General features: G+C 66.1%; 49 protein-coding genes, 1 rRNA gene, 2 pseudogenes and 2 other annotated features (2 of these 54 running past the window's edge). Of the genes and pseudogenes, 33 read left to right on the plus strand and 19 right to left on the minus strand.

Annotated elements, in window-relative coordinates:
- Positions 1–487 (plus strand) — a sequence feature (23S ribosomal RNA rRNA prediction is too short) (it extends 74 nt beyond the left edge of the window).
- Positions 488–493: 6 nt separating this feature from the next.
- Positions 494–739, plus strand: a sequence feature (23S ribosomal RNA rRNA prediction is too short).
- 141 nt (positions 740–880) lie between these two features.
- A 5S ribosomal RNA gene (rrf, locus tag E0E18_RS09915) occupies positions 881–997 on the plus strand.
- A 168-nt stretch (positions 998–1,165) separates the two neighbouring features.
- Here rrf and E0E18_RS09920 read toward each other — a convergent pair.
- Positions 1,166–2,164, minus strand: a complete 999-nt coding sequence (locus E0E18_RS09920) for a pseudouridine synthase (protein WP_237559729.1) — start codon at positions 2,162–2,164, stop codon at positions 1,166–1,168.
- A 446-nt stretch (positions 2,165–2,610) separates the two neighbouring features.
- Here E0E18_RS09920 and E0E18_RS09925 point away from each other — a divergent pair, with 446 nt between their 5' ends.
- The 4 genes from E0E18_RS09925 (at position 2,611) to E0E18_RS09940 (ending at position 6,312) form a co-directional block, all read left to right on the plus strand.
- Entirely contained in the window at positions 2,611–3,522 is a 912-nt protein-coding gene (locus E0E18_RS09925) for a universal stress protein (protein WP_066589338.1), read from the plus strand.
- A 99-nt stretch (positions 3,523–3,621) separates the two neighbouring features.
- Positions 3,622–4,320: a TetR/AcrR family transcriptional regulator gene (locus E0E18_RS09930; protein ID WP_066586286.1), complete on the plus strand. Its 699-nt coding sequence runs from the start codon at positions 3,622–3,624 to the stop codon at positions 4,318–4,320.
- Between the two features lie 52 nt (positions 4,321–4,372).
- A complete protein-coding gene (locus tag E0E18_RS09935) occupies positions 4,373–5,620 on the plus strand; it encodes a sensor histidine kinase (RefSeq protein WP_130840583.1) in 1,248 nt (415 codons plus the stop codon).
- The gene (locus E0E18_RS09940; protein ID WP_066586335.1) at positions 5,617–6,312 is read left to right on the plus strand and encodes a response regulator transcription factor; all 696 of its coding nucleotides are present in this window, start codon (positions 5,617–5,619) and stop codon (positions 6,310–6,312) included. The genes E0E18_RS09935 and E0E18_RS09940 overlap by 4 nt, the downstream gene beginning before the upstream one ends.
- Positions 6,313–6,523: 211 nt before the next feature.
- Here E0E18_RS09940 and E0E18_RS09945 read toward each other — a convergent pair whose 3' ends face one another.
- Positions 6,524–6,886: a histone-like nucleoid-structuring protein Lsr2 gene (locus E0E18_RS09945; protein ID WP_066586336.1), complete on the minus strand. Its 363-nt coding sequence runs from the start codon at positions 6,884–6,886 to the stop codon at positions 6,524–6,526.
- A 150-nt stretch (positions 6,887–7,036) separates the two neighbouring features.
- Complete coding sequence (locus tag E0E18_RS09950) at positions 7,037–7,687, minus strand: DUF6474 family protein (RefSeq protein WP_130840586.1); 651 nt, start codon at positions 7,685–7,687, stop codon at positions 7,037–7,039.
- Positions 7,688–7,778: 91 nt separating this feature from the next.
- Between E0E18_RS09950 and E0E18_RS09955 the strand changes: the two genes are divergently transcribed.
- Together E0E18_RS09955 and msrA are read left to right on the plus strand one after the other, a co-directional pair.
- Positions 7,779–9,626, plus strand: coding sequence for a hypothetical protein (locus E0E18_RS09955; protein ID WP_237559730.1), 1,848 nt, complete (start codon positions 7,779–7,781; stop codon positions 9,624–9,626).
- Positions 9,602–10,303 (plus strand): peptide-methionine (S)-S-oxide reductase MsrA, encoded by a 702-nt coding sequence (msrA, locus tag E0E18_RS09960; protein WP_130840590.1) that lies wholly within the window; start codon positions 9,602–9,604, stop codon positions 10,301–10,303. Before E0E18_RS09955 ends, msrA begins: the two co-directional genes overlap by 25 nt.
- An 87-nt stretch (positions 10,304–10,390) precedes the next feature.
- Here the strand turns inward: msrA and ybaK are convergent, their stop codons facing one another.
- The 3 genes from ybaK to E0E18_RS09975 form a co-directional block, all read right to left on the minus strand.
- The gene (gene ybaK, locus E0E18_RS09965) at positions 10,391–10,930 is read right to left on the minus strand and encodes a Cys-tRNA(Pro) deacylase (protein WP_130840592.1); all 540 of its coding nucleotides are present in this window, start codon (positions 10,928–10,930) and stop codon (positions 10,391–10,393) included.
- A gap of 126 nt (positions 10,931–11,056) precedes the next feature.
- Positions 11,057–11,662, minus strand: a complete 606-nt coding sequence (locus E0E18_RS09970) for a superoxide dismutase (RefSeq protein WP_066586342.1) — start codon at positions 11,660–11,662, stop codon at positions 11,057–11,059.
- Between the two features lie 221 nt (positions 11,663–11,883).
- Positions 11,884–12,810: a patatin-like phospholipase family protein gene (locus E0E18_RS09975; RefSeq protein WP_237559731.1), complete on the minus strand. Its 927-nt coding sequence runs from the start codon at positions 12,808–12,810 to the stop codon at positions 11,884–11,886.
- Between the two features lie 24 nt (positions 12,811–12,834).
- On the opposite strand from E0E18_RS09975, the gene E0E18_RS09980 reads away from it, so the two are divergent.
- The 3 genes from E0E18_RS09980 to tpx all read left to right on the plus strand — a co-directional run bounded on the left by E0E18_RS09980 (position 12,835) and on the right by tpx (position 15,217).
- On the plus strand, positions 12,835–13,617 hold the full coding sequence (locus tag E0E18_RS09980; protein WP_130840596.1) for a glycerophosphodiester phosphodiesterase: 783 nt from the start codon (positions 12,835–12,837) through the stop codon (positions 13,615–13,617).
- 76 nt (positions 13,618–13,693) lie between these two features.
- On the plus strand, positions 13,694–14,632 hold the full coding sequence (locus tag E0E18_RS09985) for a DUF5926 family protein (protein WP_066586345.1): 939 nt from the start codon (positions 13,694–13,696) through the stop codon (positions 14,630–14,632).
- Positions 14,633–14,722: 90 nt separating this feature from the next.
- The gene (tpx, locus tag E0E18_RS09990) at positions 14,723–15,217 is read left to right on the plus strand and encodes a thiol peroxidase (RefSeq protein ID WP_066586352.1); all 495 of its coding nucleotides are present in this window, start codon (positions 14,723–14,725) and stop codon (positions 15,215–15,217) included.
- A 110-nt stretch (positions 15,218–15,327) separates the two neighbouring features.
- Here tpx and E0E18_RS09995 read toward each other — a convergent pair whose 3' ends face one another.
- Positions 15,328–16,686 carry an LCP family protein gene (locus E0E18_RS09995; protein WP_130840598.1) on the minus strand — a complete coding sequence of 453 codons (1,359 nt, stop codon included), beginning with the start codon at positions 16,684–16,686 and terminating at the stop codon, positions 15,328–15,330.
- Between the two features lie 174 nt (positions 16,687–16,860).
- Between E0E18_RS09995 and E0E18_RS10000 the strand changes: the two genes are divergently transcribed.
- The gene (locus E0E18_RS10000) at positions 16,861–17,316 is read left to right on the plus strand and encodes a hypothetical protein (protein WP_202616720.1); all 456 of its coding nucleotides are present in this window, start codon (positions 16,861–16,863) and stop codon (positions 17,314–17,316) included.
- A gap of 19 nt (positions 17,317–17,335) precedes the next feature.
- Here E0E18_RS10000 and E0E18_RS10005 read toward each other — a convergent pair whose 3' ends face one another.
- A complete protein-coding gene (locus tag E0E18_RS10005) occupies positions 17,336–18,118 on the minus strand; it encodes a CPBP family intramembrane glutamic endopeptidase (protein ID WP_130841394.1) in 783 nt (260 codons plus the stop codon).
- A gap of 40 nt (positions 18,119–18,158) precedes the next feature.
- Positions 18,159–19,643 (minus strand): amidase family protein, encoded by a 1,485-nt coding sequence (locus E0E18_RS10010; protein WP_130840600.1) that lies wholly within the window; start codon positions 19,641–19,643, stop codon positions 18,159–18,161.
- Between the two features lie 39 nt (positions 19,644–19,682).
- On the opposite strand from E0E18_RS10010, the gene pheA reads away from it, so the two are divergent.
- From pheA to E0E18_RS10025, 3 genes are all read left to right on the plus strand, one after another.
- Entirely contained in the window at positions 19,683–20,669 is a 987-nt protein-coding gene (gene pheA / locus E0E18_RS10015; protein WP_130840602.1) for a prephenate dehydratase, read from the plus strand.
- On the plus strand, positions 20,666–21,652 hold the full coding sequence (locus E0E18_RS14210; RefSeq protein ID WP_130840605.1) for a histidine phosphatase family protein: 987 nt from the start codon (positions 20,666–20,668) through the stop codon (positions 21,650–21,652). The genes pheA and E0E18_RS14210 overlap by 4 nt, the downstream gene beginning before the upstream one ends.
- Positions 21,653–21,804: 152 nt before the next feature.
- Complete coding sequence (locus tag E0E18_RS10025; RefSeq protein ID WP_130840607.1) at positions 21,805–23,352, plus strand: MFS transporter; 1,548 nt, start codon at positions 21,805–21,807, stop codon at positions 23,350–23,352.
- Between the two features lie 53 nt (positions 23,353–23,405).
- Here the strand turns inward: E0E18_RS10025 and E0E18_RS10030 are convergent, their stop codons facing one another.
- Both E0E18_RS10030 and E0E18_RS10035 read right to left on the minus strand, forming a co-directional pair.
- Positions 23,406–23,753 (minus strand): metallopeptidase family protein, encoded by a 348-nt coding sequence (locus tag E0E18_RS10030; RefSeq protein ID WP_130840609.1) that lies wholly within the window; start codon positions 23,751–23,753, stop codon positions 23,406–23,408.
- A gap of 5 nt (positions 23,754–23,758) precedes the next feature.
- Positions 23,759–24,784, minus strand: a complete 1,026-nt coding sequence (locus tag E0E18_RS10035; protein WP_078057241.1) for a septum formation family protein — start codon at positions 24,782–24,784, stop codon at positions 23,759–23,761.
- Positions 24,785–24,816: 32 nt separating this feature from the next.
- Between E0E18_RS10035 and serS the strand changes: the two genes are divergently transcribed.
- The 4 genes from serS (at position 24,817) to E0E18_RS10055 (ending at position 29,250) form a co-directional block, all read left to right on the plus strand.
- On the plus strand, positions 24,817–26,091 hold the full coding sequence (gene serS, locus E0E18_RS10040) for a serine--tRNA ligase (RefSeq protein ID WP_066586368.1): 1,275 nt from the start codon (positions 24,817–24,819) through the stop codon (positions 26,089–26,091).
- Positions 26,092–26,156: 65 nt separating this feature from the next.
- On the plus strand, positions 26,157–27,086 hold the full coding sequence (locus E0E18_RS10045; RefSeq protein WP_130840611.1) for a lysophospholipid acyltransferase family protein: 930 nt from the start codon (positions 26,157–26,159) through the stop codon (positions 27,084–27,086).
- A gap of 14 nt (positions 27,087–27,100) precedes the next feature.
- Positions 27,101–28,015, plus strand: coding sequence for an HAD family hydrolase (locus E0E18_RS10050; RefSeq protein ID WP_227871306.1), 915 nt, complete (start codon positions 27,101–27,103; stop codon positions 28,013–28,015).
- Between the two features lie 35 nt (positions 28,016–28,050).
- Positions 28,051–29,250, plus strand: a complete 1,200-nt coding sequence (locus E0E18_RS10055) for a low temperature requirement protein A (RefSeq protein ID WP_237559732.1) — start codon at positions 28,051–28,053, stop codon at positions 29,248–29,250.
- Positions 29,251–29,295: 45 nt separating this feature from the next.
- On the opposite strand, the gene E0E18_RS14510 is transcribed toward E0E18_RS10055, so the two are convergent.
- The 3 genes and pseudogenes from E0E18_RS14510 to nrdF (E0E18_RS10070) all read right to left on the minus strand — a co-directional run bounded on the left by E0E18_RS14510 (position 29,296) and on the right by nrdF (E0E18_RS10070) (position 34,240).
- Positions 29,296–31,242 carry a phosphoenolpyruvate carboxykinase (GTP) gene (locus tag E0E18_RS14510; protein WP_130841398.1) on the minus strand — a complete coding sequence of 649 codons (1,947 nt, stop codon included), beginning with the start codon at positions 31,240–31,242 and terminating at the stop codon, positions 29,296–29,298.
- 60 nt (positions 31,243–31,302) lie between these two features.
- Positions 31,303–32,997, minus strand: a pseudogene (gene ctaD / locus E0E18_RS10065) (aa3-type cytochrome oxidase subunit I); the annotation flags it as partial.
- 244 nt (positions 32,998–33,241) lie between these two features.
- Positions 33,242–34,240: a class 1b ribonucleoside-diphosphate reductase subunit beta gene (nrdF, locus tag E0E18_RS10070; protein WP_110481745.1), complete on the minus strand. Its 999-nt coding sequence runs from the start codon at positions 34,238–34,240 to the stop codon at positions 33,242–33,244.
- Between the two features lie 480 nt (positions 34,241–34,720).
- Here nrdF (E0E18_RS10070) and E0E18_RS10075 point away from each other — a divergent pair, with 480 nt between their 5' ends.
- Positions 34,721–35,218: a ferritin gene (locus tag E0E18_RS10075; RefSeq protein WP_066589753.1), complete on the plus strand. Its 498-nt coding sequence runs from the start codon at positions 34,721–34,723 to the stop codon at positions 35,216–35,218.
- 183 nt (positions 35,219–35,401) lie between these two features.
- Here the strand turns inward: E0E18_RS10075 and nrdE are convergent.
- Both nrdE and E0E18_RS10085 read right to left on the minus strand, forming a co-directional pair.
- Positions 35,402–37,561: pseudogene (gene nrdE / locus E0E18_RS10080) on the minus strand (class 1b ribonucleoside-diphosphate reductase subunit alpha).
- A complete protein-coding gene (locus E0E18_RS10085; RefSeq protein WP_130840613.1) occupies positions 37,551–38,087 on the minus strand; it encodes a flavin reductase family protein in 537 nt (178 codons plus the stop codon). The pseudogene nrdE and the gene E0E18_RS10085 overlap by 11 nt, the downstream one beginning before the upstream one ends.
- A gap of 238 nt (positions 38,088–38,325) precedes the next feature.
- On the opposite strand from E0E18_RS10085, the gene nrdI reads away from it, so the two are divergent.
- The 3 genes from nrdI (at position 38,326) to E0E18_RS10100 (ending at position 40,991) form a co-directional block, all read left to right on the plus strand.
- Positions 38,326–38,883, plus strand: coding sequence for a class Ib ribonucleoside-diphosphate reductase assembly flavoprotein NrdI (gene nrdI / locus E0E18_RS10090; RefSeq protein ID WP_130840615.1), 558 nt, complete (start codon positions 38,326–38,328; stop codon positions 38,881–38,883).
- Positions 38,880–39,902: a class 1b ribonucleoside-diphosphate reductase subunit beta gene (gene nrdF / locus E0E18_RS10095; protein WP_078057245.1), complete on the plus strand. Its 1,023-nt coding sequence runs from the start codon at positions 38,880–38,882 to the stop codon at positions 39,900–39,902. The genes nrdI and nrdF (E0E18_RS10095) overlap by 4 nt, the downstream gene beginning before the upstream one ends.
- A 306-nt stretch (positions 39,903–40,208) precedes the next feature.
- Positions 40,209–40,991, plus strand: a complete 783-nt coding sequence (locus E0E18_RS10100; protein ID WP_110482233.1) for an acetoin reductase — start codon at positions 40,209–40,211, stop codon at positions 40,989–40,991.
- Between the two features lie 9 nt (positions 40,992–41,000).
- On the opposite strand, the gene E0E18_RS10105 is transcribed toward E0E18_RS10100, so the two are convergent.
- The gene (locus tag E0E18_RS10105) at positions 41,001–42,137 is read right to left on the minus strand and encodes a zinc-binding alcohol dehydrogenase family protein (RefSeq protein WP_237559811.1); all 1,137 of its coding nucleotides are present in this window, start codon (positions 42,135–42,137) and stop codon (positions 41,001–41,003) included.
- Between the two features lie 45 nt (positions 42,138–42,182).
- Here E0E18_RS10105 and glf point away from each other — a divergent pair, with 45 nt between their 5' ends.
- On the plus strand, positions 42,183–43,352 hold the full coding sequence (glf, locus tag E0E18_RS10110; RefSeq protein WP_130840619.1) for a UDP-galactopyranose mutase: 1,170 nt from the start codon (positions 42,183–42,185) through the stop codon (positions 43,350–43,352).
- A gap of 109 nt (positions 43,353–43,461) precedes the next feature.
- A complete protein-coding gene (locus E0E18_RS10115) occupies positions 43,462–45,228 on the plus strand; it encodes a long-chain-fatty-acid--CoA ligase (RefSeq protein WP_066586380.1) in 1,767 nt (588 codons plus the stop codon).
- Here E0E18_RS10115 and E0E18_RS10120 read toward each other — a convergent pair.
- Together E0E18_RS10120 and E0E18_RS10125 are read right to left on the minus strand one after the other, a co-directional pair.
- Positions 45,155–47,020: an ABC transporter ATP-binding protein gene (locus tag E0E18_RS10120; protein WP_130840621.1), complete on the minus strand. Its 1,866-nt coding sequence runs from the start codon at positions 47,018–47,020 to the stop codon at positions 45,155–45,157. The genes E0E18_RS10115 and E0E18_RS10120 overlap by 74 nt on opposite strands.
- Entirely contained in the window at positions 47,017–48,708 is a 1,692-nt protein-coding gene (locus tag E0E18_RS10125) for an ABC transporter transmembrane domain-containing protein (RefSeq protein ID WP_202616721.1), read from the minus strand. The genes E0E18_RS10120 and E0E18_RS10125 overlap by 4 nt, the downstream gene beginning before the upstream one ends.
- A gap of 218 nt (positions 48,709–48,926) precedes the next feature.
- Here E0E18_RS10125 and E0E18_RS10130 point away from each other — a divergent pair, with 218 nt between their 5' ends.
- The 9 genes from E0E18_RS10130 to E0E18_RS10165 form a co-directional block, all read left to right on the plus strand.
- Positions 48,927–50,021, plus strand: coding sequence for an ABC transporter substrate-binding protein (locus E0E18_RS10130; protein WP_237559733.1), 1,095 nt, complete (start codon positions 48,927–48,929; stop codon positions 50,019–50,021).
- Positions 50,022–50,317: 296 nt separating this feature from the next.
- Positions 50,318–51,142 (plus strand): ABC transporter substrate-binding protein, encoded by an 825-nt coding sequence (locus E0E18_RS10135; protein ID WP_237559734.1) that lies wholly within the window; start codon positions 50,318–50,320, stop codon positions 51,140–51,142.
- Positions 51,143–51,238: 96 nt separating this feature from the next.
- Positions 51,239–51,403, plus strand: a complete 165-nt coding sequence (locus E0E18_RS14025; protein ID WP_202616722.1) for a hypothetical protein — start codon at positions 51,239–51,241, stop codon at positions 51,401–51,403.
- Positions 51,404–51,465: 62 nt separating this feature from the next.
- Complete coding sequence (locus tag E0E18_RS10140) at positions 51,466–52,371, plus strand: siderophore-interacting protein (protein ID WP_066586404.1); 906 nt, start codon at positions 51,466–51,468, stop codon at positions 52,369–52,371.
- Complete coding sequence (locus tag E0E18_RS10145) at positions 52,368–53,204, plus strand: helix-turn-helix transcriptional regulator (RefSeq protein ID WP_237559735.1); 837 nt, start codon at positions 52,368–52,370, stop codon at positions 53,202–53,204. Before E0E18_RS10140 ends, E0E18_RS10145 begins: the two co-directional genes overlap by 4 nt.
- Before the next feature lie 146 nt (positions 53,205–53,350).
- Positions 53,351–54,355 (plus strand): ABC transporter substrate-binding protein, encoded by a 1,005-nt coding sequence (locus E0E18_RS10150; RefSeq protein ID WP_161972272.1) that lies wholly within the window; start codon positions 53,351–53,353, stop codon positions 54,353–54,355.
- Between the two features lie 39 nt (positions 54,356–54,394).
- The gene (locus E0E18_RS10155; protein WP_130840626.1) at positions 54,395–55,489 is read left to right on the plus strand and encodes an iron-siderophore ABC transporter substrate-binding protein; all 1,095 of its coding nucleotides are present in this window, start codon (positions 54,395–54,397) and stop codon (positions 55,487–55,489) included.
- A gap of 229 nt (positions 55,490–55,718) precedes the next feature.
- A complete protein-coding gene (locus tag E0E18_RS10160) occupies positions 55,719–56,837 on the plus strand; it encodes a FecCD family ABC transporter permease (protein ID WP_337189537.1) in 1,119 nt (372 codons plus the stop codon).
- Positions 56,834–57,671, plus strand: partial view of a FecCD family ABC transporter permease gene (locus E0E18_RS10165; protein ID WP_130840628.1) — the 5' portion only. 272 nt of this gene lie beyond the right edge of the window; only the first 838 of its 1,110 coding nucleotides appear in the window; the start codon lies at positions 56,834–56,836; the stop codon falls past the right edge of the window. The genes E0E18_RS10160 and E0E18_RS10165 overlap by 4 nt, the downstream gene beginning before the upstream one ends.

A 57,671-nucleotide genomic window follows, 5' to 3' on the forward strand; every position in this document is an offset into this window, starting at 1 on the left:
GTGGCCACGCCAGTGGTTGTGGAGTCGTTGTTGAAATACCACTCTGATCGTATTGGATGTCTGAACCTCGGCCCATGATCTGGGTTAGGGACAGTGCCTGGTGGGTAGTTTAACTGGGGCGGTTGCCTCCCAAAGTGTAACGGAGGCGCCCAAAGGTTCCCTCAGCCTGGTTGGCAATCAGGTGTTGAGTGTAAGTGCACAAGGGAGCTTGACTGTGAGACTGACAGGTCGAGCAGGGACGAAAGTCGGGACTAGTGATCCGGCACCGGCTTGTGGAAGCGGTGTCGCTCAACGGATAAAAGGTACCCCGGGGATAACAGGCTGATCTTCCCCAAGAGTCCATATCGACGGGATGGTTTGGCACCTCGATGTCGGCTCGTCGCATCCTGGGGCTGGAGTTGGTCCCAAGGGTTGGGCTGTTCGCCCATTAAAGCGGCACGCGAGCTGGGTTTAGAACGTCGTGAGACAGTTCGGTCTCTATCCGCCGCGCGCGTTGAAACTTGAGAAAGGCTGACCCTAGTACGAGAGGACCGGGTTGGACATACCTCTGGTGGGCCAGTTGTCACGCCCGTGGCATGGCTGGTTGGCTACGTATGGGAGGGATAACCGCTGAAAGCATCTAAGCGGGAAGCCTGTTTCGAGATGAGGTTTCGTGTGAGGTTCCCTGTAGACGACGGGGTTGATAGGCCGGATCTGGACAGTGTGTGAGCGCTGGAGGTGACCGGTACTAATTGGCCGAGTGCTTCACTTCTGATTGTGTGCGTGTGTTGTGTTGTTGTGAGGGTTTTTGCGTCCACTGTGCAGTGTCTGGAACGGCACCGTGTGCCCGGCTCCCTTGGTGTTGTGGGGGGTGTGTGGCGTGTGTTGTTTCGTTGTGTTTGTCGGTGGTTTCAGCGGTGGGGTCACGCCCGGTCCCTTTCCGAACCCGGAAGCTAAGCCTGCCTGCGCCGATGGTACTGCACCTGGGAGGGTGTGGGAGAGTAGGTCACTGCCGGCATCATTCTTTGTTGTTGAGGGTGTGTGGGTGCGGGGTCTGGTTTACTGTCCTGTGTGGATGGTTGGTCGGTTCCTGTGCCTGTGCACTCTTTTTTTGCGTGCGGTGTTCACCCACAATTCACCCCACAATTCACCCCAGGGGGGCGGAAACATCACGGAGATCCGTTGATCAGTTCCCGTAGGAGGAGATGAACCGTCTGGATTCGCCGGTGTAGGGATCGGTGAAGGTCAGTTCCCGGGCAGTCAGCCCCATCGGCCGGTCGAAGTCCTCCTCGTCCACGGAGGGAACGTATGGGAGCTCAGCGTCCGGATTGTAGAGCGCGTCATCGGAGACCACCGAGTAGATGGGGTCGTTGACGATAGGAGCGGCAAACAACCGCATATTGACCCGCAGCTGATGGGTCTTGCCCGTTGCGGGTTTCAGCGTCCACACGACCCGGTCACCCGATGAGCTGAACCGCACCCCGGTGACCCTGGTGAGAGAGTTCGGCGTCCCCGGTTGAATATATGTGGCCAGACGCCCCCGCTCCTTGACCAGGAGATGACTGAGCTCCCAGGGATGCTCCTCTCCGGGAACATCCAGCACCTGCTCCGGACTGGCGAAGTGCAGTGCTCCTGCGGGGACTGTCAGACTACCTCCCGGCAACGAGAAGTCGGTGCCCTGCCAACCGGTGGGCACCGGAGTCACAGCCTCATAGGTTTTCGACACCATCCGCCTCTCGAAAAGCTGCTGGTATGCAGCCCGGGAGCCGCGGTGGACCGTGAATAGAAGGACACCCCTCGTCAGCCTGTCGAGACGGTGCACCGGGGAGAGGTCGTCGATGCCGAACTGGCGACGGGCCCGGACCACCGCAGTCTGGGTGATGTGCTGCCCGCGGGGCAGGGTGGACATGAACGGCGGCTTGTCGGCGACGAGGATGTGCTCGTCCCTGTACAACAGACGGAGTGTTCCCGGAACCGCTCTCTCCGGTGCCGGTAGCCGGTAGAACCAGATGAACTTCCCACCAGGGACGACATCGGTGGGCTGGAGAACCGTTCCGTCGTCGAGCCGGACCTCTCGACGTCGGAACCGTTCGAAGAGGGCGTCCTCGTCATCGCCGGGTGCACGCCGCCGCTGCGTGACGATGAGATGGCGTACCGCTGCGACGGCGGTCGTGGCAGTGGCCACCCTGACCCTCGAAGGATTGAGACCGTCTACAACCGGAAGTGGTGGGTTCTGCAGGGTGTTCTCCTTGTTCCGTTCGTCCCGGACCGTTGTGAAGCGCTCCGGCTGCCCGGGCGGCTGCGGGCTGGTGGATCTGATTCTCTCACGGACGTGTGCCGTCCCTGATCTGCGCCGCCGCGAGAACCGGCGGTAATTGCGACGCCGGGTGAACCGGTGGCGGTTGCGGTGCGGGAGAAGAGACGGGCGTCGGGGCGGGGCAGCGGACCTTTTTTACTCTGCGAAAGTACTGGTCAACACGGTGGTTACAGTACAGCGGTTGACAGGTACCCATTTCGGGGGTGTACTTCGATGCCGTTCGGACGTTTCAAGGGGGATAATGGGGGGTGGAAGGGATCGGACCCGGGAGTCGCCCCTCAGGGACTCACCCCCAAGAGAGAAGGATGGACCAGATGTCGGACACCAAGATCATCGCTGACAATGCGATCGTCGTCGCAGTTGACGGCTCGGAGGCCAGCGCCACGGCCGTCGCCTGGGCAGCCAACGCAGCGACCAAGCGCAGTGCACCTCTGAAGCTCGTGACCGCGTACACCATGCCGCAGTTCATGTACGCCGACGGGATGGTGCCGCCGCAGGAGCTCTACGACGAGCTGGAGAAGGAGGCGCTCGAGAAGATTGACGCCGCCCGTGAGCAGGTCCTGGCTTTCAACCCCGATCTGGCGGTCAGCCACATCGTGGTGGAGGGAACACCGATCGACATGCTCCTCGAACTGTCGGAGACCGCGGACATCATCGTCATGGGCTCTCGTGGCCTCGGTGGACTCTCCGGCCTGGTACTCGGTTCGGTGTCCTCGGCTGTCGTCTCCCATGCGTCCTGCCCAGTGGTCGTGGTACGTAAAGACAACAATGTCACCGAGGAGAACAAGTACGGACCCGTGGTCGTCGGTGTCGACGGTTCGGAAATTTCCCGCAAGGCTATGGAGTACGCGTTCCGGGAAGCTGACGCACGCAAGGCCACCCTGCGCGCCGTCCACAGCTGGGCGGACCAGGAGCTGCAGACCAGTCTGGTCGGTCTGAGCGCCATGCAGAGTCAGATCGATGCCGTGGCCGCCCAGGAGCGGGAGCTCCTCGACAAGGAGCTCGCAGCTTTCCGTGAGCGCTACCCCGACGTGAAGGTCGAGGAAGTCATCTCCAGGGACCGTCCGATCCAGGTTCTCAAGGAGGCTGCGGAGGACGCCCAGCTGCTCGTCCTCGGCTCCCACGGGCGCGGCGGCTTCAAGGGAATGCTGCTCGGATCCACCTCGCGGGCACTCCTCCAGTACTCGCCCTGCCCGATGATGGTCGTCCGCCCGACCGCGCGCTGACACCGTGTGGGGGCGTCATGTCCCGTAATGTAGAATAGTGAGGTCACGCAGGGGTCCCATGTGGATTCCGACCATGCTTGCCGACCCAGGAGAGATGAGATGACAGACGCCGTTTCGGGCACGTCGACCCGGAAGTCATCCACCAGGACCGCGGGAAAGCAGGCGTCGGGGCAGGAGCCCAGGTCCAGGAGTACCGGGGGGTCCAAGCGACGCAGCCGGCCCGGACCCCGGCAGCGTCTGCTGGAAAGTGCGACGCGGCTGTTCACCACGGAGGGAATCCGGGTGATCGGCATTGACCGGATTCTGAGGGACGCCGACGTCGCCAAAGCCAGCCTCTACTCCCTGTTCGGCTCCAAGGACAACCTGGTGGTCGCCTGTATCGAGGAACTGGACAAGGACTGGCGTCGACGGTGGGAGGAGATGTGCGCCGACCGACCCAAACCCGAGGACCGGATCCTCGCCTTCTTCGACATGGCCATCGCCGACGAACCCAAGGAGAACTTCCGGGGGTCACATTTCCAGAACGCCGCCAGTGAGTATCCGCGGCCGGACACGGACAGTGAGCACCGCATCCGCCAGGCCGCCCTCGAACACCGCAGGTGGTGTCGAGACACCATGGCGGACCTGCTCACCGAAAAGTTCGGATACGCGTCCCGGACACTGGCGGACCAGCTCATAGTCTTTCTGGACGGGGGAATCGCGGGATCGAAGATGAGCAGGACGGTGTCCCCGTTGGAGACCGCCCGGGAACTCGCGAAACAGCTGCTCTACACAGCACCAATGATGTACACCATCTGATCCTTGCCGTGCTCTCTTCTCCGGGGTGCCCCGGACAGGCTACGGTAACCTCATGAAACCAGCGAGCGTCCCCGCAGGGGGGACGGGACCGGGAGCCTTCCGTGATTCCGTGGTGATCCGGGGATCACTGGCCGTCGCCACCGGTACCCTGCTGGCAGTCGCCGTGTGGGTGGCCCTGAGACGTGACGACGGTTCATCAACCCTTGTCGTCCTCCTGGCGGTACCTTTCGCCGTGGTAGCTGCGACTGTCTTCGCAAGACCCTTCCCGTCGAACTCCCCCCACCGCTACGGGTGGCTGACTGTGCTGACGCTGCTGTGGATCGCACTGGCGTCGGAGGAGGCGACGGCGACTTATCTGGCACTGGTCCTGTTTGTCCTCTACCTCCTGCTCCTGCCGTCCCCCTGGGGTGCAGTGGTGACCGGTGTCGTCACGGCGCTGGCAGTGGTGCTGTCGGCGGCGGTAGCCGGTCCCAGTACAGGTGCGATACTCGGCCCGGTGTTGTCCGGTGTGGCCGCCATCGCCATCGCCGCGGTGGTCCAGAGTCTCTCCGCCGTCAGCGAGAGTCGCCGTCAGCTCATCGACGAACTTGTGCGGACACGGGGTCTGCTCGCCGAATCTGAGCGTCAGGCGGGCATCATCACGGAGAGGGAGAGGCTGGCCCACGAGATCCATGACACGGTCGCGCAGGGACTGTCGAGCATCCAGCTCCTGCTCCATGCCGCAGAGCGGGAGATCCCGGAGGATTCCCCCGCTCTGCCCAGGATGATCCTGGCCCGCGACACCGCCGCCCAGAGTCTCCGTGAGACCCGGGCGATCATCGCTGCACTGCAGCCGGACGACCTGCAGGGGAGTTCGTTTCCGGAGGCGTTGCGGAGACTGGCGGCGTCCGCCAGCGGGGACGGCCTGGAGGTGACGGTGGATATCGAGGACGCCGCGGACGACAGCTGCCCGGAACTGCCGATGAAGGTTGAGGCCGGTCTGCTGAGGATCGCGCAGTCCGCGGTCTCCAACGTGAGGCAGCATTCGGGTGCCGCGAGGGCGCGGATCACCCTCACCGTCGAGCCGGCCTCCGTCAGGCTGGACATCGTCGATGACGGCTCCGGTTTCGACCCCGCAGAGGTTGAGGGTCGTAGCGTTGAGAGAGCCGGGGAAGGTCACATCGGGATGTCCGCGATGCGTCACCGCGCCCGGAGCATCGGCGGGACACTGGAAGTTGAGTCTTCGCCGGGGCAGGGCACGGCCGTGGGCGTCAGTGTGCCTCGTGGAGCCAAGCCCGACAGGACAGGAGACAGGCAGTGATCGGTGTACTTCTGGCAGATGACCATGCGATCGTCCGTATGGGGCTCAGAGCGGTCCTGGACAGTGCGGATGACATCACCATCGTCGGCGAGGCAGAGACTGCTGACGAGGCGGTCCGGGCCGTGGAGAACCGGAACCGGGTCCGGTCGGAACGGTCGGGCAGTTCCGCCGGGCCGGCCGCATTCCCGGACGTCGGGATTGACGTGGTTCTGATGGACCTGCGGTTCGGTCCGGGGCCCAGTGGGCGGGAACTGGAGACGGGAGCTAAGGCGACTGCACGGATCAGGGCGCTTCCGGACCCTCCGAATGTTCTCGTCGTGACCAACTATGACACCGACGTCGATATTCTCGGGGCTATTGAGGCAGGTGCCGTGGGTTATCTGCTGAAAGACGCCCCACCGGCGGAACTTGTCGCCGCTGTCCGTGCTGCGGCGACGGGGACGACCGCGATGTCTGGTTCGGTGGCGTCCCGTCTTATGCACCGGGAAGAGGATCCGGGTAACTCTCTCACATCACGGGAACTTGAGGTTCTCCAGCTGGTTGCGCAGGGTCGGAGCAACCGTGAGATAGGTGCGGCTCTGTTTCTTTCCGAGGCGACGGTCAAATCGCATCTCGTGCACATTAACGCGAAACTCGGGGTCCGCTCCCGCACGTCGGCGGTGGCGGTTGCCCGTGAATCCGGAATGCTCTGAGTCGGACACTAGAGTCGGGCACTGGAGCTGGGCTCTGAGTCGGGCACTGGAGCTGGGCTCTGAGTCGGGCACTGGAGCTGGGCTCTGAGTCGGACACTGAACGATGCGCTGTCGAACTCGCTGATCGCGGCACGGGTGGTAGGGCGACCAGGTTCCGGCAACTCCGCGGTACACAGCAGTCCGCCCCCGGAAATGGGGGCAGACAATGTTGTCAGCGGTCGGTGGGATTTGCCTCTTCGTATGCGGCGATGATCTCGTGGGAGATCTGGCCGCGTGCCGAGACATTGTGCCCGTTGTTACGGGCCCATTCGCGGATGCGACGGTTTCGGCCCGGGTCGGACTTCTGGGCGCCGGTCGACGTGGAACGGCCACGCGGTGCACGCTGCTTGGTGACCTTGGTCGCGACCTTCAGGTAGGGCTCCAGATCAGAGGCGAACTTGAGGGCATTCTCCTCGGAAAGGTCCAGGGTGTAGTCGGAACCCGCGTAGGAGAACTCGACGACGTTGACTTCGTCGGAGCTGAGTGCGGTTCCGTCGAGATCGTCGAAGAACTGGGTGATTTCACGGCGTGCCATGATGTATTCCTTTGCAGAGTAGGAAGATGGATGACAGTGAGTAACTGTGTGCCTCTCGTCTGCAGAGTATAGCGGATATGACGGCTTCTGGGGGAAAGAGTCCCTGTCAATTCTCTGAATGGGGAGGGGTTTGAAATTATTCGTCGGGATCTACCCCCTGTCAACCTCAGCGAGTTGCCTGTCCAGCTGATCAAGTTCAGTGGTCACGGCATCGGCCGTTTTCTGGGCGTCATTCCCCGTTTCCCGTGCGTACACCGAATCCAGGGTTGATTCCAGAGACGACAGCTTCGCCGAGATCTTCTTCCGCACCGCATCCGGGACATTGCGCGCTCCGATCCTGTTGCGCAGGTCGGCGATGCGGGCACGCTGCACGGCACCCGGACCCGTGGGATCGGTCCCCGCGGCCCCGAGGCCGTCTGTCGTGGCACCGGAGAGCGGGCCGGCACCGTTGCTGCCGGATCGCTGCACCAGTGTCGTCAGGGCCCGGTAGGCCAGTGGAGCGGAGACGGGGACCAGTACACGTGCGGCTCCGACCCACCCGAGAATCTTCCCCGGGGTGACGGTCCTCGACTTCGCCCGGGCCACCAGAGCTTTCGCAGTTTCCAGGTCCCTGCGGTCCTGCCTTTTCGCGGACCTGGCCTCCAGGGTCCTGATTTTCCCCGCTGTTCTGCGCAGGTACTTCTCCCGGGCCCTGTCCTGCTTCGCGGTCGCCCGTGCAGTCTCCCTGGCCTGCACTTTCGCGGCCTTGAATGCAGCTTTCTTTTCCAGGCGTCGCCGTCGCAACGTACCGAAAACTCCCATGTGCACCGTCTCCTCTGCCGTTACGGGGCTGATGCTGCCCCGGTTCTCCGGTTTCTGGTGGACCACTCTAGCCAATAGGATGACAGCTATTGTGACGAACCACCTCCCGGCCGACTCCGCGGCAATTCCGGTGACCCCTCTCGACCTCACCGGGTGTCGGCGTCGCAGTGTGCTGCTGCGCGCCGCGGCGTCCGGCAGCATCCGTCCCGAACTGTCTGCGTCCGCGCTGGCGGAAAGGTACTCGCACCGGCAGCGGGCACAGCTGCGGCGGGAGGCGGTGTGGAATGCGCTGCCGGTCAGGGAACGGTTGGGGGACCGGGTGCGCCTCAGCCGGGTGGACGTCGTCGACGACGGTACCGCCGAAGAGCAGACTCTCGAGGCACTGGCGTCCGGCGTCCGCCTGATCACCGGTGCCCGCCTGTCGGACGGCGCCCTGGCCTGCGACGTTGACCTGCTGGTGCGGACAGACACCGGGGCGGGCCTGGGCGAGGCGACCGCGTACATGCCGGTCACCGTCACGGCACACACCGTGGCAGCCAGGTTGAAGACGGGGTCGGCGACGGTGCCCGGGGCGTCCGGCGGAAACGGTACGGCGGGGAGTCCGGACAACGGCGTCCGTGTGGTGGATGTCGTCGCACTGGGGCTGGGTGCGCCGGCCCGGGCCCCGCTGAGGCACCGCAGCAACGCCGGTGACTCGTATAAGGTTGCTGTCGCGCACGTCCTGCTGGACCGGCTGGGCCTGGCGTCCGGTGACGTCGGTTTCATCGGCGGGGGTACCGCCGGGTACAGCAGGTGCGTCGTGATCCCCGCCGACCGGGTGCTCCCAGGTCTGGAACGGGCACTGGAGGCTCCGGTCCCGGACCGGCCGGTACGCGTGCGCGAATGCGAGGGCTGCGAGTTCCACAACCACTGCCGGAGTGAACTGGTGGAACGCAGGGACATCAGTCTCATGCTGCCCGGTGACCGGGGAAGCCGCTGGAGGGACGCCGGGATCGAGACCCTCCCCCAGCTCGCGGCACTGGCTGAGCGCCCGCATGAGGTGGTGGACGCCGTCCCGGTGACCGCCGTGGACCGGGAGTCCCCGGCACTCGCGGCAGCCTGGCTGGCAGGGGTCGGGTATCTGCGGCGTCCGCTGAAACGGTGGATCACCAGGCCGGAACTGTGGTGCGGGCACAGTTTCCGCATGCCGGACCACCTCGGCGACGGGGAACTGCCCATGGCCCGGGAAATCGGGGACGCCGTGGAGATCGACGTGGACATGGAGGCGCACCCGACGCGGGGGACGTTCCTCTGGGGCACCTTCGACGGCACCGGGTACCGCCCTTTCACCGACTTCAGCCGTGACGGGGACGGCGGTGAGCATGTCGCCCGGTACTGGTGCTGGCTCATGGCCCGCCGGCAGGCGGCCCGGAACTCCGGCCGGGTGTTCCGCGCGTACTGCTACTCGCAGCAGGGTGAGAACCACTGGATGCGTTCCTACGCCTCCCGCTACGGGGGCCGGGAGTACACCCAGGGGATCGTCATGCCGACCCTCGCCGAAGTCAACGCCTTCCTCGCTTCACCGGAGTGGGTGGATGTCTTCGCGCTGGTGAGGAATGCGCTGGCAGCCAATGCGTCGCTGGGGCTGAAGGCGGTTGCCGCGCTGGCGGGGTTCACCTTCAGTCAGAAGGACGTCGACGGAAGGGCCGCGGTGGACCTCTTCGAGATCGCCGTCGGCGGCAGGGACGGCGGCAGTGACGGGGACGGCGGCAGTGACTGTGACGGGGCGCCCCGGTCGCGTGCCCGGCGTACCCTCGAGCGGTACAACGCGGACGACTGTTACGCTCCCGCGGCTGTACGCCGGTGGCTCAGACTCGGAGCCCCGGGCGTCCCCCCGCTGGAGTACCGGGAAAAAGAGAGGACGGTAAGGACGCCATGGATTTCCTGCAGCGGATCCTGACCATGAACGCCGCGATGAACTCACAGGGCCCTGTCCGGGTGGAACGCCCCGACAGCTCCACCGCGCTCAAGGGTGGACCACACCCGGTGCTGCCCCACCCGAAACCGCACGCGGTGCTCGGAACGCCGGTCACCGGGCTGTGGAAGGAGGGGCAGGACCACATCATCCTCGGACTGGGCTGCTTCTGGGGGGCGGAGAAGCTGATGTGGCAGATCGACGGGGTGGAGTCGACCTCGGTGGGGTACGCGGGCGGGTACACGCAGAATCCCACCTACCGCGAGGTCTGCACCGGACGAACCGGCCACGCCGAAGTGGTCGACGTGGTGTTCGACCCGGCGAAAGTGGAGCTCCGGGAGATCCTGGAGATCGCCATGGAGAACCACGACCCGACCCAGGGTGACCGCCAGGGCAATGACGTGGGCTCACAGTACCGGTCGGTGATCTACCCTGTCGGGGACAATGCCGCCGAACAGGCCGCGGTGGCTGAAGAGGTGGTGGGCGCCTACGCCGCCCGACTCAGGGACGCCGGATACGGGGACGTCACCACGGAGATCCTGCCGTTGGCGGAGACCCCGGCCGGAAGGTACTTCCTCGCCGAGGACGAGCACCAGCAGTACCTCGCGAAGAATCCCGACGGCTACTGCCCGGTGCACGCCACCGGAGTCACCTGCCGGTGAGTCCGCGGCCCGGATCCTGTCCGGCGCCCCGGCGCGGTAATGTCAGCGGCCGGGATTTCAGTGGGTGGGATCTCTGTGGCGGGGGTTTCAGGGGCGGGGATCGGGGCGTCCCACGTCGGCGACGGTGGCGTCGAGCAGGCTGACCAGGTCACCGGGGGCGAGTTCCACGTCAAATCCGCGGCGTCCCCCCGAAACCAGGATGCTCGGCTCCTGCGTCACCGACGCATCCACCACAGTGGGGAGCCGTTTCTTCTGGCCGAGGGGACTGATTCCCCCCACGACGTAGCCCGTGGACCGTTCAGCGGCGCCGGGATCCGCCATCGTTGCCTTCTTCGCGGCGAACGCGGAAGCCACGGACTTGAGGTCGAGCATCGCGGTCACCGGGACCACGACAACTCCCATGTGCCCGCCACGGGATCCGCCCTCGAGCTCGACGAGCAGGGTCTTGCAGATCCGCTGTGAAGGAAAGTCCAGCGCCGCCGCCGCCTCGTCACCGTAACTGGCGACGCCGGGGTCGTGGTGGAAGGTGCGTACCGTGAACTCCACCCCCGCCTTCTCCAGGGTGGTTACGGCGGGAGTCGCCCCGTTGCGGTGTGACTGGTGCGGATTCTTCGTTTTCTTGCTCACGGCCACCAGCCTAGCGGTGGCGGCGGACCCGCCGCCGACACAGAAGCGGACGCCGCAGGTCCTCGTCCCCGGTGACCGGAGGGGAAACCTGTGACGCCCGCGTGTGGGGCCGGAGAAACTACCGGGCTAGCTGGCCTTGGCGGCAGCGTAGCGCTCGGCGACGTCCTCCCAGTTGAAGACGTTCCAGACAGCCTTCACGTAATCGGCCTTCACGTTCTTGTACTGGAGGTAGAAGGCGTGCTCCCACATGTCCAGCATCAGCAGGGGGGTGAGGTTGATCGAGGTGTTGCCCTGCTGGTCGGTCAGCTCCTGGACGACCAGGCGACCAGCGATGTGGTCGTAGCCGAGGACGGCCCAGCCGGAGCCCTGGAGGCCCAGAGCGGCACCGTTGAAGTTGGCCTGGAACTTCTCGAAGGAGCCGAAGTCGCGGTCGATGGCCTCCGCCAGCTCTCCGGTGGGCTTGCCGCCACCGTTCGGGGAGAGGTTCTTCCAGAAGATGGAGTGGTTGGTGTGGCCACCGAGGTTGAAGGCGAGATTCTTGGAGAGAGCCCGGATCGTGTCCGGGTTGCCACCTTCCTCCCGCGCCTTCTCCAGCGCCTCGAGAGCGGCGTTAGCACCGGCGACGTAGGTCGCGTGGTGCTTGTCGTGGTGCAGACGCATGATCTCACCGGAAATGTGCGGCTCCAGTGCATCGTAGTCGTAGGGGAGATCAGGCAGCTCGTAGACAGCCATGTGTTGTGGTCCTTTCGTCAATTGGTGTGGTACGGGCTCCAGTGTGGACCGAAATTCCCGGGCGTGCAATGGTTGCTTAATTGAAGAATAAAGTTCAAGCAATTGAACATCGCGGAAAAGGGAATGTGACATCGACGTACAGATTCCCCCGGTCGCCCGCAGCTCCGCTCCCGCCCGTCCACCGGACCACAGCAGGTGGGCGTCCCGGGGTTCCGGACCGGTCAGTGCAGGTTCAGGAACCGGCGGATGAGCGGCATTTCCTCACGCGCCTGGGCCAGGCCGGCCTCATAGGTTTCGGCGAGCTCGTTGAGCTTGCGTGTGCCGTTGCCCAGGGGCATCCGGTGGGGCGCGAAAATGTACGCGCGGCCGAGCCGCTCCTGCTCGAAGATCCAGTCCCGGGTCCGGTTGTAGCGCACGTGACGGTCGTGCATCGACTCGATCAGGGCCGGGTACTGGGGAAGCATCCTTTTGACAGCCCAGGTGAACCGGGACGGGCCCTTACGGTACGAGCGGGTACGGGTCATGATGACCAGAAAGCGCTCGAACCCCTCCTTCTCGCGTGCCGCATCCACCGGTATGCCTCCGGTGGGGCCGAACGCCCCGTCGAAATAGGCGTCCCCGCCGATACGGGTCGGTGGCATGAGCACCGGCAGTGACGCCGACGCCCGGGCGTGCAGCAGGAAATCGTCGAGGCCGTGCATGTCCTCGCGCGACCAGTGGACGGTTTCACCGGTCTGCCCGTTGAAACCCGATATCCGGAAATCTCCGGGATTTGACCTGATCGCGTTCCAGTCCGGCACCATCCGTCGGTCCTCGACCCTGGCGTCCGGTCCGAAAATATACTTCGCGTTGAAGAAACCGTCACCGTGGAGGAAAGGGCGAATTCCCCCGAACAGTGGATCGCCCGGGAAAACAGTGAAGTAGTCCCTGGCAAGTTCCGGCTCACGGGAAAGATAGGTGGACACATGGACCGCAGACGCCGAGTTCCCGTACGTCCAGTCGAAAGAGATCCCCTCTTCCAGCAGTGCCTGCACCATCGCCGAGGAGAATGCGGAACGCATCGCCCCGCCCTCGAAGACAAGGGCGGTGTCACTCACTGACGGGAGTGGGTCGTGGAAGCGTCGGCGGGATGCGGAAGAATCTGCCACGCCACCGAGACTACCGTAGAGGCCGTGAAGATCATTGCCCACCGCGGTGCCAGCGGCCACCACCCCGAAATGACCAGGGACGCCTTCGAGACAGCCTTCGCCCAGCATGCCGACGGCATCGAGTGCGACATACAGCTCAGCGCAGACGGTGTTCCCGTGTGCCTCCATGACCCGACAGTCGACCGAACCTCGGACGGCAGCGGTCCTGTGAACCGGAAAACTCTCGCCGAACTACGGGAACTGAACTTCGGCACCCACGGACGACCGCAGCAGATACTGACTCTGGCAGAACTCCTCGACCTCCTCCGTGACGCCGGAAACCCCGCCGAGGATCCGGGCTACCGTCCCGAGATCTTCGTGGAGACCAAGAGGCTGGGCACTCTCGGCGAGCGACGGGGACAGCTCGAGAACGCCCTCCAGTCCGTGCTCGTCAGGGCGGGCATGGCCGACGGGGACGACAGCGCCCGGGTCCACCTCATCTCCTTCGACCCCGGTTCCCTGGCACGGTTCCGCCGGATCAACCCGGACATCCACCGCATCTTCCTGCACCGGGACTACCGGGGCGAGCGGGTGCTGCACCGTCTGGAGGACGCGGTCGTCTCCGCCCAGTCCCCCGGCTACTCGGTGACCAGGATGCGCACCGATCCTCAGTCGGTGACGGGGGAGCCGGCGAACACCTACCTGTTCACCCTCAACCGGGAGGATGACGTGAAATGGGCCTGCCGTCACGGCGTGCACTGGATCGCCACCGACTACCCCGACCGTGCCCGGGACTGGGCCGGTGGCGCCACCAGGTTCCCCCGCTGACCAGGTTCTCCCGCTGACCCGGGACGCTGACCGGCCCCCGGCCCCGGGGCAGCCACCGCTGACATAGACTGACCGGGTGGCCAAGAAGAACAAGAAGAACGAAGAAGTCCTGCCGGCGGGAATGAGCCGGCGCCAGGCGAAACTCGCTCGTCGTGCCGCTGAACGTGCGGCGCTGGAACGCGACCCCCGTCCCTACGACGGTTTCGCCGTGGAGGCTGACCTCGTCGCGATGCAGGAGTTCGTCCCCTCCGCGCACTTCCTCGCCGAAACCGTGGAGGACGCCGGGTTCCCCCGGCCTGTCCGTGTCGTCACCGTTCTGCCGGGCGCTGTCGCGGCTCTCGTCCGCCCCGAGGAAGAGGGTGGTGAGGCACTGGTCGCCCTGCAGACCTCCCAGCGGGGCAACAACCCCAACCGGGACCTCGCCTACGCGCTGAACTGGGTGAAGGACGCCGCCCCCGGGGCGAGCCTGGAGACCGGTGTCGCCGACGGCACGGAACCTGCCCTGTCGGACCTCCTGGTCCGGGACCAGACGCCGCTCATCGAGGTCGCGGAGGACTTCAACTGGTGGCTCACCGAGGACCAGCAGAACAACCCGCAGGTGCAGCAGACCCTGCAGCAGGCCAATGAGTCTGTCCTGCCGTCCGAGAAGGTCGATGTCGCGGTCACCGGATCCGCCTGGTGGATTGACCCGGGTGAGAAGGCGCACATCCGCTGGATCCGGCCCGAGGCGGAGGAGGCGCTGCTGCCTGCCCTCGCCCGAGTCCACGCCGCAGGCGACCTCAACCTCGGGGAAGGCACCCGGTTCGCCGGGGTCTTCCGTACCCACGGACTGCTCGTCCCCGTGTTCGACCTCGACAACACGGTCCCCGCCGTCGAGTTCGCGGCGCCCCTGGAGAAGCTGGACGCGAAGATCGCCGCAGCGCTCGAGGAACTGTCCACCGACGGGGCGCAGCTCACCGCGGAGGAGCAGAAGTCGAAGCAGACGATCATCGCCCGCGAGGTCACGATCCGTTAGAGGCTTTCCCCGCCGGCGTGCGCCGGCTCGGTTCAGCTCGCTGCGTCCCAGTCCGGCGGCGCCCCGGAGTTTCCGTGTAGAAACGGGGGTATGGCTGATACCGCATTTTCCGGAACCCCCGCCCACACTGTCGGTGATCTTCCCGCCGTCGGCGACAAGGCACCCGCTTTCACCACGGTCGACACCGACCTCAATGACGTCTCACTCAGCGACTTCGCCGGCAGGCGGGTCATCCTCAACATCTTCCCCTCCGTGGACACCGGCGTCTGCGCTGCATCGGAGCGTGAGTTCAACAAGCGGGCCACCGGCCTGGACAACACCGTGGTCGTCTCCGTGTCGAAGGACCTGCCTTTCGCGCTGGGTCGCTTCTGCGCTGCCGAGGGCATCGACAAGGTGATCCCGACGTCTGCCTTCCGCTCGTCGTTCAGCGAGGACTACGGGGTCCGTCTCCTCGATTCCCCGCTGGCAGGGGTCCTGGCCCGCGCCGTTGTCGTCATCGACACCGACGGTACGGTGCTCTACAGCAGTCTGGTGCCCGAGATCACCACCGAGCCCGACTACGACGCGGCGCTCGCCGTTCTCTGACCCCGTACGGGTCTCTCCTGCTCTCCGTGACGTGGCCGTCCCCACCGGGGCCGTTTCCACCGGGGGTGGACACGCCCGGTAGGCGCCCATCGGACCCACCGTCCGGCGGATCAGCGCATCTTCCGGAACAGGTCCTCGGCGGCACCGTCGTCCCACAGCACCACCGACCCGGCGTCGGTGTCGGCGAACCCGCTGACCGGCACCGTCTGCTGGTCGGAGCCGCGCAGCAGTCCCAGGCCCAGGGACGCCAGGTGCCACACGTGGTCCCGGGTGTCCACGGTGACAGCGTCCGTCAGCGAATTGACCAGCGGCAGCGACCGGAACGGGTTGATGATCGTCGAGAATGATCCGGCCTGGCGGATCACGGCGGAGAGGAACTCCCGCTGTCTCTCCACCCGGTCCAGGTCACCGTTGTCCGAGGTGTAGCGCGTCCTCACGTATCCCAGGGCGGTCGGGCCGTCCATCTTCTGGCAGCCGGCCTGGACGTCAAGTCCAGCCATCGGGTCAGAGATCGGCTCCTTCGGGCAGAGTGTGACGCCGCCTACGGCGTCCACTATCCCGGCGAACCCTCCGAACCCGATCTCCATGTAGTGGTCGATACGCATCCCCGTGTTCTGCTCGATCGTCTGCTGCAGCAGCTGCGGGCCACCGTAGGAGAAGGCGGCGTTGATCTTGTCCATGCCGTAGCCGGGGACCTCCACGTAGGAGTCCCGTGGGATGGACACCATCGTCGGCCGCCCGCCCAGCGCCGGCACGTGGACGACAATGATCGTGTCCGTACGTTGGCCGCCCTCGGAAAGGTCTCCGGCAGCGTACCTTTCGCCGTCCTCCTCGGACAGGCCGGCGCGCGAGTCCGACCCGACGAGCAGCCAGTTTGTCCCGCTCGTGTTCCCCGGGCGGCCGTCGTAGGAGGTCAGTGCCTCGATCCGGTTGAGGTGGGAATCGACCCACCAGGCGGTGCCCACCCCGAGTACGACCACCACGGCGAGGATGACGCCGAGGATCCGACGCAGCCGGGGTCGGCGGCGTCGGCGTTTCCGGCCGGGGGCGGAGCCCGGCCACTGCACGGGCGGAGGGCCGGACGGCCGGTCCTGCCGGCGGGGAGGAGCTTCGACAGGTCTCCGGTTCTCCACCGGTGACATGTGGTCGGGGCGGTACGCCTGCCGCGGGGCGTCCTGCGGCGGGTACGGGGCCTGCGCACGCCGGTACCGGGGCGGCTCCGGCCTGACCCCCTCGGGGCCCGGACCGCGGGGGTCACCGGGGCCGGCCGCGCCGGTGGCGGAGGACTGTGCCGGGGGCCGCTCGTGGCGTCCCCGTGGCTGCTGCCCGCCGGAACCGGCTGCGGGTTCGTCGGCGCGCACGTCGGGCCGGCGCATGACAGGTTTGCCGAACCGGTCGCGCAGGACCCGGCCCCGGTGGTCCCGGGCGTACAGGTCGGCTCCGTCATCAGGGCGGGGTGGCTGATCCATGGGGACAGCTTAGTGAACCGACGGACGCGCAGACGCATCCTGTGGCGACGGGGAGCACCGGGGCCGGGTCCNGGAGAGGTCGGGGCGGCCCGTCCCGGGGGCGTGGCCCGGCGGGGGAGGACTGAGGTGGCTCCCGGTTCGGTCGCCCGGGTGAACGCCGATACCCTGGGAACCATGAGTGATGAGACCATGGGACTGGTCGCCGGAGGTCTGGCCGTCGTCGCGGCCCTGATCGTGTTCTCCATGCTGCGCGCGGCGGCGAGGGGACACCTGGACAGGAACAGCGGCTTCGGCCTGGTGACGCCGGCGGTGAAGAAGTCTGACGCCACCTGGACCGCCGGCCACCTCGCGGCACTGCCCGTGGCACGCAGGACAGTCCTTGCGACAGCGGTGGTCTGGGTGGCGGCACTCGTCGTCGGCCTGGTCGTCGGAGAAAAGTGGGCGGGATACCTCGGACTGGTGCCGTACCTGGCTGTGATTCTCGGATTCGTGCCGATGGTCCGCACCGCCAACGCCGCGGCGGCGGAGGCGACAAAGAAGACCAGGCAGACCAGGAAGTCGAAGCAGACCAAGCAGAACAAGCAGATGCAGAAGAAGGGGAAGAGCGGCAACAGGAGACGGAAACACTGACCGGTGGCATCGGCGGCCGCTACAGCCCCGGCACCCCGCCGAGGACCTGGTAGCCGACGAACGCCACCGTGTCGATCAGCCCGTGGGCGATGATCAACGGCCACACACGCCCGGTCCGGTAGAAGAAGTAGACGAACACCAGTCCCATGAGCACATTCCCCAACCCCGCGGAGTAGCCCTGGTAGAGGTGGTAGCTTCCACGCAGGACAGCTGAGGCGGCGAATACCCACGCCCACGGCACCTGCAGCTGACGCAACCGTGACACCAGCCAGGCGACGACGATGACCTCCTCCGCCACGCCGTTCGCCCAGGCGTTGACGACCAGCAGTGCCAGATCACCTGCCGAGGAGTCCAGCCCGGACGCCACGACCTGCCTGGACAGGTTGAGCTTGACCGCGGCGACGTAGAACAGCAGGCCCGGCAGTCCGATCAACGCCGCGAGTCCCGCACCGGGAAGCACGTCCCGCAGACGGGGGCGGGGAAGCCCCGGACGGTCGGGGTCGGTCAGTCCGGCGAGACGGACAGGAACATGGCGCAGCAGCAGGAGGACCGCCAGACCGCCCCAGGCCAGCAGCACGCCCGAACTGATGAGCTGGAACACCGGGTCAAGCCAGGCCAGGGTGGATACCGGGGCGTTGAGGGTGGTGGTCTGCTCGTTGAGCCTGGTCGGGGTGGTCGCCGCCTCGAGAAGCCGGAGCGCCGCCCGGACGCCGGAGGTGCCGAAAGTGACCGCGAGGACCAGGAAGATCTCCCAGCGCAGTGCGGTGCGCCCGGTAGCGGTGGAGGGCGGGACGGGGCTCACCGGGGAGGGGGAGTGCAGCCACCGGCGGAGACTGCGGAGATCAACGGTCACGGGCGTCCTCCGTCTGTGAGTGGCCGGGTGCCTGAGCGTGAGCGTGACCGTGACCGTGACCGTGCGGGTGTGCGTGCAGACGCCCCGACCGGACAGGCCGGAACCCCAGCGCCTCGACATCCCCCGGTCTCGGGCAGGTGAAAGCCTCGGCCGCGGCGTCATCACCTGCCACCAGATCCGCGACCGCGGCCTGAAGGTGGGCCCCCAGGGCCAGCAGGGTCGCGGCGTCCACCCTGTCACCGACGGCACCCAGATGCACCGACACCGGCCACCTGCCCGGAGCGGCAGGCACCAGCGGCACCGACAGCGCGGCCCACCCGGTGAGGTTCCACAGGGTCGCCCACGGCGTCCACGCCGTCTGGGCCAGGAAGTCCAGCCCCGGAGACTCCGCCGACGACAGTGCCGAGAACGCGCCGACCGGAGGAGGGGCGCAGGCCAGCATCGGGGTGACCACCACGTCCACCCTCGGCCACGCCTTCATGACCTCGTCGGGGAGCCGACTGACAGCTGACGCGGCGGAGGCCGTGTCAGACGCCGTGAGCTGCGCGCCACGGTTCCTGAGCCAGCGCGGCATCGGTCCCAGCGGATCCGGGAGGGAGGCGCACCTGGCGGCCATGAGCTCCGCGAAGAGTGCGAAACGCGCGGGAGGGTACGGCGCGGGGACCGGGGAGACCCCGGCGACCCGGGGATGGGTGACCAGCAGGGCCGCTGCCGCCGTCGTCGCCGCGGTGATCCTGGGGTCCACGGACGTCGGGCCCGCCTGACCGGGGTCACCGTGGAACGGGACCGTGGTCATGCCCAGCCGCAACGGCACCGCGGAAGCAGGGTCCGGGTGCGGTGCGGTGCACAGGCCCCCGCCGGTGATCCCGTAGGCGCGGGCGGTCAACGCGATGTCAGCGGCGATGAAGCCCTGCGCCGTCGGATCCGGCAGGGGACCGCCGGCCACACGGTGGGCGGGCTTGAAGCCGGGCAACCCGACCGCGGCTGCCGGAACCCGGATCGACCCGCCCCCGTCGCTGGCATGGGCGATGTCGACGATCCCCCGCGCCACAGCCACCGCCGCCCCCGACGAGGATCCGCCGGAGGTCATCAGGGGATCCACCGGATTCACCGGGCCGGCACCACCGCCGACCAGTGCCGGTTCCGTGTAGACGGTCGCGCCGAACTGGGAGCTCACCGACGCCCCCACCAGTGACGCCCCCGTCGACAGGAGGTGCCGGACGACGGCGTCGTCGGTGGCGGCCGTACAGGCGTGGGCCGGACTGCCGAAGCCCGTGGTCTCCCCCTCCACCTGCTGGAGGTCCTTGACGAGGATCTCGGTACCGGACAGTGGACCGGCGGCGGCTGAGGCGTCCACGTGCGGTGCCGCGTACATTCTCGCGACCCCGAGTTCCTCCTCCGACAGTCCGGTGGACTCACGGACGGACCGCAGTCGCGCGGCGGTGGAGGTGGCGGGGGTCCGGGGTGGTGCCATGGTGACCCAGCGTAGCCTCCGCCAGGTAGGTTGAAGGACATGACCACCGTCGCTTTCCTCGGCCCGCGGGGCACCTTCACCGAGCAGGCCGTCACCGACTTCACGGCCGCAGGTCATCTCCCCGGGGATGCCGAACACATTCCCGTCTCATCACCCCGCGAGGCCCTGGACATGGTGCGCGCCGGGGACGCGGATGTCGCCTGCGTGGCGTTGGAGTCCAGTGTGGACGGCCCCGTCACCCAGACCTTCGACTGCTTCACCACCGGTGACGAACTCCAGATCATCCGGGAGCACGACGTCCCCGTCACCTTCTCGGTCCTCGTGCGACCCGGCACCCGTCCGGAGGACGTGAAGACCCTGACCTGTCACCCGGTCGCCTACAACCAGATCAGCGGGTGGCTGGGGAGGAATCTCCCCGGGGTGGAGTTCGTCGCGGCGTCCTCCAACGGTGCCGGGGCGGGGGCCGTGGCCGCCGGCACGGTCGACGCGGCAGCCGCACCGGCGCGGGCGGGGCTGATCCACGGGCTCGAACCCCTCGCCGAGGACGTCGCCGACATTCAGGACGCCCGGACCAGGTTCGTCCTCATCACCCGACCCCGGACCCCACCGGCCCCCACCGGACACGACCGGACCAGTTTCGTCCTGCGCGTCCCCAACCGGCCCTCGTCTCTGGTCCAGGCTCTCATGGAACTGTCCATGCGGGGGGTGGACATGTCACGGATCGAATCCCGGCCCACCCGGGAACACGCCGGGACCTACGACTTCCACCTCGAGATCGTGGGGCACATCGAGGACGCCGCCGTCGCCGAAGCGCTGGCAGGGCTGTACCGGTACTGCGAGAAAGTCCGGTACCTGGGGTCGTGGCCGCAGGAGGGCTGGGTCGGTGGCGTCAGCGGGCCGTCCGGGTCTGTGCCCCCCGACTACTCCGACTCGCGTCGGTGGATCCGTGACCTGCGGCGGGGCCGTCTGAGGCGGGGAGGTCACCTGGACCCGGAGGCGGGGTCGGAAAGGAACCGGACAGTATGACCCGCCTGCTGCTGATCCGGCACGGGCAGACGACCTCCAACGTCATCCGGGCCCTGGACACCGCCCTGCCGGGGGCGTCACTGACCGCTCTCGGGTGGGACCAGGCCCGGGCCGCGGGTGAGAGGATCGCCGTGGAGACAGGGGGCACCGCGCCGGGGATGTACCTTGTCTCCTCGCTGGCGCTGCGGGCCCGGCAGACGGCGGCGGGGATCGTGGCGGGGGCGGCGGCCTACGGGGTGGACCTGAACACGACCTCGCCGGGCAGTCCTTTCGCAGGATCGCTGACCGGTGTTCCGGTGGTCGCCGGCTACGGGGGACTGTCCCGCCGGAACGCCGGGGCGGACCTGCCGGAGCCTGTGCTCACGGGTGACGTGGGGATACCGTCGGACGGTATGCCGTCAGAGGAACCGACTCCGGAGTGGACGCCGGCAGCGGTACAGGATGTTCCCCGCCTGTCCGGGTCCCCGCAGCGGCAGCTTCCCGTGATCCCGCCGGAGGCGGTGCCCGGGGCGGTCCCGGGGATCTCGGAGATACCCGCAGGACGCCTGGAGATGCGCACCGACCCTGAGGCCCACCTGGTCTACCACCGCACTTTCGCCGACTGGCTCGGCGGAGCCCTGGACCTCCGGGTCTCCGGGGCGTTGAACGGCCGGGAGGTCGTCGGACGGTACCTTTCCTCCCTGCTGCCGATGCTGGCGGCGGTCAGGTCCGTCGGATCGGATCTGGCCGTGGTGAGTCACGGAGCCGTCATCCGGCTTGTGGCGGGATACCTGGGGAGGGTCGATCCCGGGTACGCGGTCCGGACGGACCTGGCGAACACCGCCCGGGTGGAGCTGGAGGTCCCGGACTCGTTGACGGTGCCGGAACTGCCGACGGTGGACGCGCCGATGCTGTGGACCGGGGACTACCTTCCCGAAATTGTGCGGGAACCCTGGAAGGTCACTGACTGGGCGGGTCTCGGAGAGCCACCGTCACTGGCGTGACCTGGTCTGATGTGACCGTGGTCCGGGTGCGGTGCCGGCATGTGGGAGGGGTCGCGGCGGGGACCGTGACCCCGGTTTCCTGAGGCTCCGGCGTAGTTTCCCCGACATTTTCCGGTACGGTCGATCAAGTTCGACTATCGGAAGGAATCATTGTGGCTAACAATGCACCCTCCACGGCGCCGATCCAGGCGAGCGACATACACGTCGTGGACCAGATGAAAATGAAGAAGGCGCTGCGCGCCACCCTGCTGGGGAACTTCATGGAGTGGTTCGACATCGGGGTCTTCTCTTATGTCATGGTCTACATCACCCTCCACTTCTTCCCCCTGCCCGAACCGTGGGACGGCCTGGCCACCTTCGCCACCCTCGCGGTCACCTTCCTTGTCCGGCCACTGGGCGGACTGGTCCTGGGACCGCTCGGTGACCGGATCGGGAGGAAGAGGATCCTCGCGTTCACGATCATCATGATGTCGGTGGGGACATTCCTCATCGGTTGTCTCCCGACCTACCAGCAGATCGGTGTGGCCGCCCCGGTCCTGCTGATCCTGCTGAAGTTCGTCCAGGGATTCTCCACCGGTGGAGAGTACGCGGGAGCGGCGACCTTCATCGCCGAGTACGCCTCGGACCGGCGTCGGGGATTCTGGGGCTCGTTCCTCGATCTCGGGTCCTATCTCGGTTTCGCGGCCGCCGCGGCGCTGGTCACGGTGCTGGAACTGTCCACCTCGGACGCCCAGATGGAGTCCTGGGGTTGGCGTGTCGCCTTCTGGGTGGCCCTGCCGCTGGGACTCGTGGGACTGTACATGCGCTCCCACATCGAGGAATCCCACGCCTTCGAGGCCGTGCAGGAGAGCCGCAGCGGAGATTCCGCCGGCACCACCGGGAGCGGGGACGCCGCGGTCAGCGCGGACACCGCCACCTCCGGCAGCTCAGACACCAGTTTCCGGGGTCAGATCAGCTACCTGTTCAGGAACTTCTGGCCGCAGATCCTCACCGGGTCCGCCCTGGTGATGTGCGCCCAGGTTGTCGGTTACGCACTCACGACCTTCATGCCGACCTACCTCACCGAGACCCTGGGCTACGACACCGTCCACGGCAACGCCCTGCTGGTGCCCGTGCTCATCATCGTCTCTGTCGGGCTGCCGCTGTTCGGCGCCCTGTCCGACCGTGTCGGCCGCCGACCCGTGATGATCACCGGCTGTGCCGTCGGTGTCGTCTTCGCGATCCCCGCCTTCTCCCTGATGATGATGGACCGGGTGTGGTCCACACTCGCCGGACTGATGATCATCGGACTGATCATGATGTTCCAGGTGTCGATCCAGGCGTCCGCCCTCCCGTCACTGTTCCCGACGGCGAGCCGGTACACGGCGATGGGTCTGATGTTCAACATTGCCGTCGCCCTGTTCGGAGGCACCACGGGCTTCGTCATCACCGCACTGCAGAGCATTCTCGGGACCGACTACGCCGGCGCGTACTACATCATGTTCGCCTGCCTGGTGGGAGGAGTCGGCGTGTACTGCATGCGGGAGTCGGCCGGCCGCAACCTGCTGGGCTCCATGCCGGTCGTCGACCACGACCACGAGGTCGAGGGTGTGCTCGAGGGTTTCGCGGACAACGAGAAATACGATGTCTCGACCATGCCCGTCAGGGACACCGACGACAACCGGTCAGACGACCGGTCAGACGACCGGGCCGGGCAGTAGGAGAGACCGGCGCAGCACACGGGGCCGGCGCAGGTCGCGCCGGGCCCGGGAAGTCAGCCCCAGCCCAGCTCGTGGAGCCGGGCGTCCGAGATCCCGAAATGGTGGCCGATCTCGTGTACCACGGTCACCGCCACCTGCTCCGCGAGTTCGTCGCGGGTCCGGCACCAGCGGCACAGGGCGTCCTTGTAGATGCTGATCTTGTCCGGAAGATAGGTCGGCCACTCCACGGAGCGTTCGGTGAGCGCCACTCCGTGGTAGAGGCCCAGCAGGTCCGGGTCCTCCTCGTTGCGGTCCTCGACAACTATCGCCACATTGTCCAGGTTGTCGAGCAGTCTCAGGGGGATCATCCCGAGCCCGCGGTCGACCAGTTCGCCGAACTCCTCGTCGGTCACCTCGACCACACCGGTCACCTCCTCGGATTGCGCGCAGGCTGGGGTTCAGGCGCCTGACCGTCCAGGGTGAACGCGCCGCGGACGTCTCCGACGATCTCGGCGAAGGACTGCCCCTCCGGTCCTGCACTGTCCTTGGTGAGTGCACAGTTGACGGTACGGGACCCGGCGTCCCAGGAATCCTCTGTCATCGTGGTCCAGAACGGGACGAGTGTGGACTGGTAGAGGGCCTCATCTCCGGCGTCACCGCCGCCGAGGTAGTCCACGGCGGCGGTCTGACAGACCCCGGACAGCCACCGGTTCTGCTCGTCGACCGTGGGCCACGCCCCGGTGAAGTTGTCCGCGAGGTTCACCACCTTCGTCACCTGCCACGAATGGGGCTGGTCACAGGGCACTTCGGAGGCGGTGTCGCCGACGGCGCGGACACAGGTGTCCACCGCGGAAAACCTCGACTGGTCCGAGCCTGCGGCCACGCCGGTGACCTCCAGGGCGGTGCCGTCGGCGTCAGTGACCATCACTCCGCACAACATGGTGCGGTCCCCGGCCGCCCACCCCTCGGCGGGGGGGAGAATCGGGGAGATCGTGTACCTGCCCGTCGGGTCGAGCTTCCCTCCGAGATAGTCCGTTGTCGGGGCGGTGCACAGTTCCTCGGTGAGCTGCTGCTGGCGCTGCAGGTCCGGTTGGGGGGCGTCCGGGCCGAATTCACTGGTGGGGTACTGGGAGAGATCCTCACGCGTCGCCACCTCGAAACGGTGGGGCTGTGCACAGTCGACAGTCACGATATCCCTGGTCACCGGCCCGTCCTGGGTCCAGTTCAGGCAGCTTCCCGCCTGCGCGTCGGTGAAGGACACAGGGGCGGCGACAGTGCTTCCGGTGGGGCCGGGCGGGGTGGGGTTGACCGGGCTCGAACCGTCAGGGCTCAGTGCCGCGTAGGTGGCGGCGCCTGTCCCGCCGCACAGGGACGCGACGAGCAGTACCGTCAGAGTGCGTCGACGTCGACGTCGACGGACAGGCGAAAGCGCTTCGGAGGACATGCCGTCCATTGTGTCACGGCACTGCCGCTAAGCTGGAGGCCATGATTGATCTGAAGTTCCTCCGGGAGAACCCTGACGTCGTCCGCGAATCCCAGCGTACCCGTGGCGAGGACCCGTCCCTGGTCGACCGGCTTCTGGAGGCCGATCAGCGGCGACGTGACCTCATCGCCGCCGCGGACAGCGCTCGCGCAGAGGCCAGGGCCTTCTCGAAGGCGATGGGCGGGAAGATGAAGGACGCCACCCCCGCGGAACGTGACGACCTCAAGTCGAAGGGAAGAGAACTCTCGGAGGGGGTGAAGAAGATCGAGGCGGACGAGGCCGCCGCCGAGCAGGAGGTCCATGACCTCCAGTACCAGATCTCCAACATCGTCACCGGTGCCCCCGCCGGCGGTGAGGACGACTTCGTCGTCCTCGAACACATCGGCACCCCGCGCGAATTCAACTTCACGCCCCGGGACCACCTTGAACTGGGCGAGTCACTCGGACTGATCGACATGGAACGCGGTGCGAAGGTCTCCGGCGCCCGTTTCTACTTCCTCACCGGTGACGGTGCCCTGCTGCAGCTGGCGATGCTGCAGCTCGCTGCGCGCAAGGCGGTGGAACACGGCTTCAAGCTGATGATCCCGCCGGTGCTGGTGCGCCCCGAGATCATGGCGGGCACCGGCTTCCTCGGAGCCCACGCGGACGAGATCTACCACCTGGACACCGACGATCTCTTCCTCGTCGGGACCTCCGAGGTCGCCCTCGCCGGATACCACTCCGACGAGATCATCGACCTGTCTGACGGGCCCCTGAAGTACGCCGGATGGTCCTCCTGCTTCCGCAGGGAGGCCGGGTCCTACGGCAAGGACACCCGCGGTATCCTGCGCGTCCACCAGTTCGACAAGGTCGAGATGTTCGTCTACGCCAGGCCCGAGGAGGCGGAGGACGTCCACCAGCAGCTGCTGGCCATGGAGAAGGACATGCTCGCCGCCGTCGAGGTCCCCTACCGTGTCATCGACGTCGCCGGAGGTGACCTCGGGTCCTCGGCGTCCCGCAAGTTCGACACGGAGGCCTGGATCCCCACCCAGAACACCTACCGTGAGCTCACCTCCACCTCGAACTGCACCACTTTCCAGGCGCGGCGTCTCAGGACCCGCTACCGTGACGGGAACGGTAAGGCACAGATCTGCGCCACCCTCAACGGCACCCTCGCCACCACCCGCTGGCTGGTGGCGATCCTGGAGAACAACCAGCAGGCCGACGGGTCCGTCGTCGTGCCGGAGGCCCTGCGCCCGTTCATCGGCAAGGACGTTCTGACACCGGCGACGAGGTGACTGCCTGACTGCCGCCGACAACGCCCTGATCCGCTGACGACCACACCGAAGAGGTAGAGACTCCCATGGTTCTCAAGCTCCCCCGTGACCACTTCTGGCTCCCGAAGGGGTTCACGGTCATTCCCGAGGTGCCGGACACGCCTCCGCACCCCGAGTCGCGGGAACTGTTCTACGGCAGGATCATCATCCCCTTCGCGAAACTGTGGATGCGTCGGATGCAGCACCTCACCGTGGAGATCCGCCATCCTGAGCGGATCCCCGCCACCGGAGGGGCGGTGCTCGCGGTGAACCACACCGGGTACTGGGACTTCGTGTTCGGGGGCATCCCCGCCGCATACCAGGGGGGCCGGCTGGTCCGCTTCATGGCGAAGAAGGAGATCTGGGACAATCCTCTCGCCGGCGCGGCCATGACCGGATGCCGTCACATCCCCGTGGACCGGGCGGACGGCGCCGCCTCCGTCCGTGAGGCGACGCAACGGGCCGCCGCCGGGGAGCTCATCGGTATTTTCCCGGAGGCGACCATCTCCCGCTCCTTCGAGATCAAGGAGGTCAAGGACGGGGCCGCGCGTATAGCCCGGGACGCCGGTGTCCCGCTGATCCCGGTGATCCTCTGGGGTTCACAGCGGATATGGACGAAGGGCCGCAAGCCGGTGTGGCGTCCACGGAACGCCTGCCTGGTCGTTGACGTCGGAGAGCCGGTGGAGCTCACCGGGGACGCCCGGGAGGACACCCGCCGTCTCCGCGAAGCGATGACCTCCCGGCTCGACCGGGTCCGCGCCAGGTACACGGAGCTCTACGGGCCGTTCCCTCCCGGGGAGTTCTGGATGCCCGCGTCTCTCGGCGGTTCCGCCCCCACACTGGAGGACGCCACCGTCAGGGACCGGGAGGACGCCCGACGCAGGCGTGAGGAACGCGCCGCCCGCGAGGCCGAACTGAGGGCCCACCCGGAGAGGGCGGGGAAGAAGCCGCTGTGGAAGAAACTGCTGAGGCGTTGACCGCGGGCCCGGGAGTGTCCCCGGTCGCAGCACCGGTCCAGGCCCCGGTCGCGGCACCGCGCCCGACGCTGGTCGTCAGTGACCTGGACGGTACTCTGCTCACCTCGGCGGACCGGGTTTCACCGCGGACACGGGAGGTCATCGGCCGGCTCGTCGCTGACGGGGTGCGGTTCATTCCCGCGTCGGGGCGTCCTGCCCGCTGGATTCTCCCGGTCGTCGAGCAGCTCGGCCTGTCACCGGTGTGTGTCTGCGCCAATGGTGCGGTCGTCTACGATTCAGCCACCGACAGGGTCACCTACGCGGCGGAACTCTCCCCGTCGGTGCTGCGGAGGGTGGCGTCGGACATTGTCGACGCCACCGGCCCGGTCCTCGCCCGTCGGGGACTGGGCCCGGTGAGCTTCGCGGTGGAACGCACCGGCACGAGCGCTTTCGACCGTGCCGACGAACTGTTCGCCGTAGAACCGGCCTTCCCCCACGCCTGGGACTCTGAGGAGCACGCCGTGGAGACCCGGGACCGGCTGTTGTCCAGTCCGGCGGTGAAACTGCTGGTCCGTCACGAGGGCCTGGGTTCGGCGGACATGTTCGACCTGGTGGAACCTGTCGTCGACCCGGATGACGCCCATGTGACCTGGTCTTTCGACGGCGGGCTGCTGGAGGTGAATGTTCCCGGGGTGACGAAACTCTCCGGACTGGCGCACGCCCTGGGTGACGCCTCAGGTGGGGATGTCGGCGCGGACGCTGTGCCGGGGATCGACCCTGCCCGGGTCGTCGCGTTCGGGGACATGCCCAATGATCTGGCGATGCTGAGGTGGGCGGGGTTCGGGGTGGCGATGGGCAACGCCGTACCTGAGGTGAGGGACGCCACGGTCCACCACACCGTGTCCAACGACGATGACGGTGTGGCGGAAGTGCTCGAACGCTGGTTCTGATGCGGCGCGGCCCCTCGGCCCGTACCTTGACCTCCATGGCATCGAGCTCCATGGCATCAGCAGACTCCCCGGTACCGTCGCGCACCCGTCTCCACCTCAGTCCCGTGCGTCCCCGTGATCCGGGCGAGCGGCACCGCGCCGCGAGTACCCTTGAGCTTTTCTTCGACCTGGTTTTCGTCATCGCAGTGTCGTTGGCGAGTACGAACCTCCACGAATCTCTTGTGGAGGGGCATGTCCGGCACGGAATTTCCTCGTACCTGATGATCTTCTTCGCGGTCTGGTGGGCGTGGATGAACTTCACCTGGTTCGCCACCAGTTTCGACAATGACGACTGGCTGTACCGGGTCATGACCTTCGTCCAGATGGCCGGGGTCCTTGTCCTGGCGGCCGGTATCCCCCCGGCTTTCTCCGACGGAGACTTCCGGCTGGTGGTCGTCGGCTATGTCGTCATGCGGCTGGCAATGGTCAGCCAGTGGCTCCGGGCCTCACGGGCCGGAGGTGCTGCGGGGCGGGCGGCACGGGTGTACGCCGGGGGGATCGCCGCAGTACAGGTGCTCTGGGTGGCCTGGTTGTTCCTCCCCGGCCAGGCGCAGGCCGTGGTTTTCCTTGTCCTGGTGGCGGCGGAGCTTACCGTCCCGGTCATCGCCGAACGGCGGGGCCGTACGCCCTGGCATGCCCGTCACATCACCGAGCGCTACGGCCTGTTCACCCTCATTCTCATGGGTGAGAGTCTTCTGGGGTCCGCGAACGCGATCATCGAGGCGCTCCATGAGGGGGAGTACCTCGGGGAGCTGGTGCCGTTGGCGGTGCTCGCGTTCACGGTCACGGCGTGCCTGTGGTGGATATATTTCTGGGCGCCGCACCACGGGAGGATCTCCGACATGGCGCATTCACTGGTGTACGGCTACGGCCACTACTTCATCTTTGCTGCGGCGGGTGCCCTGTCGGCGGGAATCGAGTCTGAGATCAGCAGCATCACCGGGCACAGTGAACTGGGGGAGATCGCGACGAGTTTCACGGTCACTCTCCCCGTCGCGGTGTTCATGGCAGGTGTCTGGCTGCTGGTGATACGACCTGTCGGCAGCAGGCTGGTCAATCTGGTGGTTCCGCTGGCAGCCCTGCTCGTCTTCCTGGATCCCCTGATCCCGGTGCCCACCGCGTGGAGTGCCGTCGTTCTCGTCCTGGTGGTGGCTGTGCTGGTGGCGGGTCCTGACGGGGCGGAACAGCAGGAATGACGCCGCGTTCTTCCGTGGCGTCCTCCCTGCTGCGGTGGGCTCCTCCTAGCTGTTGTCGTGCGGAGCGCCGTCCGGGGAGGGCATGCTGTCGGCGAGGGCGGCGGCGGTGTCGCGGTGTGCCCCGGATATCTCTTCCGGCAGGTCGGCGAATGCGGACAGGTGTACGCTCCGGGCCTGTATCTCCTGCCCCCAGCGGACAGGGTCGATGCTGAGCAGCCGGGTCAGGTCGTCGGCCGGGATGTCGAGGCCGGTGAGGTCGAGTTCACCGGCGGCTGGGACGACACCGACGGGGGTGGGGATGCCGGTGACCGTGCCTTCGCGGTACGCGAGCAGCCACAGCAGGACCCGCAGGTTGTCCCGGAATCCGGACCACAGGTAGTGACCGTCGTCGGGGTCGCGCTGGAACCAGTTGACGTGGGCGAAGGTCGGAGGTTCGGTCAGCCGGCCGAGGATGTCCAGCCAGTGTCGTGCGTAGTCGCCTTCGGGGTAGGAGAGGAAGGGGCGCATGGACATCGGGTCGTAGCGCAGCTGTCCGTCGAGACCTTCGGCGGCGAAGGTGGCCTCTGCGCCGAGGGTGAGACCGTCGTAGACTCCGGCGGCGTTGCCCTCGACGACCCGGGCGAGGGGTTCCCGGTCCCTGGTGCGGCCGCCGAAGATGATGAGGTCGACCGGGACTCCGGCGGGGTCGGTGGCGTCGGGTGCCAGTGTGGTGACGTTGCTGAGGGCGGTGGTGAACCTGCTGTTGGGGTGGGCCCACGGGGCATCACGGTCGGAGGGGTCCCGGTCGTCGATGAGGGTGCCGGTCCAGTCCCTCCAGCCTGTGGTGTCCTCCGGTGTGTCGGGTGTCTTTCCCTCCCACCAGACGTCGCCGGTGAGTTCGTTGTAGGCGACGTTGGTGAAGATGGTGCCGGTGCCGGGGCGGACGGCCTCCATTGCCGCGGGGTTGGTGCGGCTGTTGGTGTCCCGGGCGACGCCGAACACGCCGTTCTCCGGGTTCATGGCGTAGAGCCGGCCGTCGTCTCCGACCCACATCCAGGCGATGTCGTCGCCGTAGAAGATGACACGGTACCGGTCGCCCAGGGCGTCGGGGGGCAGGGTCATCGCCAGGTTGGTCTTCCCGGAGGCGCTGGGGAAACCTCCCGCGACGTGCCAGGTCTTCCCGGTGAGCGTGTCGGTGACGCCGAGGAGCATGAACTGTTCGGCGAGGAAGTCCCCGGTGCGGCGACCGTCGTAGGAGGCCAGGCGGAGTGCGTGGGCGATCTTGCCGAGCAAGGCGTTTCCACCGTAGGCGGACCCGTAGTGGATGATCGTCCGTTCATCGGCGAGGGTGGCGAACAGACGCTGGTCGTCGTCGGTTCCCTGACCGAGGCTCTCGGGGTCGCCGGAGACCTGGACGCCGCGGACGAAGTAGCCGGGGTCGGAGGATTCGGCGAGTTCCTCGAGGAAGCGGGTGCTGACCCGTGCCATCCTGATCATCTGGAGGACGACAGTGCGGTCGTCGGTGAGTTCGACACCGAGCGCGTGGCGGGCGAGAGGGCCACCGGGAACGGCCATGAGGTAGGGGACGACGTACATGGTCCGACCCGCTGACGCACCCTGCAGTCGGGAGGTGAGTTCGGCCTTCACCTCTTCTGCGGGACGCCAGTTGTTGTACACGCCGGCGTCGGAGGGGTCGGAGGTGGCTACGACGGTCCTCTCCTCGGAGCGTGCGGTGTCCCTGGGGTGGGAGCGGGAGTAGTAGCGTCCGTCACCTGCCGGGTGGAGTTCGCCGGCGGCGAGGGCTTCCTCCAGCAGGGAGGCGTCGTCGGAGGCGTCGACGACGACGACACGGTCGGGGCGGGTGATCTCCGCCCAGTGTGCGATGAAGTCCCGTACCGGGCCTTCGGGCACGCTGTCGGGGATCTGTGGTGCCCGGGTGTTCTGCAGTGTCACGGTAATCCTTCTTCTGTTCCTGTGATTCTGTGTACTTCTGGTCCCGTCTCTTATACACATCCCCGAGCCCACGAGACGGGCTCCTATCCCGTATGCCGTCTTCTGCCTGGACAAAAANAAGTGCCGTCCGACGTGCGCTTCCTCGCGCATCCGGGTGACCATGTGCGGGTAGTGCAGCTCGAAGGCGGGCCGCTCGGAACGGATCTTCGGCAGGGAGTCGAAGTTGTGCCGCGGGGGCGGGCAGGAGGTCGCCCACTCCAGCGAGTTTCCGTAACCCCAGGGGTCGTCGACGGTGACGACCTCGCCGTAACGCCAAGAGCTGAACACGTTCCAGATGAACGGCAGGACCGAGACACCCAGGATCAGTGCGCCGATGGTCGAGACCTGGTTCAGGGTGGTGAAACCGTCCGAGTCCAGGTAGTCGGCGTAGCGCCGGGGCATGCCCATGTTGCCGAGCCAGTGCTGCACCAGGAATGTGGTGTGGAAGCCGATGAACGTCAGCCAGAAGTGGATCTTGCCCAGCTTCTCGTTCAGCATCCGGCCGGTCATCTTCGGGAACCAGAAGTAGACGCCGGCGTAGGAGGCGAACACGATGGTGCCGAACAGGGTGTAGTGGAAGTGCGCGACCACGAAGTACGTGTCCGACAGGTGGAAGTCCAGTGCCGGGGAGGCCAGCATGACGCCGGTGAGGCCGCCGAAGAGGAACGTCGCGAAGAACCCGAGTGCGAAGATCATCGGGGTCTCGAAGGTGATCCGGCCCTTCCACATCGTGCCCAGCCAGTTGAAGAACTTGATACCGGTCGGCACGGCGATGAGGAAGGTCATGAAGGAGAAGAACGGCAGCAGTACCGCACCGGTGACGAACATGTGGTGCGCCCACACTGCCAGGGAGAGGGCCGCGATCGACAGGGTGGCGAAGATCAGGCCGACGTAGCCGAACATCGGCTTACGGCTGAACACCGGGAAGATCTCCGAGACGATTCCGAAGAACGGCAGTGCCAGGACGTAGACCTCGGGGTGGCCGAAGAACCAGAACAGGTGCTGCCAGAGAAGTGCACCACCGTTGGCCGGGTCGTAGATGTGACCGCCCAGGAGCCTGTCGTACAGGACGCCGAGAGCTGCCGCGGTGAGCAGCGGGAAGATCAGCAGGGCCAGCAGGGAGGTGACCAGGATGTTCCAGGTGAAGACCGGCATCCGGAACATGGTCATACCCGGGGCGCGCAGGCACAGGATCGTGGTCATCATGTTGATGGCCGAGGCGATGGTGCCGACACCGCCGACACCGACACCGAGGATCCACAGGTTGGAACCGACCCCGGGGCTGTGGATGGCGTCCGCCAGGGGCATGTACATCGTCCAGCCGAAGTCGGCGGCGCCACCGGGGGTGAGGAACCCGGAGAGCATGAGCACGCCGCCCCAGGTGGTCAGCCAGAATCCCAGCGCGTTGAGGCGGGGGAAGGCGACGTCAGGGGCGCCGATCTGCAACGGCATGATGTAGTTCGCGAAACCCCACACGACCGGGGTCCCGTACAGCAGGAGCATCACCGTGCCGTGCATGGTGAACAGCTGGTTGAACTGCTCGTTGGACAGGTACTGCATGCCCGGGTGGAACAGCTCCACGCGGATCAGCAGGGCCATGAGACCGCCGATGAAGAAGAAGCAGAAGGACATGATGATGTACATGATCCCGAGCTGCTTGTGGTCGGTGGTCGTCAGTATGTTCCAGGCGTGGTTGCCCTTGAGGGACTTCCCGCCTTGCGGAGCAGGCCGTGTGGGAGCGACCGGATGGTCTTCCCGAGGCGCTACTGCGGTCATTCAATCCTCCTGACTACGCGGAGCCGCTCGTCGGGACGGCTCCCTTTGAATGAACTGCACGGTGTGTGGCTCGGCGGCGAAGTCGTCACCTCCGCCGACCCATCCAGCGCAGACTGCAACCCATGGTAATAGGTGCGTCCTGATATTGATAGCCGGAACCCCCCTGGCCGGTCGGGGCTGCGCGATCGGGGGTGGTGACCTCCTGACGGGCAGCTGGCGGTACCCCCTCACCGGCACCCCGGCCTCAGAACTCCCAGTCGTCGTCGGTGGTGTTCTCAGCCTTGCCGATGACGTAACTCGACCCCGATCCGGAGAAGAAGTCATGGTTTTCGTCGCCACCCGGGTTCAGGGCGGAGATGATTGACGGCGAAACCCTGGTTTCGTCGGCCGGGAACAGACCTTCGTATCCGAGATTGTTCAGCGCCTTGTTGGCGTTGTACCGCAGAAAGCGCTTGACATCCTCTGTCCACCCGAGGTCGTCGTAGAGGTCCTCGGTGTACTGGCATTCGTTGTCGTAGAGGTCGAACAGCAGCTCGAACGTGTGGTCCTTGAGCTCCTGCTGGCGCGCCGCGGTCTCCTTCTCGAGCTCACGCTGGTACTTGTATCCGATGTAGTACCCGTGCACCGCCTCGTCGCGGATGATCAGCCTGATCACGTCGGCGGTGTTGGTCAACTTGGCGTGCGAGGACCAGTACATCGGCAGATAGAAGCCGGAGTAGAAGAGGAAGGACTCCAGCAGGGTGGAGGCGATCTTCTTCTTCAGCGGATCCTCGCCCTGGTAGAAGTTCAGGACGATGTCCGCCTTGGTCTGGAGATTCTGGTTCTCCTCCGACCAGCGGAAGGCGTCGTTGATCTCCGGGGTGGACGCCAGGGTCATGAAGATCGACGAGTAGGACTTCGCGTGCACCGACTCCATGAAGGCGATGTTGGTGTAGACCGCCTCCTCGTGCGGGGTCAGGGCATCCGGGATGAGACTGGTCGCACCCACCGTGCCCTGGATCGTGTCCAGCATCGTCAGGCCGGTGAACACTCTCATGGTGGCCCGCTTCTCCGCCTCGCTCAGCGTTCCCCAGCTCTTGATGTCGTTGGACAGCGGCACCTTCTCCGGAAGCCAGAAGTTTCCGGTCAACCGGTCCCACACCTCGAGGTCTTTCTCATCGGCGATGGTGTTCCAGTTGATTGCGGTCACCCGACCTCCCGCCCGGTGGTGGACCGGAGTGGTGATCTGTCCCGACGTCGTCATACGGCTCTCCTGCTGTAGTGCGGATTCTCCGCCCGGCCCGGTACTCCCCCGTGGCCCGGCACAACCCTCACCGTACCCCATCTCCATCCCGGCCCACGGCAGGTTGCACCACCTGCCTCAGAGGTCCCGGTCACACTGTCGAGAGCCTTCCCGGCACCCCACCGGAGAAGGGTCGGGGGCAGTGCCGGAAAACCTTCCGCCTCCCCGTCACGGTAGCCACAGAACACACCCCTACCCCCGTTTTGAGGTGCCCCGAACAAGGTAAACGATACCTGCCTTCGAGGGGCCGGAGTCCCGAACTGCCGGCAGGCACTCCCGACAGCTACAGAAACCCTATATGACCTGCATGTTTTAGTAGACACACACAAGAGTGCAGCCAAAGTTCACTAAGGTCAGACACGCCTGTTTACCTGCACATATAAGCAATGGTAAGGCTAAATGGTCTAGATAGAGGATGATCCGATCAGTATGGTTGCCGGTATGAGCATCAACGAGAAGTTCCAGGAAGCAGTCAACAAGCAGGTCGTCGCCGAGCACCAGGCGTCACTCATCTACAGCCAGCTGTCCTACGAGATGGACCGTCTGTCCTTCCTCGGCATGCGGGACTGGTTCCGCGCCCAGGCAGACGAGGAGCGGACCCATGCACAGAAGTTCGCCGACCACCTTCTCGACCGTGAGGCACGTGTCGACCTGACGGACATCGAACTGCCGTCGCTGAAGATCGCGACCCCGCTCGACGCATTCGAGGCCGCTCTCGCCCACGAGCAGAAGGTGTCCGCGATGATCCGTGACCTCGCCCGCGTCGCCGATGAAACCGGCGACATCGATTCGCGGTCCCTGATCAACTTCTTCCTCGCGGAGCAGATCGAGGAAGAGTCGACCGTCAACGACATCATCGACTGGATCAAGGTCGTGGGCAACGACGGTTCCGGTCTCCTCCGCATCGACGCCAAGCTCGGTGCACGCACCTCGGCCTAGCAGCCGGCCGGTCCACGGAGGGCCCGGCGCAACCGTCACGGTTGCGCCGGGCCCTTCAGCTGTATGTCACCCGGGCAGGCGCAGACGCTGAACTCCGCAGCACGGTCTGTGCCACAGTCCGCACTGTGACCACTGCTGCGGTCCGCGGCACGGTCTGCACTCCGGTCAGTGCCGTGACACGGGTCAGAGCATGCAGCTCACGCACCCCTCCACCTCAGTGCCCGTCAACGCCGTCTGCCGCAACCGGATGTAATACAACGTCTTGATCCCCTTCCGCCACGCATAAATCTGCGCACGGTTAATATCACGCGTCGTCGCATCATCCGTGAAAAACAACGTCAACGACAGACCCTGATCAACATACTTCGTCGCCACAGCATACGTGTCAATAATCTTCTCATACCCGATCTCATACGCATCCTGGAAAAACTCCAGATTATCATTGTCCATATGAGGCGCCGGATAATACACCCGCCCGATCTTCCCCTCCTTCCTGATCTCAATCTTCGACGCAATAGGATGAATCGACGACGTCGAATTATTGATGTACGAAATCGACCCCGTCGGCGGCACCGCCTGCAGATACCGGTTGTACAGACCGAACTCCATCACCGACGCCCGCAACTCCGCCCAGTCCCCCACCGACGGAACACGAATCGACGACCCCTCAAAAATCTCCCGCACCCGCGCCGTCACCGGAGCAAACTCCTCCGGATCATACCGGTCAAAAAACGCACCCGACGCATACTCCGACGACTCAAACCCACCGAACCGCACACCCCGCTCACGAGCCAGCACATTCGACGCCCGCAGACACTCGAACATCACCGCCGCAAAATACGCGTTCGTGAAATCCAGAGCCTCCTCCGACCCGTAGAAAATATGCTCCCTCCCCAGGAAACCATGCAGATTCATCTGACCCAGACCAATCGCATGAGAACGCTCGTTACCCTGACGAATCGACGGCACAGAATCAATCGACGTCTGGTCGGACACCGCCGTCAACCCACGAATCGCCGTCTCAATCGTCAACGAAAAATCAGGGGAATCCACGGCCGCAGCAATATTCAACGACCCCAGATTACACGAAATATCATCCCCCACCCGAGCATACGACAAATCATCATTGAACTCCGACGGCGTCGACACCTGCAAAATCTCGGAACACAGGTTCGAATGCGTCACACGACCCTCGATCGGATTCGCACGATTCACCGTATCCTCGAACATGATGTACGGATACCCCGACTCGAACTGAATCTCCGCCAACGTCTGGAAAAACTGCCGGGCATTGATCTTCGACTTCCGGATCCGCGGATCCTCCACCATCTCATCATAATGCTCAGACACCGACACATCCGCAAACGGACGACCGTACACCCGCTCCACATCATACGGAGAAAACAGGTACATGTCATCATTACGACGCGCCCACTCAAACGTCACAACCGGAATCACCACACCCAACGACAACGTCTTGATCCGGATCTTCTCGTCCGCATTCTCCCGCTTCGTGTCAAGCAAACGCATGATATCCGGATGATGCGCATGCAGCTACACCGCACCCGCACCCTGCCGCGCCCCCAGCTGCTGCGCATAAGAAAACGAATCCTCCAGCACCTTCAGCACCGGCATCACACCCGACGACTGATTCTCAATATGCTTGATCGGCGCACCGACCTCACGGATGTTACTCAACAGCAACGCCACCCCACCCCCACGCTTCGACAACTGCAACGCCGAATTGATCGACCTGCCGATCGACTCCATGTTGTCCTCGATACGCAACAGGAAACAACTCACCGGCTCACCCCGCTGAGCCTTACCCACATTCAGAAACGTCGGCGTCGCCGGCTGGAACCGACCCTCGATAATCTCGTCGACCAACCGCGACGCCAACCCCTCGTCACCGTCAGCCAACCCCAACGCCACCATGCACACCCGGTCCTCGTACCGCTCCAGGTACCGACTGCCGTCAAACGTCTTCAACGTGTACGACGTGTAGTACTTGAACGCCCCCAGAAACGTCCGGAACCGGAACTTGTGCGCATACGCCTGCTTGAACAACCCCTTGACAAACCCCGGATCATACCGGTCCAGCACCGCAGCATCGTAGTAGTCGTTGTCGACCAGATACCCCAGCTTCTCCTCCAGATCATGGAAATACACCGTGTTCCGGTTCACATGCTGCAGGAAAAACTGGTTCGCCGCCTCCCGGTCCTTGTCGAACTGGATACGGCCCTGACCGTCATACAGGTTCAGCATCGCATTCAACGCATGGTAGTCCAGCTGGTCAGCCCGGTCCACCGGCTCCGCGACAGTCTTACCGAGATCAGTCGTCATCATGTCCCATCCTGAAATTCTGGAGCACCGGATCTCCCTGGGACCCGGCGTCGGTTCTGGTGTAGGTCCTGTTGCGGTAGACGGCGGGCTCCCGGGGGTCCAGCGGAATCCAGGTGACCTGGACGGTGCCGATGAACAGGGCGCTGTCGGCGACGGGGAGAACGCGGTCGACACGGATGAGCATCCGCCCGCAGCAGTCTTCGACAGCGGGGAGGCCTCCCGGTCCGTGGGAGTCCTCGACTGTGCTGAAGCGGTCCATGCCCGGGGCGGCGAAGTGCCGGGCGGTGTCTTCTCCGTCCACGGAGACCACCTGGGCGAGGATGCGCGGTGACTCGGCGAACACGGGAAGGACGGATGAGGTGCTGTGCAGCGCGAAGGTGACGGTGGGCGGGTCTGAGGAGACCGGAGTCAGTGACGTCACTGTGACACCGAAGGGCACGCCGTCGCTGTCTCGGGTGGTGAGGACCCACACGGCCTGGGGCGTCTGCCGGAACAGGTTGCGGAAGCCTTCTGCCGTGGCTGTCACTCGGCTGCACCGCCGGCGACGGCGTCTGTCGGCCGTAGTCCTGTTCGGTCGGGCGGGACGGCCGACGGTGGACCGGCTGTGGTGGTCGTCGTTGTCGGCGCATCGGTGATGCAGGGCATTCGGTACTCCTCTGGGGGTGCTGCTCGTGGTCTGCGGCGTCCCCCGGCGTCTCCGGTGCCGGGGTGCCGGGATGACGACGAGAGTAGCACGGAATCCAAGGAGTGGTACATTAAAGTTCATGGTATTGAACTCTGGGGGGCGGAGCAGCCCCTTCCTCGTGTACTTCTCCTCGGCTTCGGAGAACACCAGACGTTTCATCGAGGCGGTCGGACTCCCGGCCGCCCGGATACCACTGCGGAGGAAGGATGATCCCCTCTCTGTCCGACGGCCGTACATCCTGCTCACCCCCACCTACGGGGGCGGGGACGAGGGGAAGGCGGTGCCCCGGCAGGTCATCCGTTTCCTCAACGACCCGGACAACAGACGCTGGATCCGCGGCGTCATCACCAGCGGGAACATCAATTTCGGAGAAGCCTACTGCGCCGCAGGGAGAATCATCTCCGCGAAGTGCAGGGTGCCTGAGCTGTACCGGTTCGAACTCCTCGGCACCCGGCGCGACGTTGAGACCGTCCGCGAGGGGGTCACGGAGTTCTGGCGTTCCGGGACAGCTGACACAGACGTGCCGGACAGGGACAGACCCCACAGGGAAACACCCCACAGGGGCAGCCCGGAAGAAGACCGGCCTGACCGGACCGCAGTTCACGACCACAGCACAGAAGACAGGGAGACCGCATGACCTACACCGACCATTCCCAGACACCGCCCCAGTGGCGTCCGGGTTCCACCGTCCCGTTGCGTCCGGTGAACTGGAACCGGATCGAGGACCCCAAGGATCTTGAGGTGTGGCAACGACTGACCGGCAACTTCTGGCTCCCCGAGAAGGTCCCGCTGTCCAATGACCTCCCGGACTGGCGTGCTCTCAGTGACGCCGAACGAACCCTCACCACCCGTGTCTTCACCGGTCTGACCCTGCTGGACACGGTGCAGGCCACAGTCGGTGAGATCAGTCAGATCCCGGACGCCCGCACAGAACACGAACAGGCCGTGTACGCGAACATCGCCTTCATGCAGGCTGTCCACGCCCGCAGTTACAGCTCGGTGTTCTCCACCATGTGCAGTTCCGGGGAGATCGAGGACGCCTACACCTGGGCCGTGGAGAACCGACGGCTGCAGCCCCGGGCCACCGCGGTGATGCGCCACTACGTCGGAACGGATCCGTTGAAGCGGAAGGTGGCTTCCACTCTGCTGTCGTCACTGCTGCTCTACGCCGGTTTCTATCTGCCGCTGTGGTACTCCAGCCGTGGGGTGATGATGAACACCGCCGACATGATCCGGCTGATCCTGCGCGACAAGGCTGTGCACGGCTACTACTCCGGGTACAAGTACCAGCGTGGTCTGGAGGCACACCCTGACCGGGTGGCGGAGATGGAGGACTTCACCTACCGCTTCACCGCGGAGCTCCTCGACCTGGAGAAAAACTACTCGGAGGACCTGTATTCCCTGGTCACGGACCAGCCGGATGCTCCCCTGACCTATGCGGGTGTGGACGCGTTCGTCCACTACAACGCGGACAAGGCGCTGATGAACCTCGGTTACACGCCGCAGTATGAGCAGCGGTCGGCAAAGGTGGGGCCGGAGATCATCGCCGCGCTCACCCCGGACTCCTCGGAGACCCACGACTTCTTCAGTGGTTCAGGGTCGAGCTACGTCATGGGGCGGGCTGAGGTGACGGTGGAGGACGACTGGGACTTCTGATCCGCCCGCCGGCACCGCCTGCCGGAGATCCTGTCGCATCCGCTGTCACCCCTGACGGGCACCCCCGTTGCGTGTGGATGCAGCTGTCACCGGCGGCCGGTCGGACTGTGCCCGACCCGGATCAGGCAGGATCAGGTCAGGTCACGCCAGGTCAGGCGAGATCAGGTCCGAAGGCGGCACAAATGTGGGCAGGGCCACGCTGACAAGTGGAAAGTGAGTGCCGAAACGGGGCTACCCTGGGGCGCTGTGTACCGGCAGAATCTGTCGGACGCCGACAATTCAGAAGAAACTTCGGAAGGAACAGTCATGGGTGAACCCCGTGTAGCACTCGTCACCGGCGCAGGCCAGGGCATCGGCCGTGGTATCGCGTTGAAGCTCGCCGCCGACGGATTCGACATCGCCGTCGCCGACCTGCCTTTCCAGGAGGAGAAGGGTAAGGGCGTGGTCGCGGAGATCGAGGCCCTCGGCCGTCGTGCGATCTTCGTCGCAGCTGACGTCTCGAAGAAAGACGACATCGTCGCCGCCGTCGACGCCGCGGCCGACCAGCTCGGCAGCTTCGACGTGATCGTCAACAACGCCGGTATCGCGCAGGTCAAGCCGGTTCTCGAGATCACCGGTGAGGATCTCGACAAGATCTTCTCCATCAACGTCAACAGTGTCGTCTTCGGCATCCAGGCAGCGGCCGCGAAGTTCGAGGAGCTCGGCAAGAAGGGCCGCATCATTTCCGCTGCCTCCATCGCCGCGATCCAGGGATTCCCGATCCTCGGCGCCTACTCCGCGTCGAAGTTCGCTGTCCGTGGCATCACCCAGGTCGCCGCCCAGGAACTCGCGCCCAAGGGCATCACGGTCAACGCCTACGCCCCCGGCATCGTCGGCACCGGCATGTGGGACCTCATCGACGAGCGTCTCTCCGAGATCAACGGCAAGCCCCGCGGCCAGAACCTCAAGGAGAACGTCGATTCGATCAGCCTCGGCCGTATCGAGACGCCTGAGGATGTCGCCGGTGTGGTGTCGTTCTTCGCCGGTCCGAACGCTGACTACGTCACCGGCCAGGTGCTGCTCGTCGACGGCGGCATGCTCTACAACTGACGGCTGCTATCACACCCGCACCACGATCTTGCCGGTGACGTGACCGGCCTCAAGATCGCGGTGGGCGCCTGCGAGGGTGGCTGCGTCCATCCCCTCCCGGACCTCCCCGGTGGTCGGGACGATGCGCCCGGTGTCCACCAGGTCGGCGATGCGGTCCAGGATCCTCCCCTGGGACGCCGGGTCGACCGTGGCGTCCGCGTCGGTACCGGAACCGTAGATCACCTTCGTGAACATCGACTCCCAGTGCAGGGAGACAGACTTGCGCTTGAACGCACCCAGGTCGAAGGACTCCGGGTCGTCGATGAGGCACAGGTGGGAGGCCGGTGCCATCAGCGCGGCGAGGTCACCGGAGCGTCCGGAGGACTGCGAGGAGAACACGAACCTCACCGGTGGCAGATCATGTCCGCCGGACGCCACCGGCTTCTGCAGCGCGGCGATCTGCTCTGCGAGCCCTTTCCGGTGGTCGATCACATGGTGCGCGCCCATGCGCGCCATCCAGGTCCTTGACCTGTCCCGACCGGCCGTGGCGATGACCGTCAGCCCGGTCAGTGCCCGGGCGAGCTGCACCATGATGCTCGGCACCCCGCCGGCACCGCCGACGACCAGCAGGGATGCCGGACTACCCGGGTCAGGGGCCACCCCGCTGTCCAGCCCTGCCCCCAGTCGCTCGAACAGTGCCTCCCAGGCTGTCAGCGAGGTCAGGGGCAGGGAGGCGGCGTCCTCCGGTGGCAGTGACGTGGGGGCATGTCCGACAAGGCGCTCGTCCACCGCGTGAAACCGGGAGTTCGTCCCGGGGCGCAGCTGTGACCCGGCGTAGAACACGGCGTCCCCCACCGCGAAACGGGTGACACCGGTGCCGGCCGCGACGACAGTGCCGGCGGCGTCATAGCCGAGGACTGGCTGCTCACCGGCGGCGACGGCTGCGGCGGCCCGGCGACGCATCTTCGTGTCGATCGGGTTGACCGACACTGCAGCGACCTTGACGAGAAGGTCGTGCGGTCCGGGCGCGGGAACCCCGGTGACGACATCGGTGAGGCAGCGGGGGTCGGTGGCGGGGTAGGCTTCCGTCACCGCGACAGCGTGCATGGTGGCGGGCAGGGGCGCAGCCTGTGCGGAGGGGCGGGCGGAAGCTTCCGGGGAGGGCATGTCAGTCATGCCGCCGATGGTAGGCGACCTGTAACGTTGACGGTCATGAGTGAGAACAGCAAGTACGACCTGATCGTCGTCGGCAGCGGATTTTTCGGACTGACCGTCGCCGAGCGTGCCGCCAGCCAGCTGAACAAGAAGGTGCTCGTCATCGAGCGTCGCAGCCACATCGGCGGCAACGCCTACTCTGAGGCGGAGCCTTCCACCGGTATCGAGATCCACAAGTACGGTGCCCACCTGTTCCACACCTCCAACAAGAGGGTCTGGGACTACGTCAACCAGTTCACTGAGTTCACGGACTACCAGCACCGTGTGTTCGCCATGCATGACGGCACCGCCTACCAGTTCCCCATGGGACTCGGCCTGATCAACCAGTTCTTCGGCCGCTACTACAGCCCGGACGAGGCGAAGGCCCTGATCAGGGAACAGACTGACGGCCTGAACCCGGAGGACGCCCGGAACCTGGAGGAGAAGGGAATCTCCCTGATCGGCCGTCCCCTCTACGAGGCATTCGTGCGTGACTACACCGCGAAGCAGTGGCAGACCGATCCGAAGGAACTCCCGGCGTCCAACATCTCCCGCCTGCCGGTCCGGTACACCTTCAACAACCGCTACTTCAACGACACCTACGAGGGACTGCCCGTCGACGGCTACACCGCGTGGCTGGAGAACATGGCGGCCGACGACAACATCGAGGTGCGCCTCGACACCGACTGGTTCGACGTCCGTGACAGTGTCCGCGCAGCCAACCCGGACGCCCCGGTTGTCTACACCGGGCCGCTCGACCTCTACTTCGGTTACTCGGAGGGACGCCTCGGGTGGCGCACCCTCGACTTCGAGACCGAGGTGCTGGACACCGGGGACTTCCAGGGGACCCCGGTGATGAACTACAACGACGCCGATGTCCCGTGGACCCGGATCCACGAGTTCCGGCACTTCCACCCGGAGAGGAAGAACTACCCGACGGACAAGACCGTCATCATGAAGGAGTTCAGCCGCTTCGCCGAAGGTGACGATGAACCGTACTACCCCATCAACACCCCCGAGGACCGGGAGAAGCTGCTGCGCTACCGCGAACTTGCAGAGGCGGAGACCGGGGACAACAGGGTCTTCTTCGGTGGCAGACTCGGCACCTACCAGTACCTCGACATGCACATGGCCATCGGATCTGCGCTGACCATGTTCGAGAACAAGATCTCGCCGCTGCTGGGCTGACGCCCGGCACAGTCCGGCACAGTCCGGTGAAGCCCGGCCGGACTGCTCCTGTCGCCGGGGGATCGCCGGACATTCCTCCCCGCACCCCCGCAGCGTAGTCTGAAAGATCATGAGCGAGAACACGGCGTCCACCCCGAACACCCCGTCCACCACCTGGAAAGAGCACCCCTGGTGGGATGTCTACCCCGAATGGACGAGGCCTGAACTCGACTACGACGCCGAGAACGAACGCACCCTCGCCGAGATCTTCGACCATGCGGTGAAGACCTGGCCCGAACGGCCGGCGATGACCTTCTTCGGGACCACGGTGTCCTACCGGGAGTACGGACGCCAGGTCAGTGTCTGCGCCGCGATGCTGCACAACCGTGGCGTGCGCAAGGGCGACAGGGTCGCTGTCGCCCTGCCGAACTGCCCGCAGGCGCTCATCACTTTCTACGCCGTCCTGTCCCTGGGCGCCACCGTCACCCTGCACAATCCGCTGTACACCGCCAGGGAACTCACGGTCGCCTTCCGCGACCACGGGGCGAAGGTGGGCGTGTTCTGGGACAAGGCGGTCGATGTCGCACGGGAACTGCGGACGGTCTCTCCGCTGGAACAGATCATCCCGGTGACCATCACCCGGGCGATGCCCTGGTACCTCCAGGCCGCGCTGAAGATCCCGGTCAAACCGCTGAAGGCCCTGCGCGGTGAACTGGCCGGCTCCACCGAGGGGCTCACCGAGTGGGCGGACCTGATGAAGGACGCCTCGGAGTCGGAGGGACGCGCCCTCATCGAGACCGCCGACGTCCGCCCCGAGGACATCGCCCTGGTGCTCTACACCTCCGGCACGACGGGATCGCCGAAAGGCGCGGGCCTGTCCCACGCCAACCTGTGCGCCAACATCATCCAGGGCCGTGACTGGGTCCCGGGGCTCGGCAGTGACGAGGAACCTGAGCGGATGCTCGCAGCTCTCCCGATCTTCCACGCCTACGGTCTGACGATGAACATCACCCTCGGCCCGTTGATCGGGGGGACGGTGCTGCTGCTGCCGGCGCCGAAGCGGCCACTGCTCGCCGGTGCCATGAAGAAGCAGAAGCCGACGTGGATCCCCGGTGTCCCTGCCCTCTACCAGACGATCATGGACCTCGCGGAGAAGCAGAACATCGACATCTCCGGGGTGAAGGCGTCGTTCTCAGGGGCGTCCGGACTGCCGGTGGAGGTGGTCAGACGCTGGGAGAATCTGACCGGTGGCCTGCTGGTCGAAGGGTACGGTCTCACCGAAACGTCGCCGATCGTGCTCGGTAACCCCATGAGTCCCGACCGTCGGCCCGGCTATGTCGGTGTCCCCTTCCCCGACACGCAGGTCCGGGTGGTCTCGCAGGATGACCCCACCGTGGTGCTGCCCGACGGTGAGGCCGGTGAGCTCGTGGTCCGCGGTCCCCAGGTCTTCGGCGGCTACCTCAACCGGCCGGACGCCGACGCGGAGGTGTTCGTCCCCGGAGAGGACGGCCTGGGTGACTGGTTCCGTACCGGTGACATGGCTGTGATGGAGTCCGACGGTTTCGTGAAGATCGTCTCCCGGATCAAGGAGATGATCGTCACCGGCGGTTTCAACGTGTACCCGCAGGAGGTTGAGGAGGTGCTCACCGAGCACCCGTCGGTCGCGCAGGCGAGCGTGGTGGGCCTGCCCCGGGTCGACGGCTCCGAGACTGTTGCCGCGGCGATCGTCCTCGCCGACGGTGCCCGCCTGGACGAGGAGATCCTCAAGGAACACTGCCGTGCGGGCCTGGCCCGGTACAAGGTGCCCCGCGTGTTCAAGGTGTTCACCGAGCTTCCCGCCGACCAGCTGGGGAAGGTGCGCCGGGTCGAGGTGCGCAAGGAGATGACGGAGGAGTAGACGCCGCCCACAGTCGGGCGTAGCGCCCCTTCGCGGCGATCAGCGTCCCGTGCGTGCCGGACTCCACGATCCGTCCCCCGTCCAACACCACGACGAGGTCCGCCCGGGCCGCCTGACTCAGCCGGTGGGCGACGATGACCGAGGTCCTGTCGCGGGTGACGGCGTCGACCGCGGCGTCCAGCCTGTCGTCGGTGCCCGCGTGGGCGGTCGCCTCGTCGAGAACCACCACCGGCGGGTCCGCGAGCAGGACCCGGGCCAGCGCCAGCTGCTGCACCTGCGCTTCGTCGAGCACGTCCGTGGAATCCAGGCCCAGGATGCGTACCCATCCGGCACCCACCGCGTCCGTCGCAGCGAGGAGTTCCGCGTCCGTGGCAGTCGGCGCGACCAGCCGCAGATTGTCCGCCACCGACCCCGAGAACCGGTGGATCTCCTGGGTCACCAGCAGGACGGCAGGGCTCCCGGGTGGCAGGGAGGACGCCGCCTCCTGCGCCGGGACCCCGCCGACGAGCACCTCACCGGACGTGGGACGCAGGGCACCGGCGATGAGCCGGGCCACCGTCGACTTGCCTGAACCGGACGCCCCGACGAGTACGACGCGCGCCCCGTCCGGGACTGTCAGCGTCACCCTGTCGAGAACTGTGCGGCCTGCTGCCCCGGATGCCGGAGAAGACACCGGGGCAGGTACAGCAGGGGACTCAGAGGCGGAGAGGGAAAGGGAGGGGGGAAGGGACGGGTAGGCGAACGAGACCTCCCGGAGCTGCACACCGGCACCTGCCACCGGCGTCGCAGGTGCCGCCTCCACCGGGACCTGCAGCACCCCGACCAGTCGGGCCAGGCCCACCTCAGCGCGCTGCAGGTCGTCGACACCGGCGAGAAGGTCACTGACCGGGGCGAAGAACCGCTGGAAGAACAGGGCACCCGTGGTCGCCGCCCCCACAGTGAGAACTCCCGCCTCCACCTGCCGGAACCCCACGGCGAGAACAGCGGCGAGACCGAGGAACTCCGCGGTGTTCAGACCGGCGTTGAAGCCGTTGCGGACCTTCGTCGCCGCCCGGCCGATCTCCACGGCGGCCAGACTGCGCGACGCGATCAGAGCCAGACGGGCAGGCTCCACGGCATGGGCCCGCACGGTCGCGGCACCCGTGACAGACTCGATGAGCGCCTGACCGCGCTCGGCCTCCGTCCTCTGCTGACGAACATACAGGGGCCGTGACCTGCGCAGGAAACGGCGTCCTGCGAAAAGCTGCACAGGGAGGACAGTCAGGGCGGCCAACCCTGTCAGCGGGTCCAGCACGGCGAAGCCCGCGGCAGTGACCAGCAGTGTCACCACGGCCTGCGTGCTACGTGGCAGCACCTCCGTCACTGCACCGGTGACGGACTCGACGTCCCCGGTGACCCGGGAGACGATGTCACCGCTGCCGGCGGACTCCACCAGACCGGCATCCAGGCGGACCGCGGCGTCCACCACCTGTTCCCGCAGGTCCGCCAGGGCTGACTGCAGGGCGCGGACCAGTATCCGACCGCCCCACAGCACCAGCAGGGCTGCGCACACCCCGGTCACGAGCACCAGAGCGACCGTCACCGCCAGCCTTCCGGGACCGTTCCCGGCGATGACGTCGTCGACGATGCGGCCCTGCGGTGCCGGGACGCCGAGACCGGCGGTGGCACCGGCGGCGAGGAGCACCGCCGCACCGGACAGCGGCCGCAGGTACGGGCGCAGCAGGGCCCGGGCCGCCCGGGCGGTGTCCGGTACCGACGCCTCGGGAAGCCTGGCGGCGACGTTCACGCTCACGCCGTCACCCCCGCGTCCACGACCACGGGGCAGGCGTCCAGGAGCTGCCGGTCGGAGGTGACGACCACGACCGCCCGGTCACCGGCGGCGACCAGGTCAGCCATCCTCGCTGCCACGTTGCCGCAGGTCACCGGGTCCAGTGCTGTGAGTGGTTCGTCAAGGACCAGGACCGGCCCGGACGTGTGCAGTGCCCTGGCGAGCACGACCCTCTGACGTTGCCCACCGGACAGGCGGTGCCCGCCCTCACCCAGCTGGGCGTCGGCGGAGCCCAGGTGGGCGATAACATCGTCGAGTGCGGTGGCGGTGACGACCGCCTCATCGAGCGCCCCGGGACCGAGGGTCACATTCTCCCGCAGGGTACCGGTGAACACCGAGGCCGAGTGCGGTGGGGCGGTGACACGGCGACGCCACGCGTCCGGTCCGACGGACAGGGCGTCCTCCCCGGAGAACGTGAGCTCGCCGGGGGAGGGGAGGGTCCGGTATCCCAGCCGGTCGGCGACGCGCCGGGCGGTTCCGGCGTCCGGCACGCTGATGCCGGTGAGTCGGCCGGGGACGGCGTGGACGCGGACCCCGCCGGTCACCCAGGTCAGCACACCGTCTCCGTCACAGTTGCCGTTTCCTCTGCCGTTTCCTCTGCCGGCACCGTCGGCGGTGGCCGTGGCGTCCTCCCCCTCCGGCAGTCCGTAGTCTTCGGCGAGAAGGTCTCTCAGCCGCGCGGCGGAGGCCCGCTTGTACGCCCAGTTCGCGCCGAAGGTGCCGATGTGTGCCAGGGACCCCTTGAGGAACTGTGCCAGTCCGATGACCGTGACAAGCTGGCCGGGGGTCACCGAACCGTTGACGGTCAACCACCCGGCGGCGAAGGTGAGAACAGCCAGGTAGAGCAGTGACACGACCTCACTGACGGCGTCATAGGAACGCAGGGAGACCGCGGAGGCCACCGCCGTGTCGCGGGAATGCCTGCTGGCGGCACGGTAACGGCGGCTGATCTCGTCCCGTGCCCCGAGACCGCGGATGATGCGCAGCCCTGCCATCGCGTCCGCGGCGACCTCGGAGGCGCAGGCGACGGCGCTCTGCTCCTCACGGCCGCGGGCGAACATGGGGCGGGACAGGCGTTGCATGAGCAGGAGCACCACCACGGCGCCGAGGAACACCCCGACGCCCAGGGGTACGGAGATGAGCAGCAGTGCGACCGTGGCGGCGAGCAGACCGGCCACCGTCGCTCCCTGCTGTACGACCGACCAGGCGACCCCGGCGACCTGGAAGGTGTCGTTCGAGGCGACGGAGAGAACCTCCCCGGTGGTGCGCCGTCGACCGGCGGTGCCCCGGGGGTGCAGCACCCGGCCCACGGCGAGCTGCCGCAGGTCGTGTTCACCGTGGCCGTAGACCCGCACCATGCCGAGCATGGCCCACTGGTATGCCGAGGACATGACCACGAAGGACGCCCCGAGCACGCCGAGCCAGAACACCAGTGCGGTGGCGTCGCCCGGGATCACGGCCCGGTCGATCACCGTTCCGATGAGCAGGGGAACGGAGGCCTCACCGAGACTGTGGACCACCAGGCCGAGAGTGCAGGCGATGAGTCGCCGCGAACGGCCGTCGCGGGTGAGCGCGGTGCGCAGCATGTCCGACGTGGTGACGGTGGAAGGGGCGGCGGTGGAAGTCGCGGCGGGCGGAGGTGGCGCGGGCATGGTCCTGACGCTAGGGGCCGGCGGACGCGCCTGGAGGACGACCGTTGCCGTGCGGCGGACAGTGTCCGCACGGGTGCTCCGGACGCTCCGGATGTCGCGGGCGCTCCGGACGCTCCGGATGTCGCGGATGTCCGCGGGGACGGAGAAAGTGTCCTCCCGGGGAAGGTGAGGCTGACTAGCGTTCTGCAGGTAACAGCATGCGACGGAAGGAAAACACTGTGTCAGACACCCCGGTACCTGTGATGACGGCAGGAGGACCCGGTCTCCGGTTCCCCGGGAGGATCAGGGCGCTCCTGGCGGTACTTGTCGCGGTCACTGTCGCGGCAGCCGGAGCCCTCACCGCCTGCTCCTCCTCCGACGGTGACAGTGCGCCGGACGACAGGCGGGTCTTCGCCGACGCCGAAGAGGGAGCATTCCCGGTCACCGTCGACCATGCCTACGGAAGCACCACCGTCGAGGCACAGCCGCAGCGGGTGGTGGTCGTCGGGTGGGCGGGCTCCGACATCGCCGTGCAGCTCGGGACGGTACCGGTGGCGCAGGGGACCGCGGGTGGCGACGGAGAGAGTGCGGAATACTACCCGTGGTTCCGCGAAGCCGTCGACGCACTGGGCGCTCCACTGCCCGCGACCGATCCGTCACTGGAACGTGGTGACGTGAACACCGAATTCGTCCTGGAGCAGAACCCCGACCTCATTCTCGCGGTGAACTCCGGGATCACGGAGGACGAGTACAGGAAGCTGTCAGACATCGCACCGACCGTGGCCTTCCCCGACGAACCCTGGGCTACCTCGGCGGAAGATCATCTGGACATGGTCGCCAGGGCACTGGGGCGTCCTTCACAGGCAGAGAAGATCACGGGGGACCTGGACGCGAAAATCGCGGAGAGCGCTGACAGTCACAGGGAACTCGACGGGAAGACCTTCCTCTACGGATTCCTTCCCGAGGACGGCCAGACCGTGATCTTCTCCGACCAGGATGCCCGGGTGAAGACACTCCAGAAACTCGGCCTGGTCGATTCCCCGGACCTCGGCAGGCTCGCCGCCGAGGCGGACGGTGCCTCCAGTTTCAACGTCTCGGTCGAGAAGCTGGTCGGCACGACCGCCGACCTGTACGTCACCGGTACCGACCGGGAGTCGTGGGACGAGGCGCTCCGATCCAACCGTGCCTTCGCGTCCTGGGGGCCGGTCGGAGCAGGTCATACCGCGCTGATCACTGACAAGGACGTGAGCCTGGCGTTGTCGGTCTCCACACCGTTGAGTCTGGCGTGGGCGATCGACGACATCGCCGACGTGTTGTCCGCTGCCGCCCGGTAGCCGGAAAGCGGGCGGCCATGGTCCGTCCGCGGATGAAAAGTGCACGCCAGACCGGGGTGAGCCTACCTGGGCTCTCCTGAAACAGAGATCCTGAAACAGAGATCCTCCGACCGAGAGAGAATGTCATGAACCTCCGTCAACTCACGACGGTCCGCGCCCGCCGTGTCCGCCGCACTGTAATGACTCTGGCAGCCACCGTCGGCGTCCTCGCGGCGTCGGCCTGCAGCTCCGGTGGCAACAATGCCGGAGGTGACACATCCACGCGCACCGTTGCCAGTGCATACGGTGACATCGAGGTGCCGGAGGATCCGGAGCGGGTGGTTGCGGTCACCTATGACACTCCGCTGCAGCTCAGGTCTCTCGGAATCACCCCGGTCGCCACCCTTGACTATTCAATGTCGGGAGACGGGCTCACTGAGGAGCAGCAGAGGTATCTTGCTGCACCGGATTCGGTCGGGAGTGCCGGATCACTGGATTTCGAGGCTGTGGCGAAAGCCGAACCGGATCTCATCGTGGGCGACGCCATGGCTCTCGGGGACGGGGACTACGAGCGGCTCGCGGCCATTGCGCCGACAGTTCTGGTCCGCACAGGAAACTGGGGAGACTGGCAGGGTGTCACGGCCGGAATCGCAGAGGCCGTAGGGAGAACGGGAGAGCTTTCCGAAGGGAAGAAGCGATACGAACAGCATCTTGCCGAGCTCGGCGAGAAGTACCGTGACGTGCTGGAGGACACGACTTTCGCGTCTGTCGCGCCGATGGATGAGAACAGTTTTGCCGTGCACTATCCCACTGGTCCGGCAGGTGCTGTCTACCGGGAGATCGGTATGCGGACGGCATCGTCGATTCCGTCCGGAGACTTTCCCAACGGATGGGAGAAATACTCGGATGAGAGGATAACTGACGTGCTGGGAGAGGCTGACGTCGTCATTGTTCCCGCGGGACCCGACGGCAGTGTCCTTACGGATGTTGCATCGTTGACGGACAATGTCCAGTTCCAGAACCTCAGGGCAGCGAAAGAAGAGAAGGTGTTCGGGGTATTCGTACAGATCACGGATTATTCGACGGCAGAGAGTTTCTTGAGCGCTGTCGAGAAATCCGTGCTCAGACCCCTGCAGGAGTGACAGCTTCCGTTCCCCGGCCGAACCGGTGGTCCCCGACCACCTCCTCTCCGCCGGTGAGCTGACGCGGAGGTGCCGGCAGGAGTCCCTCTGACAAAGATGGCGAATGTGATGGACGCCTCGGCCCAGATGGCTTTCCGTACCTGCGGCAACTGTGGATCGGTCAGTGTCTCCGGATGCATGTGCCGTGCCCGCCACGCCGCCGCACCTGTCCGCTGCGCGAAGATTTCGCCGGGTAGGGTTGCCTCACTGAACATGGCGTAGACGGCCCGGGGAATACGGTGCCGTGACACCTCCGCCACATGACGAGAGGCTGACAGAAGCACATGACCAGCAGTGATGAAAAGTACCCTGCCGACTATGTTCCCCGTGTCCACCGTGCAGGGGTTCTGGCCGTGACCCGGGTGGGGACCGCGATGGTGCGTGTCACCCTCGGCGGAACGGACATGGCGGACTATCCGACGACCGGTGTCGGTGACGAGTGGATCCGGATCTTCTTCCCTGACTCGCCGGCAGAGCCTGTCCGTCTTCCGGAACTGCAGGGCCGGGGCTGGGTGTACGACGAGGGGGTGGAGCCGTCTGAGATGCGCACCTACACGGTCAGGGCCTGGCGGGCCGGGGAGATTGACGTGGACTTCGTCGTCCACGGCGACGGTGTCGCCACCACCTGGGCCACGACCGTGGAAACAGGTGGCGAGGTCGGCCTCACCCCACCGGTCGGCGTCTACGACCGTCCTCCTGAGGCCACCCGCCAGGTGCTCTTCTGCGACGAACCAGGTCTTCCCGCGGCACTCCGGATCATCGAGACCGCTCCGGCCACAGTGTCCTCGGTACTGGTGTGCGAAGTCCGTGCCGAAGGCTACGGGATAGTCCCGTCCAGAGATGACGTCGAGTGCATCTGGCTCCCCGGTTCCGGCAACGGTGTCGCGGAAAGCAGGATCCCCGACGTCCTCTCCGACATGGAGATCACCGGTCAGGACGCCGTGTGGGCGGCGACGGAGACCCGAACCTCGCGCGCGGTCCGGAAGATCCTGCGCCGGGACAAGGGCCTGGCCAGGGGAGCTGCAACGACGATGGGCTACTGGATCCACGACTCCGAACAGTGGCGTGCGACCTGGGACGCCCTCGGTCCCGACTTCGCCGACAAGGTCCGGGACATCTTCGACAGTGACCTCGATGACGACGAGAAGACCGCCGTCGTCGACGAACTCTACGGGAGCAGGGGACTGTGACCGCCGCAGTGACCGGTGCCGCCTTCCGGGGCACCGGGGACGCCGGGGACGCCGGGAGTTCAGGCGATGCGAGGGACGCGCTCATTCCGGGTGACTACCTGTTCACCCTGCGGGAACTGCGCTACCCCAGTCCCCTGGAACCTGAACTGTGCACCGGCCGGACCCACCGCCACGACAACCACCATGTGGTGTTCTTCTCGGTACGCGGTACCGCGCACGTGGACATCCGGGGCAACCGCCACCATCTTCCCCCCGGACTCGGACTGTTCGTACCGGCTTCAGTGGAGCATGTCTCGGACACTTCGGAGGACAGCACCCTCACCGCCGTGTACGTCCGGCCGTCAGCCTGGCAGGGCCCGGCCGGTGCTGTCCGGGATGTCACGGTCAACACGGCGACACGGGAACTGCTCCTGCACCTGGCCTACCGGGGAATGTCACGGGAACAGCGGTTCCGTGCCCAACGCCTGTGCCTGGAGTTCATGGCCGAGCCCGGGGCTCCGGGACTGGAACTGCCGTTGCCACGCAGTCCGCTGATCCAGCCGATCACCCGTCAGCTGCTCGAACATCCGGAGGACGCCCGTTCCCTCGATGACTGGGCGTGGCTGCTCGCCACGTCCGGTCGGACCATCGCCCGCGCCTTCCGGTCCGACACCGGGATGACGTTCAGTGAATGGCGGACCGTGGCCCGTATGTCCGCCGCCGTGCGGTTGCTGGGTGAGGGAACACCGGTCGGCACGGTGTCCCGCAGGGTCGGCTACACCAGTCCGAGTGCCTTCGCCACAGCGTTGAAGAGGATCACCGGCCGTGGCCCACAGGACTTCCGGACCCGGTGACAGGCGTGACGGCGGTCCCGTCAGACTCCGTGACCCACTGTCCGCTGAGCGAAGAATCCTGTCGTCCACCAGTGTGGACGCACTTCTACTGTCGACCAAGGTGACCCTGGCCTGACATGGCGGGGGCTTTCAGCAGAGGAGTGGACATGGCAACAGTGAAACTGCGACGCACGGCGTCCATGTGGCGTACGGCCGCGGCGGGAGTTCTCGCGGCGGTGACCCTGGGCGCGGCAGTGGCGTGCTCGTCCGGCGACGACGGGGACGAATCGACGTCCACTGATGGCAGGGCCGGTATTCACACGACAGACCCGCTGGGGCATTCTGTCGACCTGGACCATGATCCTGCTGCGGCGATGGGTTTCTACACCACTGACGTCGACATCCTCGCCACGCTCGACGTTCCACTGGCCTCCACACAGCCGGTGCGTGAGGGGTACGACAGCTTCCCGTCCTACTTCCCTCAGGACAAGCTGAAGAACGTGACCGACACGTTCGTCAACTACCCCGAGTTCAACTATGAGGCGGTGGCGGAAGCCGACCCTGATTTCATTCTCAACGGGATCGGCGGACTGGAGGAAGCTCACGACAGGTTGTCGGCGGTCGCCCCGACGTACTCGGACAACTCCTTTGACGGTGAACCATGGCTGGGGCACTTCGAAAGAACTGCCTCTGACCTTGGAAGAGAGAAACAGCTGGCGGCGTGGAAGGAGACTTATGAGGGGAAGACCGGGGCCGCTGCGTCGAAGATCGGATCCGCGGGTCTCGGGGATCTCACCGTGGCCACCTTGAACTTCTCCGACAACAGGTTCAGCCTCGGTTGCTACGCGGGACTGGAATGCGGGGTTTTCTCCGATCTGGGGCTCAGCCTCAAGGTCGGGGAGGAGGATGAGGATCTCGAACTGGGGATGGAACAGGTCAACCAGCTCGCAGACATTGATGCGGTGTGGTTCGGGACAGTCCGGGGGGCGGCTGACGACCCCGATTTCGTGGAAATGATGAACCAACTCAACGCAAGTCCGCAGTGGCGTGAACTCCCGTTCGTGAAGCAGAACAGGATCTACACCTACGACATGGAAATGCAGTACGGGTCCCCCTCAGGTGCTCTGGCGTTCGCCGACCAGGTGACCCGGGACCTTACTGAACAGCACTGACTCCAGGCACTCGATGAAGCACCGGGAAGGACACGGAGAATGAAGACATTTCTGCGACGCACGGCGTCCATGTGGCGTACGGCCGCGGCGGGAGTTCTCGCGGCGGTGACCCTGGGCGCGGCAGTGGCGTGCTCGTCCGGCGACGACGGAGACAGTGCCGCCGGTACATCCGGGGAGTCCGGTGACGGGAACTTCCCCGTCACCGTGGGGCACGTCTACGGTGAGACGGAGATTCCGGAGAAGCCGGAGCGGGTCGTGACGATCGGGTGGATCACCCACGACATCGTCGCCGCGCTCGGTACGGCTCCGGTAGGGGTCGACGAAACCTGGGGCGGGGACGACGAGGGCTTCACCCCGTGGTTCCGCCACCAGGTCCAGGATGTCCTCGGCGCGGACATGCCGGAGACGACGAACAGGGACGACGGCACGACAGACATCGAGAAGATCGCCACCCTGAAACCCGATCTCATCCTCGCCCCTCATTCGGGCGTCACCGCCGACGACTACAGCAAGCTCAGCAGCATCGCGCCCACGGTCGCCTACCAGGAGAAACCGTGGCAGTCGGGGAACTGGCAGGACCTCACCCGTACGGTGGCGAAGGCACTGGGGGAGGACGCCAGGGCCACCGAACTGATCTCCGAGACCGGGGACGCCATGGCCGCGGAGGCGGCGAAGCATCCGCAGCTGGCGGGTAAGAACTTCCTCTACGGGCTCACCCTGCCACCGGAGGGCTCCTCGAGCATCGGCATCTACGTGTCCGGGGATCCTCGGGTGGCGTTCCTGCGGGAGTTCGGGCTGGTGGACAGCCCCAGCCTGAAGACAGATCTCAATGTGGAGGACGCGGACTCCTTCTACGGGGACATTAGTCTCGAGAACCTGCAGCGGGTGAAGACTGACCTCTTTGTCGGATGGTCCGGCGGGCACGACGAGACCGAGGACACGCTCGACAATCCCGCGGTGGCCAGGTGGGAGCCGGTCAAGAGCGGTCACTACTACCTGATCGAGGACGAGACCCTGGCGTCGGCGACCAACGCGCCCAGTCCCCTGAGTATCCGATGGTCGCTCGACCAGGGATTCCTTGATGATCTGGCCTCGGCCGTCGACGGGGGTGCGGTGGTGCGCCCAGCCCGGTGACCTCGACCCCTGCGGGGCGGACCGCGGTGTGTGGAGCACCCGACCGACGCCGGAACAGGTCAAGAATTCGTCACTTTCGGACAACTGAATGTTCGGAGGAGAGGCTAGGCTACGAAGCCGGTAAGAATGCCCTGAATCACCACCTGCTCCACCACCTGCTCCACCGTCGGCGACAACCACCTGTGAACAGCGCCGGCGACAACCGTACCGAGACTGACGACAGACAGAGATGACACATCTGACCACCGACGCCCCACCGGACCCCGGCCCGGACGAGAACTCCGGCGGCACATCCGCGACCACCGGTACCGACCCTGAGACCGGCGGCGGAGGTCGCCGGGACAGAGGCATCAACGCCCGGCGTGCCCTGGGGCTGATCGTGCTTGTCGTGGCACTGGCACTGGCCTTCCTCGCCAGTCTCGCCCATGGTGCCAACCCGATCCCCTACGCCGATGTCTGGGACGCCATCTGGCACCGCGGTGAGAACGAGGCGTCCTGGATCGTCTGGGACCAGCGCCTGCCGCGCACCGTCATCGGCATCCTCACCGGAGCAGCTTTCGCGCTGGCAGGTGCACTGATCCAGGCACTGACCAGGAATCCGTTGGCGGACGCCGGGATCCTCGGCGTGAACGCCGGCGCCGGACTGGCGGTGACCGTCGGCGTGGGCGTCCTCGGGATCTCGGGGATCACCCAGTACATCTGGTTCGCCTTCCTCGGGGCCGCGGGGACGACAGTGCTCGTCTATGTCATCGGCGTCGCCGGAGGCGGCAGAGGAGCCAACCCGGCCACCCTGGTGCTCGCCGGTGTCGCCCTCGGTGCCGTGTTCGGAGGAGTCACCAGCTTCCTCACCCTCATCGACCCCGACACTTTCGAGTCGATCCGTAACTGGAACCTCGGTTCGGTGGCGCGGACCTCGCTGGAGGACGCGCGTTTCGTCATCCCGTTCCTGCTGCTCGGGTTCGTTCTCGCCGTGCTGGTGGCCACCGACCTGAACTCGATCGCCCTGGGTGACGACCTGGCCGCCTCCCTGGGAACCAGGGTGGTCAGGGCCCGTGTGGTCACCGTCGTAGCGGTCACAGTGCTCGCCGGCGGAGCGACCGCCCTGACCGGGGGCATCGGATTCGTGGGCCTGATGGTGCCCCATGTGGTGCGCTGGATCGTGGGCCCCGACCAGAGATGGATCTTCTTCTACTGTCTGCTGGGCGGACCCGTGATGGTCCTGCTGGCAGACACGCTCGGACGCGTCATCGCCCGTCCCGGTGAGATCGAGGTCGGCATCCTCACCGCCGTCATCGGTGCACCCGTCCTCATCGCGCTGGTCCGCCGGAAGAATGCGAGTGGTCTGTGAGTATCAGAGAGAGAATCAGGAACCACACCGGAGAATCCGGGATCGACTTCGGCTACCGCACCGTCGTTGTCCGTACCCCCCGGACCAGTGGCAGGGTCCATGTCCGTCTCGTGATCGTCGCCGTGTCCTTTCTCGTCGCCGCCGCCGTACTCGCGGTCGTGGCCATCGGCATCGGCGACTACCCGCTGAATCCCTGGCAGATCACCCGTGCGATCTTCGGCGACCCGGAGACCCGCTTCCACCGCATCGTCGTCGTGGAGTGGAGGATGCCCGTCGCCATCTCGGCGGTTGTCTTCGGGGCGCTGCTCGGGATCGGCGGGGCGGTATTCCAGTCGATGACGCGGAACCCGCTGGGCTCCCCGGACATCATCGGGTTCGACGCCGGCTCCTACACCGCCGTCACCCTGTGCATGCTCGCGTTCGGGGCGACCGCCTACTGGGACGTCGCCTTCGCCGCCATCATCGGGGGAATCATCACGGCGGGCATCGTCTTCCTCCTGGCGCGGAAGAACCGGAAGGTCGAGAGTTTCCGCCTCATCATCGTCGGTATCGGCGTCTCGGCCACGCTCGGCTCCCTGAACAGTTACCTGATCACCCGCGCCGATGTCGAGGACGCCATGATGGTCGGCTTCTGGTCCGCCGGTTCAATCAACCGGGTGACCTGGAACTCCCTGGTTCCGGTGCTCGTGCTCGCCGTTATCGTCCTCGCCGGTGTGGCACTGCTCGCACCGTCACTGCGGCAGATGGAACTCGGGGATGACGCCGCCACCACCCAGGGAATCAACGTGGAACGGACACGACTGCTGCTCATGGTCTTCGGCGTCGCCACGACAG

This window comes from Corynebacterium neomassiliense, assembly GCF_900626215.1.
In the GTDB taxonomy this organism is placed as follows: domain Bacteria; phylum Actinomycetota; class Actinomycetes; order Mycobacteriales; family Mycobacteriaceae; genus Corynebacterium; species Corynebacterium neomassiliense.

Bases quoted from the DNA above. Each gene is read 5' to 3' on its own strand.
- E0E18_RS09925 (WP_066589338.1), top strand. From the start codon at position 2,611: ATGTCGGACACCAAGATCATCGCTGACAATGCGATCGTCGTCGCAGTT.
- E0E18_RS09930 (WP_066586286.1), top strand. From the start codon at position 3,622: ATGACAGACGCCGTTTCGGGCACGTCGACCCGGAAGTCATCCACCAGG.
- E0E18_RS09935 (WP_130840583.1), top strand. From the start codon at position 4,373: ATGAAACCAGCGAGCGTCCCCGCAGGGGGGACGGGACCGGGAGCCTTC.
- E0E18_RS09945 (WP_066586336.1), bottom strand. From the start codon at position 6,886: ATGGCACGCCGTGAAATCACCCAGTTCTTCGACGATCTCGACGGAACC.
- E0E18_RS09950 (WP_130840586.1), bottom strand. From the start codon at position 7,687: ATGGGAGTTTTCGGTACGTTGCGACGGCGACGCCTGGAAAAGAAAGCT.
- msrA (WP_130840590.1), top strand. From the start codon at position 9,602: ATGGATTTCCTGCAGCGGATCCTGACCATGAACGCCGCGATGAACTCA.
- E0E18_RS09970 (WP_066586342.1), bottom strand. From the start codon at position 11,662: ATGGCTGTCTACGAGCTGCCTGATCTCCCCTACGACTACGATGCACTG.
- tpx (WP_066586352.1), top strand. From the start codon at position 14,723: ATGGCTGATACCGCATTTTCCGGAACCCCCGCCCACACTGTCGGTGAT.
- E0E18_RS09995 (WP_130840598.1), bottom strand. From the start codon at position 16,686: ATGGATCAGCCACCCCGCCCTGATGACGGAGCCGACCTGTACGCCCGG.
- E0E18_RS10000 (WP_202616720.1), top strand. From the start codon at position 16,861: ATGAGTGATGAGACCATGGGACTGGTCGCCGGAGGTCTGGCCGTCGTC.
- E0E18_RS10010 (WP_130840600.1), bottom strand. From the start codon at position 19,643: ATGGCACCACCCCGGACCCCCGCCACCTCCACCGCCGCGCGACTGCGG.
- pheA (WP_130840602.1), top strand. From the start codon at position 19,683: ATGACCACCGTCGCTTTCCTCGGCCCGCGGGGCACCTTCACCGAGCAG.
- E0E18_RS14210 (WP_130840605.1), top strand. From the start codon at position 20,666: ATGACCCGCCTGCTGCTGATCCGGCACGGGCAGACGACCTCCAACGTC.
- E0E18_RS10035 (WP_078057241.1), bottom strand. From the start codon at position 24,784: ATGGACGGCATGTCCTCCGAAGCGCTTTCGCCTGTCCGTCGACGTCGA.
- serS (WP_066586368.1), top strand. From the start codon at position 24,817: ATGATTGATCTGAAGTTCCTCCGGGAGAACCCTGACGTCGTCCGCGAA.
- E0E18_RS10045 (WP_130840611.1), top strand. From the start codon at position 26,157: ATGGTTCTCAAGCTCCCCCGTGACCACTTCTGGCTCCCGAAGGGGTTC.
- E0E18_RS10055 (WP_237559732.1), top strand. From the start codon at position 28,051: ATGGCATCGAGCTCCATGGCATCAGCAGACTCCCCGGTACCGTCGCGC.
- E0E18_RS14510 (WP_130841398.1), bottom strand. From the start codon at position 31,242: ATGTGTATAAGAGACGGGACCAGAAGTACACAGAATCACAGGAACAGA.
- nrdF (WP_110481745.1), bottom strand. From the start codon at position 34,240: ATGACGACGTCGGGACAGATCACCACTCCGGTCCACCACCGGGCGGGA.
- E0E18_RS10075 (WP_066589753.1), top strand. From the start codon at position 34,721: ATGAGCATCAACGAGAAGTTCCAGGAAGCAGTCAACAAGCAGGTCGTC.
- nrdI (WP_130840615.1), top strand. From the start codon at position 38,326: ATGGTATTGAACTCTGGGGGGCGGAGCAGCCCCTTCCTCGTGTACTTC.
- nrdF (WP_078057245.1), top strand. From the start codon at position 38,880: ATGACCTACACCGACCATTCCCAGACACCGCCCCAGTGGCGTCCGGGT.
- E0E18_RS10100 (WP_110482233.1), top strand. From the start codon at position 40,209: ATGGGTGAACCCCGTGTAGCACTCGTCACCGGCGCAGGCCAGGGCATC.
- E0E18_RS10105 (WP_237559811.1), bottom strand. From the start codon at position 42,137: ATGCCCTCCCCGGAAGCTTCCGCCCGCCCCTCCGCACAGGCTGCGCCC.
- glf (WP_130840619.1), top strand. From the start codon at position 42,183: ATGAGTGAGAACAGCAAGTACGACCTGATCGTCGTCGGCAGCGGATTT.
- E0E18_RS10115 (WP_066586380.1), top strand. From the start codon at position 43,462: ATGAGCGAGAACACGGCGTCCACCCCGAACACCCCGTCCACCACCTGG.
- E0E18_RS10125 (WP_202616721.1), bottom strand. From the start codon at position 48,708: ATGCCCGCGCCACCTCCGCCCGCCGCGACTTCCACCGCCGCCCCTTCC.
- E0E18_RS14025 (WP_202616722.1), top strand. From the start codon at position 51,239: ATGGCGAATGTGATGGACGCCTCGGCCCAGATGGCTTTCCGTACCTGC.
- E0E18_RS10140 (WP_066586404.1), top strand. From the start codon at position 51,466: ATGACCAGCAGTGATGAAAAGTACCCTGCCGACTATGTTCCCCGTGTC.
- E0E18_RS10150 (WP_161972272.1), top strand. From the start codon at position 53,351: ATGGCAACAGTGAAACTGCGACGCACGGCGTCCATGTGGCGTACGGCC.
- E0E18_RS10155 (WP_130840626.1), top strand. From the start codon at position 54,395: ATGAAGACATTTCTGCGACGCACGGCGTCCATGTGGCGTACGGCCGCG.
- E0E18_RS10160 (WP_337189537.1), top strand. From the start codon at position 55,719: ATGACACATCTGACCACCGACGCCCCACCGGACCCCGGCCCGGACGAG.